This is a genomic window from Terriglobia bacterium (assembly GCA_020072645.1).
Classification (GTDB): domain Bacteria; phylum Acidobacteriota; class Terriglobia; order Terriglobales; family Acidobacteriaceae; genus Angelobacter.
The window spans coordinates 57,672-115,342 of sequence record JAIQGK010000016.1; the positions used below are offsets into that span (position 1 = coordinate 57,672).

Below are 57,671 nucleotides of genomic sequence, written 5' to 3' on the forward strand. Positions count from 1 at the left end.
ATGGCTTTTCACCATGACATATCCATCACTACGCTCGACTATGTCTTCCCCATGGCGCAGGCGGTTCATCCCACGGTGATCATGGGCGTCCCCGGCTTTTTTGAAGACCTGAAGAGACAACTAGAAGCGGAAGCAAGCTATGCGCCGGATGACCTGGTTTTACGCGGCAAGGCGATCCAGGCCAAACTTGGAGGACGGATACGATATCTCTGGACCGGTTCGGCTCCGGCCAGCCGGGCTACCCTGGATTACTACTTTGATTGCGGAGTGCCGCTCTACCAGGGTTACGGCCTGAATGAAACATGCATCATCTCCAAGAACTGTCCCAAGGCGAATCGTATTGGCAGTGTGGGCAAGGTGCTGTCCAACAAGACTCTTCGCATTGATGCTCAAGGCATGTTGATGGTGGCAAGCCGAAACCCGATCATCAAAGGATATAAGTGGTGCAAGCCTGGGGACAACGAGAAGCTGTTCATGCCGTCAGGCGAGATAAAGACTTACGATTTGGGCTATCTGGATGAAGATGGATATCTATTCATCCAGGGGCGTATCGACGATCTGATAGTCCTTGGGACCGGGCGCAATGTGCTAGCTCCTCCACTGGAAGAGCGCATCAAGCTTCATCCCGACGTGCACGAGTGCGTGCTGTACGGGACAGGAAGACCGTTTGTAACGGCGCTAATCTCTCCCGCATCCGCTTCAGTGGACAGGGCAGCGCTGCAAAAGCACATCGATAGCATCAATGAAACTCTTTTCCCTGAGCAACAGATTCGCGGCATGGTGATATCTCCAATGCCATTCTCGATGGAGAACGGGTTGCTCACGTCGCAATATAAGCCTATTCGCAGAGAAATTTACCGTTCGCTGGAAGCGGAGATCGAGGAGGTTTACGCCAGCACAAATTTGTTGTGGCGAGGAGCTTACGGGCAGTAAGCGGAGACTAACTCTTAAAACGATTTGTGAATTGAATGCGCAGCATCACGCCATCCAGAGCGAGACATGATTTGATGCAGCCGTTGCCTGCTTCTTTACCTCCCGGTACCCGTTCCAACAGACGTCGCCCGATTGCGCACCTTGCCCTGGGTAAACAGAATCTTTTTTATCTCGCTCCATTCGGATTTAAGGATGCTGTAATACACTGCGTCGCGCCTCCGGTTATCGGGCATAAAGTTATAACTGCGGAGCACGCCTTCCTCTTTTGCGCCGATGTTCTCTAGCCCCCTCCTTGCCTGCACATTCAGGACGTCCGTCTTGAATTCCACGCGTTCACATCCCAGCGTTTCAAATGCATATTCCAGCAGCAGGTACTTAGCCCAGCGGTTGATTCCTGCGCCACGGTAATTCCGGCCCAGCCATGACCATCCAATCTCAAGCCGCTTCTCTTTCTCCGCCAGATTGCCAAATGACATGCTGCCGGCGATGCGCTGGTTTTTCTTGTCGATGATGCAGAAAACAATCCGTTTGCCTGAGTTGGTTTCGTCGAGCGCGTCCGCCATAAATTGTTCGAATTCCCGTTCCGTGCTGACACGAAAGACGAAATATTTCCATATGTCAGGGTCCAACGCTATTTCCCGTAATTGATCCCGGTCTTCCGGCAAAACACGGCGGAGCAGGACGTATTCGTTTTCAAGCCGTGCATCCCGAATGTTTTCCCATGACATAGCAGCTCTCCTATGAACAACTTTATCTTACATATAGATAAAACTATATAGATAAAACAATTAGATCAGTATCCGTTTCCTGATTTGGGAACATACCCAGCGTCTAAAGCACGCGCTTAGGCCATCTCAGCTATTGAGAATAGATCTACTCCGTATCTCTGGAAGATCGAACCCATCCGATTTTACATGAATTAATGCGAACAAATTCTCACAGATGATTGACATGTCCATCTCAAAGCGAGAACATAAGTTCTACTTCAAGCCCTGCACTGAAGCTTGTTTGGCAGCCACGTGAATGAACTTGGAGCCGGAGGATTACGCCATGAAGACGGACACGTTGGAACCGCCTGTCACTAGTTTCCAGAGTGAACCGGAAACAAACATGCTTAAGATCCGGGACCGGGAGACGATTGACAAAATCGAGGCCAGCTTTGCCGGCGGCGTCCTTGGTGAAGCCATGAGAAAGGCGCCGCAGATTGAACGCCGGCGGAAGCTCAGCGTCAACGAATTCGTGGAAGAATACCGCAAGAAGCTGAAACCGGTGGTTGTCGAAGGGTTGATGGATGAATGGCCGGCGTTGAAGAAGTGGAACTGGGACTATCTGGCGCACAAATGCGGCAATACCTCCGTGGTTGTGGATAGCTATAACAGCAAAAGAGCGCGACGGGTCACCTTTGCCGAATTCGTCGACATGTTGAAAGCCAGCCGTGACAGCGGCCAGCCGCCCATCTACCTGCAGGAATGGCTTTACATGGCCACCTGTCCGCAACTGGCGGAAGATTTACCGGAATTGCCGATTGCGCAATATGATTTCCGGCGCAATCTTTTCGGCGAAAAGATTTCCACCAACCATCAGCTTTGGATTGGCCAAAAGGGCGGGACCACGAGGATCCACCAGGATTCTTACTTTATTGATGTGATGCACGCGCAGATCGTCGGGGAAAAACACTGGTGTGTCATGAGTCCCCCGGCGAACCTGGAGCGGGATGAATCAGGCGAATTCGGGTTCACCACGCTGGTGAACGCTCCCAATGTGCAGATTCTGCAGTGTGTCTTAAAGCCCGGCGATGTGCTTTATTTGCCGGCGCAGTGGTGGCATCGCATAGAACTCCTCGCGGACTCCATAGGGCAGGGAAGAAAGTGCCTGGACGAGGTTAACCTCCAGAAATATACGCGGATGCGTTTTGCCGAGCTGCTGGCATTGGCCCTAAACCATGATTACGTTAAGGATGCTTATCCCGAGCTATACAAGGTGGTCGTTCTCCGAAATCAGGCATGGGCCAAACTGCTGGATATCGACTTAACGAAATTACGGCCCTAGCAAAACCCATCTATGGAAGAGATGCTGCGGACGGCCCGGGTGTCCCCGCAGTCTGGCATTTTATGAGTTCTATTTCATGAGCACTGGCGCAAACATGCAGCAGTCGCCGCCTTCCGCCGTTTATATGTTCCCGGCCTCTTTCGGCCAGCGCCGTTTATGGCTTAACGAGCAGAAAAATCCAGGACGCGCGCTCTACAATATCCCTTATGCCGTTCGCGCAAAAGGACCGCTGGACCTGGATGCGTTTCACCGCAGCGTGCACGAAGTCGTGCGCCGTCATGAATCGTTGAGGACTCGCTTTGTTCCTATCGACGGGAACCCCCAGCAGGCTATTCTGGCAGAGCTGGATTTCGACGTGCCGCTCATTGATCTAAGGTCGCTCCCTGCCAAAGAGCGGGAACAGGAGGCCCAAAGGCTGGTGCAGGCGGACATCACGGCTCCATTCGATATGGGCACCGCTCCCTTGTGGCGCGTGACGCTTTTCCGTCTGCAGGAGCAGGAACACGTGATCCTGCTCGTGATGCACCATATCATTTCAGATGGTTGGTCGATGGGAGTGATGCTGAGCGAGATGTCAATCATCTATACAGCTTTCCTCGCGGGCAAGCCTTCACCGCTACCCGAACTTCCCATTCAATATGCCGATTTCAGCGAGTGGGAAAGAGAGTTGTTGGCAGGAAAAGGATTGCAGCCGCAGCTTGACTATTGGACGAAGAGGCTTTCCGGCACGCCTGCCCTCAAGCTCCCTTACGACCGTCCGAAGAAGAGCTCAACTCCCACAAAAGGTGGGGCATACTTTTTCCGGGTGGAAGCGGACCTCGCCGAAGGACTGCGGCAACTGGGCCAGCGGCAGAATGCAACTCTGCATATGACGCTGCTGGCGGCTTATCAAACTCTGCTGTACCGCTATACCGGGCAACAGGATATTGCTGTGGGCAACAATATAGCCAGGCGTAACCGTCCCACCGTGGAAGGATTGATTGGGTATCTTTCCACCAACGTAATCATGAGGACGAAGCTCCAGGGCGACTGGAGCTTCAGCGAACTTTTAAGTAATGTTCGCGAGACGGCTCTGGGCGCCTACGCTCACCAGGACATACCGCTCGACCGTGTTGTGCAGGAGCTTGCCGCCGAGCGCGACCCCAGCCGCCCTCTCATTTTTCACGTGACGTTTACGTTGCAGAACCTGCCGCAGTCAAACTCCCCGCTCGGCCCCACGGAACTAACGCCTTTTGAAACCCAGATTGCTCCCGCAAAACACGACATCCAGGTCTTCATCACCGATACCGGCAGCGCTCTAGTGTTCGGCGTGCTTTACAACATGGACCTCTTCGATCCCGAAACCATCGCCGGGATATTTGAGCACTACTCGTTTCTGCTGCAGAGTATTGTCGATGATCCCGGACAGCAGCTTGCGCGACTCCCGCTATGCAACCGCTGGCGGGAAGGCGATTGGAAATCAGTGCAATGTCGTGATCACGCGCAGAAGCTTCCCGCTTGAGATTGGTCTCATAATGGTCGTAAGCTGTTGAGCGATTCGATTCAGGCCGAAAGCCGACCTGCTTCGTCCCAACCCGGCTCATCAGGAGCGAACGCCAGCTTCCCAGCAGCACGAAATAAGATGCCAAAATCGTAATCGGGCGAGAGTCTTAGAGTACAACTTATGCGGCGGATGCGCTTATGCGCTGGTTCATGATGGTGAAGTATTCCTAACCTGAAGCGGGCTTCTGTTGGCGGACGCTCTCAATGAGCACCGCGTGCTGGCTGATAGTAGGTTTCGAGAGAACTTCGGCGAGTGGAAGCTCGACCCCGAATTCACCAGCGATCCGGACAATGAGCTGTATGACCAGCAGGGAATGTGTGCCGCCAAGATCGGCTAGGCTATCGTTAATTCCAACGGTATCAACATCCAGTTTTAAAGTCTCAGCCCATATTACGGCCAGCGATTGTTCAACCTGATTGCGCGGCGCGCAATACGGAACGCGCCTGGTAGAGGGAGTAGCTGTGCTGATGGTATTGCTCATAACCTCATGCTCTTTTTGAGAACTCTCCGGCATAAGCCGCCTGTTGTACCGGAGGCAGCTTACCGGAATTTTCCAACTCACTGAAAAACTCTTGAATCAGCCCACAAACCCTGCCGGATTGCTCATAAAGACAGTAGTGCGTGGCGCCCCTCATCTCCACATAGCGCGAAGAAGGCAGGCTCTGTGCAAGATGGCGCGAAAGCGCCGGGGAGGCAATCTGGTCATACTCTCCTCCAATCAACAGCACCGGCACCTCCACTTTTGGCGCTTTGGGACCAACATCGCAGGAATAAAACTCAAGTACCTGGCGGGCATAGTTGAGCGTGCTCAACTCCGACTCAAAAGGTTTAAGCACCTCGGTCTGCAAGTCACGGCTCTTCAGCAATAGCACACGCGATGCCAGTTCTTTCCCATCCATCTCAGATGGCGAAGGTATTTCAGAATCCACCGCGCTTTGCAGCAGTGCATTGCGGATGACAGAAGCCATAGTGGGGGAGCTATCGAGCGCGCGGAACAATCCTTCTAAATTATTCTCATATTCCGAAATGAGCGTACTCGGCGTAGTCGGGCATTTGTACGCCCCATTGAGAAGGACCATGGAAGCAACAGCTTCAGGCCGGCGCAGATAAAATTCAATCGCTACCTTCGGACCGGTACACCATGCAATCAGATGACAACTCTCTATGCCTTCATGGGAAAGAATGGCGTTGAGATCGTTTACCTGGTCAGCAATGGAGAAAGGATGAGGAGCGGAGCCGGTCCCCCTTGGCTCCCAGATGACAACTTTGTGCTCTTGCGAGAGCTCGCTCATGAGTCTGGACCAATAGCGCAATCCCTGTCCCAGAGCGTTGATCATAACCACCGGAGTGCCATGGAAACCCGCCGTGAAGTAAGTCAGCTCGCCTTCATTGACATGCACAGTCGTGGGGCGCAATTCTGCGGACAACGCCGCGGCGCGCGCCAGGTCGCGGTCCATCTCCGCCGCTTGACGGCGTCGTATCTTCCTTAATTCCGCGATGGCAAACTTCTCTTCCATAAAGCGGCTTTCCAGGGAGACGCATTCGCAGTCTTTCCGGAGCGGGCTTTCGGACGACGGCGCAAAGAACCTGCTGAGAGCTGCGACCCGTTCGGCAAATAGCCGGTCAATGGCGTTCAGTTCATCCGGGTCATCCACGCTCATCAGATTGAGCTCATATGCTATGCCTGCCCATTCACATAATTGATCGAAGGAAATATTTTTACGACTTGCAATCCGGTACGTTCGCCCGGTCGCACCTTCATCTGAGGAGATCCTCAATAACGTTCTTGCCACTTCCCGGACGTGTATCAGGTTCAAATGAGAATTGGCTGGCGCCGGGCAGCGAAGTGACTGGTATTCGAAATAGTCAAGATAACGTTCCTCAATTTCCCTTTTTAGCTGGTTAAGCTCCGCCAGAAAAAGAAGGAAAGGATGGCCTGTGGGCATCCGGGAGGATAGATACTCTCCCACAATCAATGGAATATGGAACAGTCTGAAGGGAAGCTGGCTGGACTGGAATTGTGCAGCCCGGGAACTTTCAAAATCATTCTGCTCTCCACGCCCCTGGTCCACAAATTGATTGTTCACAGCGCAAGGCGCGACATAATTGAAATACTTAATAGGGGAGCTGCGCAAGGCTGACAGCAAACGAGCCAGGTGAGATTGCGCGTCTGGCCCGATGCGTGCAGACCGGACGGCAGGGGTAAACCAAACTTGTTGCGCGTCAAATTCCCTGATGGTCCGGGCCATGTCTGCCGGATCATCTGACTCGGCTGCAGTCACAATGAGATTGCCACAAGCTGCTTCGGCGGGCTCCTTCTGCATGGTTTCCTGCAGAATGCCACATACAAAATGCTGTATCTCTTCCTTGAGATGCGAATCTTCGCGCTTCAAGAGGATGCAGACGGAGGTCGATGGTTGCAGCAGCGACTCTGCCGCCATGTAACTGTCGAGAATGAAATCTGACCCGGCAAAGAGAAGTCTCGGCATTACACGCTCCACCCACGCATCACAGCGGGCCGCCCAGCAGTATGAAAGGCAGGCTGGCCATGCGCAATACAGGGTTTCTGGAATTTAACTTCCGTAGCGAGTAACCACCCGTGGGTTAAACTGCAGATGGTTAACCCGTTCTAATGCTACTTACGTTCAAGCTTGATTATCAGGCTTGAGATCCGGTCCCTAGTATAAATACAGTTTTATCCAGTCAACGCTCGAAAGCCAAATTCAGTTTATATTAAGATCAGAACAACAGGATACTTACTGTGAAATGTTTAGTATTTTTGTGTTATTACATGGATTGAAAATCCGAACAGACAACTATCGTGTTCCATAATGGAACTATTATTCCCGAAATGGGAATTTCTTAGGTTATTGGAATAGTTTAAACTTACTAACGTGCGTAAGAATTCATATGAGTGTCCTTGCAGGCAAAGATCTTCCATTCCATAACATCAGAAGCATTGTTGATCTATTGCGTCTGCGAGCGGAAGAGCAGCCGGAAGCCCTGGCGTACCGATTTCTCGCTTCTGGAGACGCGCAGGGGCCAACAGAAGAATGGAATTATGCTCATCTGGAGCGGTATGCCCGAAGTATAGCCGCCCATCTCCAGGCACTGGACGCAGTTCCCGGCGACCGCGCTCTGCTCCTTTACCCCGCAGGTCTGGAATTCATTGCCGCATTTCTGGGAAGTCTTTATGCCGGTGTGATTGCCGTTCCCGCATATCCGCACCGCACTCTTTCACGGCTTGAGGGAATCGCGAAGAACGCAGAATGCCGTTTTGTCCTTACGAATTCGGCATTTCTCAAGCTGAGCCGATCACTGGAGCAACAAGCTCCAGCATTGAGAGCTGCGCAGTGGGTAGCCACTTCAGAAATCCTGAATGAGCCTGCGCCGGAGTGGACGCGTCCCAGCATCAGCGAGGAGACGCTGGCCTTTCTGCAATATACCTCCGGCTCCACGGGACAACCCAAGGGCGTAATGGTGAGCCATGGGAATGTGCTCCACAATGAATCCCTTATCCAGAGAGGCTTTGCTACCGATTCCGCCATGCACGTGGTAGGGTGGCTGCCCCTTTACCATGACATGGGACTGATTGGCAACGTACTGCAGCCATTATTTGCCGGGGCTTCTTGTACTTTCATGTCGCCAATGGCGTTCCTGCAGCGTCCTCTCCGCTGGCTGCGCGCAGTTTCGCAATTTCGCGGCACGGTGAGCGGAGGGCCCAATTTTGCTTTTGACTTGTGCGTGAGCAAGCTCGGTCCCGGCGAGCATCTGGACCTGAGCTCATGGAAAACCGCCTTTAACGGATCGGAGCCGGTCCGCAAAGACACTTTGGATCGGTTCACGTCGGCCTTTGCGCCGTTCGGGTTCCGGCGAGAAGCATTTCTCTCCTGCTATGGATTGGCTGAGGCAACGCTTTTCGTCAGCGGAACAAGGCCCGGCGCGTCGCCGGAATCCAGGGCCTATGCCGCGGAAACCCTGGAGCGGAACCGGGCTGTTGAAACTCCAGCCGCCGGAACCGGCAGCCGAACCCTGGTTTGTGCCGGAGAAAGCCAGCTGGAGATAAGCGTGCTGATTGTCGATCCGCAAAGCAGAGAGCGATGCGATGACGGAGAGATTGGCGAGATCTGGATTTCCGGCCCCAGCGTGGCCAAAGGCTACTGGAACCAGCCCGAGCAGACTTGTGACATTTTTGCGGCCCGTCTTGCCCATAGTGATGGAGATCGTTCATACCTGCGTACCGGCGATCTTGGGTTTATGGTGGGCGGCCAGCTTTTTGTGACGGGCCGTCTCAAGGACCTGATTATCCTACAGGGCAGGAATTTCTATCCGCAGGATATTGAACTGACGGCGCAGATGGCCCACTCCGCTGTGAAGTCAGGCGCCTGCGTTGCCTTTTCCTCGGAATCCGGTGAGGAAGAAAGATTGATTGTTTTGGCCGAGGTCAGTCCGCAACACCCGGACCGACAACAGATTGTGCAGGCCATCCGCGCCGCCATTTTAGACGAGTACGGCGTGCCTGTTCACATTGTAGGTCTTCTGCCGCCTCGTACAATTCCCAAAACCTCCAGCGGAAAGCTCCAGCGGCGCGGCTGTCAGAAAAGTTTTATCGCGGGCGAGCTGCCGGTTCTGGCGATTTCCTCCCTGGAACAACAAACTGTAACCCCGGTGGCGTACGTAGCGCCCAAGACCGAACTCGAGCAGCAGCTGGCGGCGATCTGGAGGCGCACCTTGGCGCTGGAGCGGGTGGGCATTGAAGACGATTTTTTCCAGATCGGGGGGCACTCAGTGCTGGCAACCCAGATGCTGGCACAGGTCAGCGATGAAATAGGCGTGGAATTGCCCATTCGCCAACTGTTTGAAGCGCCAACCATCAAAAGGCTCGCGGAGATCATTACTAATTCCGGAGCCGCTACAGGATTGGGTAAGAAAAGCATTTCTCCAATCAAACGGCTGGCCCGTCCGGCAGCGGCATTGCGCGATTAGATGATTCCTGTTCCAGGAGATTAGCCATGGCAACCACTTCTACTTCCAATTCGTTAGCGCATGCTCCGCAGGAATCATCCCAAAGCTTTGCGTTTCCGGCTTCTTTTGCGCAACGCCGCTTGTGGTTTCTGGACCAGCTTGTTCCTGGTGATGTGTCTTATAACGTTTCGGGGGCGGTAGAAATTGAAGGTGAGATCAATACAGAAGCGCTGAAAAAAAGCCTGCAGGAGATCGTGCGCCGCCATGAATCTCTGCGAACGCTCTTTCGCGGCGAGCAGGGCGAATCGCAGCAGGTGATTTATGCGGACATGCCTCTGAGCATCGAAGTTGTGGACCTGCAGTCACTGCCAGAGCAGGAGCGGGCGACCAAAGCCGAACAACTCGCGCGGGAGAAAGCCAATGCTCCCTTTGATCTTAAGCGCGGACCGCTGTTCCGTGTGAGCCTGTTGCAGCTGGGAGAACAACATTACTGGCTGGTAGTGATGATGCACCACATCATTTCCGACGGCTGGTCGGTGGGCGTCCTGGTGCGCGAACTGGTTGACTTATATAGTGCGTTTGCGCAGGACATGCCGTCGCCATTGCCGGAATTGCCAATCCAGTACGTGGACTACACGGCCTGGCAGCAGGAGCAGTTGAGCGGTGAACGCCTGCAGGCCGAGGTTGACTACTGGAAGAATCAGCTGGAGGGATCTACCACACTGGAAATTGTGACAGATCATCCCCGGGGCGCGCGCACGGCCAATAAGGGGGCGACGGAGAGAGTACAGATTGAGCCGGAACTGGCCCGGGACGTGAAGCTATTTGCCCAGGAGCACGGCGCTACCTTGTACATGGTGCTGCTTGCAGCTTTTCAAACTCTTCTGCACAGGTACAGCGGGCAGACGGAGGTCCTTGTGGGCTCGCCGATCGCCGGACGCACTCAGAAAGAGGCGCAACTGCTGATCGGATTTTTCGTCAACACTCTGGTGATGAAGGCGAATTTCGATCCCGGGATTACCTTTCGCCAGTTGCTCCGGCAGGTGAAAGAGACGACCCTCGGTGCCTATGCGCACCAGGAGCTGCCGTTCGAAAAGCTGGTGGAAGAACTCTCGCCAGACCGCAATTCAGGCAGAACGCCGTTTTTCCAGGCGGTGTTCGCCTTCCAGAATGCTCCCATGCCGGAACTGGAACTGGGCTCGGCCAAGCTTCGCATGCTTGAGCTGCCGAATGATACCGCCAAGTTTGAGATGACGATAGTGATGCAGGAGTTCGGCAACCTCATCAGGGGATCGCTGGAGTACAGCACGGATCTATATGAGGCGGCAACCATCTCCGCGCTATTGCGCCGCTACGTTTTCCTGCTGGAATCGCTGGTGCATGATCCGGACCGGCCGGTTTCGCAAGCGCCGCTGGTGGATGAGGAAGAGCGCTCCCGCCTGGCGCAGGGTTGGCGCTCAAAGGTCACGCGCACGCCTCTGGCCGCGCAGAAAACATGGGCTGAACTGATTGCCGAACATGCCCGCGACGAGAAGAAAGTTGCTCTGATCATTGGCGAAAACCAGATCACTTACCGGGACCTGAATCAGCGAGCTGGTGAAATTGCGGGGCAGTTGCAAGCCGGAGGAGTTCAGCCGGGCGCACGGGTGGCGGTTTGTACCGGCCAGACGGGGGAGATGGCCCTGGCGTTGTTAGGTGTTTTCAAAGCCGGAGCTGTGGCGGTGCCGGTGGATACTGACGGGCCGACTGCGCGCATGGAATCAATCCTCAAAGATGCTGAGGCAGGCTGGGCGTTAACGGAAGGAAAGTTTGAGCCACAGCTTCGCCAGGCTGGACTGAAATGCATTGTCATTGCGAGCGGCAGCCCATCAGCTTCAGCCACGGCGCCAATCGAATCCAGAATCTGCAAACCAGAAGAGCCGGCGCTGCTGGTTTATCAATCCGGTGGTTCAGGCCGTCCGGAAGGTGTGGTGGTTCCCCATCGCGGCCTGTTGCCGCGGACCTTTGCCTTAGAAGCAAAAATTCTGCCTGCGGACCTGGTCGGCCTCTGGCCGCAGCTGGCAACGGAAGAAAATGGAATCCTTGAGGTACTGCATTGCCTAGGGACGGGTGCAACCATCGTGCAACTGGATGCGGATGGAACTCCGCGCAAATGGGCTTCCACTATACGCGAGCAGAAGGTCGACGTGCTCTTTGCCCGCGGTCCGGAAATAGAGCGGCTGGCCAGAGAGTTCGGCACCACGCTGAAAAATGTCAGATTCATCGTGTGCACCGACCGGGGCGCGGACGTGGCCCGGCTGGGAGAGAACCTGAAAGGGGAGATGCTCGACAAGGTGTACCTCACCTACGGTCTGAATGAGACCTGCGGCTGGTGCGCTTTATATCCTCTTTCGCAGCGTAAAAAGGGGATCGCGGAGTACCTTGCCGCCGGCGTAAAGCTGGAGTTGCTGGATGCGGACATGAACCCGCAGCCGGAAGGCATTGTGGGTGAAATCTTTATTGGCGGAGAACACCTGGCGCTTGGGTACAACAACCTGGGTGGACGCACGAAAGAGGTTTTTTTAAGCGATGAGTATTCCAGCGAACGCGGGGCCTGCGTTTTCCGCAGCGGTGACATGGGGTGGCACGCGAACGATGGAACGTTGCGGATGTTCGAACGCCGCGACGGAAGAGCATGGATTGCCGGGGTCCGAGTGGAGCCCGCAGAAGTGGAAGCGGCGCTCAAGAGTTTTGATGGCTTGCAGGATGCAGCCGTCCTGATTGGACAGAACGGCGTGTCGGCGTTTCTTGTGGCCGGGGAAAAGGCACCTGAAACAGACAAATTGGAAGCCTGGTTATTACAAAAGGTCCCCAAGATTATGTTGCCGCGTACGGTGCATCTGGTGGAGCGCATTCCGAGGCTTGGGGAAGCAGAAGTGGACCGCCTGAAGCTGAAGGTGCTGGCGAAGCAGTTGGAAAAGGCCCGGGATGCGGCCGCGCCCTATGCTCCGCCGGAAAGCGATATTGAGCGGAAGCTGGTGGCCATTCTGGAAAAGACCCTGGGACTGGAGCGGGTGGGCATTCATGACGACTTCTTCCGCATAGGAGGACACTCCCTTTTGGCTACCCAGGTAGTGGCTCAAATCAGCCATGAACTCGGGGTAGAATTGCCCTTGCGCCGGCTTTTTGAAGCGCCCACCGTGGCCCAGTTGGCCCAGGCGATTACCGAGCTTTCCCATGCGGAAGCGCAAGTGGAAGCCATCCCCCAAATCAAAAGAATTGCGCGCGTTCCGGTACAGCAGCAAACAATAGCAAAGTGATACACGGGAGAACATAAAAAGATGGAAACATTCTTTCAGGATATTCGGCATGGGCTGCGGGTTTTCTTTCGGTCCCCACTGCTCATGATCACAATTGTGCTGACCTTGGGATTGGGGATTGGCGCCAATACCGCTATTTTCAGCCTTGTGAACGCCGTGATGCTGAGACCGCTGCCGGTAAAGAATCCCCAGGAATTGGTGGTGGTGGGAGATCCAGCCCTGGTGAAGTTGCGGGCCGATGGCTCTCCGCCGCGAACCGATATCTATTCTTATCCGCTTTACCGGGATTTTCGTGATTCCCAGACAGTTTTCTCCGGGATGCTGGTCAGCGGCGAAGTAAACCGGGTGAGGGTTGCAAAACCGGGCACAGGTACGCAGGCTATCCCGATCACCGATCAGGCATTGGCTTCCCTGGTCAGCGGGAACTATTTTTCAGTCCTTGGTGTGAACCCTTATTTGGGCAGGACGCTCACGCAGGAAGATGACGACGTTCCAGACGCGCATCCGCTTGCCGTGGTGAGCTACGGCTTCTGGACGGAAAAGCTGGGGCGCGATCCCGCAGCCATAGGAAGCACCCTGTTGCTGAATCGATATCCGTTTACTCTCATCGGCGTGGCCCAGCCCGGATTTTTTGGAGACACCATTGGAGATCGCCAGGATATATGGGTGCCGGTAACCATGCAGGCGGCACTGCTTCCGGGCCGGCCCTGGCTTAAGAGCTATAGCGCTTCGTTCCTCCACATTATCGCCCGTTTGAAGCCGGGCGTGACCATGAACCAGGCTGCGGCCAACATGAACCTGATCTTTCAACAACAGGTGGCAGGACCGTTGGCGGCAAAGTTTCCTGGGCTGGACCGGCAGGCGATTACCAATCTGCACGTCGAGGTTACAGAAGGATCACGAGGGTTCTCGCTTGTGCGGGGCAGATACAAGCAGCCGCTTTTCCTGCTTGTCGGCATTGTGGGGCTGGTGCTGCTCATCGCCTGCGTGAATGTTGCTAATCTGCTTCTCGTACGGGCCCTTGGCCGCCAAAAGGAGGTCGCGGTGCGTCTGGCGATCGGCGCGCCACGGATTCGCATCATCCGGCAGCTGCTGACCGAAAGCATTCTTCTGGCTTTGGCGGGTGGAGCGATGGGAATTGCTGTGGCTTACTGGGGAACCGGAGTGCTATTGCAGATGAGCCGCACTACCGGCACTGAAGCCACCATTGACCTTAATGTGCTGGGATTCACTCTTGGGGTTTCCTTGCTGACGGGAATCCTGTTTGGGATTGTGCCAGCGGTGCGCTCGCTCGATGTGGCGCTCACTTCCGCACTCAGAAGCAAAACCGAGGGAACGGGAAAGTTCCGCTACGGACCGTTCCACTGGAATTGGGGTAAAGTGCTGGCGACCGGACAGGTGGCTCTTTCCGTGGCAGTGCTGTTCGCGGCCAGCCTTCTGGTGCGCAGCATGCAGAAGCTGCGCGACGTAGACCTTGGATATAACCAGGAAAATCTCGTGCTGCTCCGCACCGATCCTCTTTCAGCCGGCTATAAAGCATTTGAGCAACGGGTGAATTATGCCAATCAGATGGCCAGCCGTCTTGCAGGGCTGCCCGGCGTGCAAGCTGTCACATTTTCCAAAAACGGCCTGTTCTCCGGCAGCGATTCCAGTGACCAGATTAAAGTGGAAAACTTTATTCCCAGAAAGGACGCCGATCTGCAAGCCCCAACCGAGCGTGTGGGCGCTAACTATTTCAGCATCCTGAAAATTCCGATGATCTCGGGCCGGGAGATTGGCGCGCAGGACCTGGAATCCACGCACAGAGTTGCTGTCATTAATGACGAGATGGCCCGTTTCTATTTCGGGTCGAGCGATCCCATTGGCAGAAAAATTACCATTGATGATCCCACCTTAAAAAATCCCACCATGGAGATTGTGGGGGTGGCTGGGAATGCGCGCGACCAGGCCCTGCGCGGCAAAGTGCCGAGGCGCTTTTATGTGCCCCTGAGCCAATCGGAAGACCCGACTGGAGAATTGCATTTCATTCTTAAGACCTCCGGAAACCCCGAGCCAATAATCGAAATGGCGCGCAAGGAAATCAAGGGTTTTGACGCGAATATTCCCATCATCAGCACACGCACTTTGACGCTTGCGGTTGATGAATCGATCAACGGTGAAATCCTGATCGCCAAGCTTTCTGGATTCTTCGGTATCGTTGCCTTGCTGTTGGCGTCAGTTGGTCTCTATGGCGTGATGTCCTATATCGTCACCAGAAAGACGCGTTCGGTAGGTGTGCGGATGGCCCTGGGAGCGCAACGCATCGATGTTTTGTTCATGGTTTTATGGGAAGCATTGACGCTCGTGGTCATTGGCATCGTCGTTGGCGTTCCGGTGGCGCTGGTTGCCGGCCATATGTTTTCTTCGATGCTGTTTGGTCTTTCCAGCACCGATCCGGCTGCGATGTCGATTGTGATCGCGTTATTGGGAACAGTGGCGCTGGTCGCGAGCTACATCCCGGCCCGCCGCGCCACCAGAGTGGATCCGATCATCGCACTGAGAGATGAATAGCATGCTCAACCTGGCTAAACAGCGAAGGGGCGGCGGAAGAGAGCGCCTGCCGGCCCCCAGGAGTTGCAGATGGAGATTGTAAGGTTCTTTCTGAAGCACTCCCGCAAAGCTGTGGTGGCCAGTTTGGTAGCGGGCGTTTTCAGCGGCGCGTGCAATGCGGCGCTGCTCGCCGTGATCAACCTGTTACTGAAAAGAGACGGGAGCAGTGGTCCGCGGGTTGTGCTTGCGTTTGTGGGCCTCTGCCTTGTGCTGCCGCTTTCACGTTTTGTCTCAGAAGTTCTTCTGAATAATCTTGGTCAGGACTCTCTTTATTCTCTCCGCATACAGATAAGCCGCCAGGCCCTGGCGGCGCCATTGCGTCACCTGGAGCAACTCGGGATACACCGGGTGCTGTCCGCTCTTACCGATGATCTGCCGGTCATTACCAACACGGCACAGGTCCTCCCGCTGGTGTGCCTGAACGCTACTGTGATAATCGGCTGTCTTTTGTATATCGGACTGCTTTCATGGAAGGTGCTCTCCATCATTCTCCTATTCGTTTTTTTGGGAAGTGCCTGCTATCAGTTCCCGGTATTAAAGGCGCAGGGCATTTTCCGCCGGGCCCGGAAAGATGGAGAGGCTCTGCTGAAGCATTTCCAGGCCCTGCTCTATGGGTCGAAAGAACTCAAACTGCACAAGGACCGCCGCGATGCATTCTTCTCCAGCCTCCTTGATCGGACGGCATCATCTTTCCGTTCCCACTACAAGACGGCGATGATGATTTATACGGCGTCGGCAACGTGGGGGCAGACGCTGGTGTTTATTGTGGTAGGTCTCGTCCTTATCGCGTTTCCTGCTTCTCGCGGACTGAGTCGTGACACCCTGACCGGGTGTACGCTCGCCCTGCTCTCTATGATGACACCCTTACAGGTCATCATGAACATGGCTCCCACCCTTGCCCGGGCCAACGTGGCCATCAGAAACGTGAAAGAGCTTGGGTTCCAGCTTTCTTCCCAGGTGGAAAACGAGGACGAGGCCGCTGGGGCCGCCAATGAACTCCGCGACTGGCAGGAATTGCGGTTCAAAGCAGTCACTCACTCCTACCGTCGTGAAGGCGAGCTGGAAAATTTTGTGCTCGGACCACTCGATGTTCATTTTTGCCGGGGTGAGCTGGTTTTCATTACCGGAGGGAACGGCAGCGGTAAAACTACTTTCGTCAAACTGCTCACAGGCCTCTATTCCCCTGAGCAGGGTGAGATAACCATTGACGGAGAATTATCCGTCAATCACGCGCAGCAAAGGGAAAGATATCGTGGATACTTCACCGCAGTCTTTTCTGACTTCTTTTTGTTCGATCAATTACTGGGATTGCCCGACGCGGCGGTGGCGAGCACCGCGGATGCCTATCTGCGACAACTGAAGCTGGCTCATAAAGTCAAAGTTGAGAACGGAACGCTTTCCACCACTGAGCTCTCGCAAGGACAACGTAAACGGCTGGCCCTGCTCACAGCCTATCTGGAAGACCGGCAGGTCTATGTGTTTGACGAATGGGCCGCCGACCAGGACCCATATTTTAAAGATATTTTCTACCTTCAGATTCTGCCGGAACTGAAGGCCAGAGGTAAAACCATATTCGTGATCAGCCACGACGATCGCTATTATCACGTGGCCGATCGAATTATTAAATTTGACGAAGGCCAGATTGTCAGTGATCTCAAGGGAGAGGCCTCCCGCAGAGTTCATGTGGTGGCGGTAAACCAGTGACAATGCCGGTGAAGCACTGAAATTCGGCTTTGGAGTTTAGAAAACAGGAGTAAGAGATGAATCGAGAACCGCTTTATTTACGGCAAAATATCCAGGTTGAACCACTCGTAGACCATTGGTATGCGTGGCCTTATTTAATCCCGCCCGCAACTTATGCGCGGAACATGTGCGGACGGCACTTCAAGATCATGGATTCCTACATCGCAGCTCCTCAGGTGCATGCCGAAGCGGTCAAGAATCCCCGCATGCTGGGAGGACCGTTTATTGACTATGGCGGCAAGAGGGCGGATGAGATCAAGGCACTGCGTGACAGGACAAAACAGGAACGCAGCAACCTGGTTGAACTTTCCGCGGCCATTGATCAGCTCAACACCATGCTACGCTCCAAAGCGAATGGCTTGTGGATGCATCCTTTATACAACGACGTTCCCGACGCCCTGCGCGGCTACGTTGAGCTGGTCTATGACCTGAACAACAATCCCTCATTCCGGCTGATTGAGCCGCTGCTCTACAAAAGCGAGTACTACCATCCTGAGGCGCAGAGCTTAATGTTGTCGCCGATCCAAGAGGATGATCGGCCGTTTGTGCTGAGCACTCCCCGCCTGGAGACGCCCGGCAGCCTGCATTTGAAGATCCCCTTTGCCGATCGCTCAATTGATGAACTTTTCCGCCTCAAGTTTTCTCCCAAGCCCATGAACAAGATCAGGGACATGGTCGATGTGCCTGCCGGCTCGGAAGCATTGTTTGAGTCATTCTTTACGCCCGAGCCGCCGCGCCCGTACAAACCTTATACCGGGAAAGGGATCCGCTGGCGCTACTTCGGGCATGCGTGCATTCTGGTTGAGACCGGCGGCGTCAGCATGCTCTTCGATCCAGTCCTGAGCTATACCTATGAGAGCAAAATTTCACGGTACACCTATCTGGATTTGCCCGAGGTGATCGATTACGTGCTGATCACGCACAATCATCAGGACCACGTCCTGTTTGAAACCCTCCTGCAGCTTCGCCACAAGATACGCCACATCGTGGTGCCGCGCGGCGGTGGTGGTCCTTTGCAGGACCCATCCCTGAAGCTGCTCCTTCAGAGTTGCGGATTCCCGTCAGTCATGGAATTGCAGGAGCTCGAAACGTTGCAATCCGACGAAATGCAAATCATGGGCGTGCCATTCATGGGCGAGCATTGTGACCTGGATATCCGGACGAAAATGGCATATCTGGTTAAAACCTCCCGGAGTTCTCTGCTGTTTGCGGCTGACTCATGCAATATCGAGCCGGCGATTTATAAGAACATACAGCGTGAGGTCGGCGATCTGAATGCCTTGTTCCTGGGCATGGAATGCGATGGAGCCCCTCTCTCCTGGCTCTATGGTCCGCTGCTCAGCCGGCCTCTTGAGCGGGACCATGACCAGTCAAGACGGCTCTACGGATCGAATTTCGACCAGGCGCTGGACCTGGTGAAGCAGTTCCGCTGCCGTGAAGTGTATGTCTATGCCATGGGACAGGAGCCATGGCTCAATTATGTGATGAGCCTGAAGTACACCGAAGAAAGCCGTCCTATTATCGAGTCCAACAAGCTGCTGGATTATTGCAAGCGGCACGGAATCGTTGCGGAACGCCTCTTCGGCGAAAAAGAGATACTCATAGAATCTGTTGCGGCTACTTCAGTCGCGTGAAGAAGATTCGGCGCCCGCTTTGGCGGGCGCCGAATCTTCTTATCACGATTCAAACGGCATTTCCAAAGACTGCTTAGCTGACAGTGGTCTGCGGCGGTATGTAGGTTGGACCAAAGCATACAGGCTGAAATTTGCGGTCCACACCACTTCCGGTGTAATGCGGTGTCCACCCGCCCACATCCTGGAACAGACGTATGGCGCGGATGCGGCGGTCCACGCATAAATTGAACCAATGCAGTGTTCCCCGTGGCACTCGAATCAGGTCGCCGGCGACTACCTCAATGCCGACCACCGGTTTGCCTTGGGGATGAATGTGGAACAATCCCCGTCCAGCAACAATAAAACGCACCTCATCTTCATCATGGGTGTGCTCTATATTGAATTTTGCGAGCATGGTTTCCAGGCCTGAGGTCTTGGGATTTACGTCGATGACATCGGCCGTAACATATCCGCCGCGGGCCTTTAATTGCTCGATGTGCGGCGCATAAGCCTGCAAAACTTCCTCGGGCGAGGCGCCTTCTTCAATTTCCACATCCGTGTTCCACTGCTCGTAATCAATCCCGATACCGGCCAGATATGAGGTGATTTCTGCGGGATCGGACAGTGTGCGATTTTCTTCTGGAATAGTAACAACAGCCATCTTGCACCTCTTGCATAATGCTATGGTGAACGTTGTTCCCGCCCGAACGTGGTCCGGCCGAGAACTTCAAACAGGAACTCGAAAATTTCAACGTGACGTTTCGCCTCCTGCAGCGTTCGTCCCCAGGTATATAAGCCATGGCCGTGAAGCAGGATGCCATGGGCATTCGGGCTCTGGTTCAGCGTGGTTTCTACCAGGCCCGACAGTTGAACCATGTCTTGAGAGTTTTTGAGAATAGGCACCCATTCCCGGTGCTCGTGGGTCTTGACGCCCTCGAGACCTTTCAGCATTTCATATCCTTCTATGCTAAGTCCGTTGCGCGAGACTTCGCGCTCGGAAAGGACCGTGGCCCAGATTGAATGAGTATGCAGGACCGCGCCCGCATTCTGTGCCCGCACAATAGCGAGATGAATGAGGTACTCAAAGGAAGGGCGCGACCGCCCAGTCAGTACCTCTCCTGCTTCATTGATTTCCAGGATGTCAGAAGGAGCAAGTGTACCTTTGTCCACCGAGGTAGGCGTAATGGCCAGCCGCCGCGGATCGCCGCTGAGCACGGCACTGAAGTTGCCTCCGGTGCCAAATACCCAGCCACGAGAGTAGAAATCCTTGCCGATGCCAGCCAGGGCAGATGAGAGTTCCTCGAACTCGTGGTCATTCTCCTGGCGGACCGTCAGGCCGGTATTGCCGCGACTTGATATTGGGAAGGCCATACGTTCTGTCCAGAGTTTATTTAGATTTCAACTCTTCTATACGTTTTGCAATCTGCGCCACCGTAGGACCAGCGAGAAAGTCGGCAATGGACAGACTGGTTTGAAGATTGACACAAAGCGGTATCAGGACTTCTGTAAGCAAAAACGAGTTTCCGCCAATGTTAAAGAAGTTGTCATAGATGCCTACGCGATCCAGCTTCAGGGTCTGGGCGATAACCGAGGCAACTTCCTTTTCGATGGCATTGCGCGGCTCTTCCGCTCCAATTTTAACCCCGGCGCCACCAGTATCGATCTCCAGAAGCGCGGAACGATCAATTTTGCCATTCGGGTTCAGCGGCATATCCTCAACGCGGATAAATTCGCTGGGCACCATGTATTCCGGAAGCTTGTCCTTCAGAAAGGGGCGAAGTTCCTCTTCCAGCCTCTCCCGGGTTGTGTTCTTTTCCTTGGGCGACAGATAGGCAATTAATCGCTGGTCGCTTGGACCGTACCCTTTATTTAAAACCACCGCCTCCCTGACCACGGAATGCTGTCGCAGAGTGTTTTCAATGTCGCCAAGGTCGATGCGGTATCCGCGCAGCTTTACCTGATGATCGACCCTGCCGATAAACTCCAGATTCCAGTCCGGCAGAAATCTGCTCATATCGCCGGTGCGGTATAGCAGGGATCCGGGTTCGCTGCTGAAGGGGTTGGGGACGAACTTTTCCTCAGTCAGGGCAGGATCATTAATATATCCTTTGCCTACGCCGTCTCCAGCTATGCATATTTCCCCCGGCTCGCCGAAGGCCACGGGCTTCAAATCGCTGTCGAGCAGATAGATCTGGGTATTGAAAACCGGCTTGCCTATCGGCACGGACGAAGTCACGTAACGGGCATAATCCTTGAGACGGTAAAACGAAGACACATCGCTGCACTCGGCTGCTCCGTACACGTTGGCCACTTCCGCACGACAATCGGTGGATTCAGCCCATTCCCGCAGGCGCGATGCCGAGATAGCTTCCCCGCCAAGGAACAATACCCGCAACGAGTGCAATTTCTGGGCCGGCGACAGGAGCGGATTTTCAATCACCGGATAGAACGTGCTGGGAGCGCAATTCATCAGGGTGATCTGTTTCTTGTGGATAGTTGCGAGAATCAGCCCTGGATCGAATCTGCTGGAGGCGAGCAGATGCAGTTCCCCTCCGCGAATCAATGGCATAGCGATGCTTCTCTGGGTAATGTCAAAACTGAAGGAGCTAACCACCAGATTCCTGTCCGCGGTGGTTACATTGAATTCCGTAACAAACCAATGCATTAAATTGGTCCAGCCGCGATGGAATACGGCCGCAGCCTTGGCTTTGCCGGTAGATCCTGAAGTAAAAATCACATAGACCAGGCTATCCGGCGTTGCTTCGCTCACAGGACGAGTTTTGCTTTCAGCCGCAATGGAGTCCTTCTGGCTGTCCAGAAAAATCATGGTTGCCTTGTTTTCGGGCAGCCTGTCAGCCAGATTTTGGTGGGTAAGCAGCACCTTAATCTCCACATCGCTTACCATTGAGCTCAGACGCTTTGGTGGATATGCCGGATCCAGGGGAACATAAGCGCCCCCGGCTTTAAGTGTTCCCAGAAGGGACACAATCATATCTATAGAGCGCTCCATGCAGATGCCCACCAGGGTATTAGGGCCTACTCCCAGTTTTTGCAGATACCATGCAAGCTGGTTGGCCCTTTCATCCAGATCCTTGTAGCTGAGCTGCTGATCGCCATGAACCAGCGCGGTGGCGCCTGGATTTTCTGCCGCTCTTTCTTCAAAAAGCTGGTGAACACACTTGTCGCGGGGATAGTCTTTCTGTGTAGCATTCCATTCAGCCAGTGTCTGTTGCAGCTGCTCATGAGCACCGGTGGCTACTGTGGCCATACTTCTCTCCTCATGGATTATTTTACACGTTGGGAAAAGAGCGCGCCTGAAACACAGGATAGTGTTTCAGGCGGCTTACTTTAAGCTGTATTACGCAGCATAGGAAGCTTGCGATCCTGCCTAGCTGTTTGTCGGCCGGGCTGCAACGATCTGGTACGAGTTCGTCGGGTTTACGCACTCGCCCGGCGTGGGAATCATTTTCAGGAATTTAAGATCGAATTTGGAAAACAGCCCGCGAATCTCGTTCTCATCCACCAGCATATGCCGCGTATGGACCTCAGCGAACTGCTCGAACCTCTCAAGCAGATCTGACATTGACGTGCCAGTCTTCTCCAGGGTCTCCGCTTCGATCTGGGACAGGCTCCGGCTGCGTTCTGCATAACCGCGGCGCAATTCGGGGGTCGTGACGCCGCCGATCATGGCAGTGGTAACCACCGACCCGCCCGGCGCAAGGAGCTTCAGCCAACGCTCGGTAATCATTGGCTTATATTCACTCTTCAAAACAGTGAGGAACTCGTCGGTCACAATCAGGTCAAAGCTGCCCAGCGGCATGGACGGGCTTGTGATCAGATTGTCCACAAAGCATTCAATTTTAAGGCCGTGCCGCTTGGCATACCATTCGCAAGCGGTCAGGGGCGTGGCGCAAATATCGTAGATTTTGATGGTCGGATTTGCCTTTGCCGTCTTGATCGCTTCATGCAGGGTCGCCAGCATCCCATAGTCTGCGCAGGCGGAAATAAGGACGTTGGCCGTTGGCTTCTTGCGCAGAATTGTACTTAGAGCATCATTGTAAAACTCATACCACGGTGGCACCGCAACCATATTCAGGAGACGTAAAAATTGCCAGGTGCCATGATACCAATCGCATGCGCCCGGAGCATCGGAGCCCTTATTGGTCTTGGCCCATTCTTCCATCCCGCCAACTTCTTTGTGCTTGCACTTTGTTCGAGACCAGTCCCACATCAGTGGCGCTGAATCAATCAATAAGCTACGAGTTTCGTCGTCCAATTTGTATAGGTCGGCTGGCTGTAATACTTGCATCTCGGCAGCTTGCATTAGTCGTAATCTCCTTGTATGAGGGTACCGTTCGTGAATTAATATCTTTTAACACTTCCTAATAGTTAGGTGAAAAAGATACCTTATGAGGGCTAGCTTCAATACCTCTTCTATCGCGTGTTCTAACTGTGATATAGATGAATTCTTGATTTATATAGCTTGGACGAACTCGATACTAGCATCGCCGTGATTAGTAGATCAATGTGAAGCAGGTTAAAATTTTTTGACAATTCCCAAATTGAGAGATGGTTTCAAAATGGGAATTTGTTCCAAAATGGAACGTAACCGATACACAAAGCCTATGACCGAAAGGATAGCTGTTTATTCCGTTGTATAGGCTGAGGGGGGGCTTAGACGGGAAATTATCTGCTGTGTTACTCTCGAAACCGTACGACAATCCTTTATCTAAATTAGGGACCCAAAGCCGATCATATATGGAACCCATGGTTAAAAGCGCGAATCGTTTTTTGTCTGGTGTTGCCTATTCGGTTGGTACTCCCTGTCCAATAGAGAGCTTGAGGGAGAGCGAGGGAATATCGCCCGAGATACTGAATGATCTCAAGGGGAGGGGGCTGCGCAGTTTTTATCAGGACAGCCGCACCATCCCTGAGATGTGCATGAGCACGGCAGAAGAGACGCTGAAACTCGCGGGATTGAGGCCTGAGGAGATAGATTTGATCCTGCTTGCCACCTCGAATGCCGATTGGGTCAACACACTGGACGCCGAAACTGATTTGTTTTCAATATTTCGCAAAAGCGGTTTTATCCGGACACGTTTGATTGGATTGTCATTGCAGGCATGCAGCGCGTTTGGTGAAGCGGCGCGGATTGCTGCTGACCTCACAGCAGGGCAAAATCCAGCCAAGAACGTCCTGGTGATTCTTTTTGGGCGCAAGGAGACGCCCAGCAGGTTGGGGCCGGCTGCCAGTACGGTCTATAGCGACGGCGCCGCTTCCTGCATTGTGTCAGCCGACAAAGGTAATTTTGAGATCTGTGCCAGTGAGAGTCTGTTCAATATTCATTTAGGCGCGATGGGACGTTTAGGGAACTTTGATCAATTTGTGGGGGGCGTCCAGGACATAACGGAGATCAGCCGAGGAGTACTTGAAAAAGCCGGCATTCAACCCGAGGATATTAGCGCTCTCTTTTGCACCAACGGCAGCCTGGTCCACCTGCGGGTGATGGCGAATGCGGCGAAAGTGGCGCTAGACCGAGTTTACAGCGAGGATGTCGCCAGGTTCGCTCATGTGTATTCGTGTGACAACCTTATCAGCCTGAAGAATTATTCCAGTGAAAAGACGCTTGCGCCGGGCAGTTATTACCTGCTATTAGGATGGTCGCCTCATATCGTCAGTGCGGCCGTTCTCCGGTATGTGGGGAATACATAGATAATGCAAGCATAGGGGTTTTCTGGAGTAGATCTCATGCCCGGGCGGAAAGAGTCATGATGAGCTCTGAATTGATACTTGATCGTAAAGTAAAGGAGTTCCTGCGCTTACTGGCAGTGCAGGACGGCCCGCATCTTTATGAGGTTCCGCTGGATATTGCTCGTGCCATGGCGGTCATCGGGCAGCTGCGTTTTCCCGTGCCCAGAATCGAAGCAGACGTGGAAGACAGGGAAATTGAAATTGGAAGCCAGGGCCGCCTCAGAATTCGCATTGTCCGCCCTGTAGGAAGCCGTGGAAAGCTGCCGGGCATCATGTATTTTCATGGCGGCGGCTGGGTAGTCAATGATCGAGACACCCATGACCGCCTGGTCCGTGAGATTGCTTACGGATCTGAAGCTGCGGTTGTCTTTGTGGAGTACTCACGCTCACCTGAAGCGCGTTACCCCACAGCTATTGAAGAGGCATATGCGGCCACCTGCTGGGTTGCGCAACACGGGGCAAGCATTGGCGTTGATCCGGAAAGGATCGCGGTGATGGGAGACAGCGCCGGCGGCAATATGGCAACCGTGGTTACCTTGCTGGCAAGGCAACGTGGCGGACCAAAAATCCTGGCGCAAGTGCTCTTTTACCCCACCACGGATTGCAATTTTGAAACTTTGTCTTACCAGCAGTTTGGGAAGGATTACTTCCTGACGCGGGAGGACATGCAATGGTTCTGGAATGAATATGCTCCCGATCCGAATGTGCGATTGGAGCCTACCGCGTCGCCGTTAAGGGCTTCCCTGGAGCACCTTAAAGGGCTTCCGCGCGCATTGATCATCACCGGTGAGTGCGACGTGGTTCGGGATGAAGGTGAAGCATATGCGCGGCAGCTTGCGCGCGCGGGAGTGGAGGTCACTGCCACGCGATATCTGGGGATGATTCACGGATTCACATTTCTGAATGTCTTTGCCGATCTGCCCGCGGCCAAAGCTGCGATTGCTCAGGCCACAGGGATGTTGCGAAGCATCTTCGCAGTTTCAGCAACGGAGACAATGAGGTCGAACACGGAATTGGCTTCTGTTATCAAAGCAGGTTGAGTCCTGCCATAGCTGATGGACCCACTCCCCGCAAACGCGCTGGTTGAGGCGGCGATCACGATTTATGATATACGTGTCAAAGCAGTAGCAAACTGCGGATGCGTGATAAAAGCAGCTTTAGCTCCCATTCTGAAAATGTTCTGGAGGTTATTGTGAGTTCTCAAACCAGCTACTCCATTAATTTGGATGCGAAATTCGGAAACCTGGAGAAGATAGATATCAACGCCCTTGTGAATGCCTGCAAAGAGCCCTGGTTTAACCAGACGCTCTGCCGGGTGAATGATTGTGTCGTGAGGCTGGGTGTGGTGCACGGTGAGTTCCACTGGCATAAGCACGATGAGGAAGACGAGTTCTTCTATGTGGTGCAAGGAAGATTCTTCATTGATTTGCAGGACCGCAGTGTAGAGCTTCTCCCCAACCAAGGCTTCACTGTGCCCAAAGGAGTTATCCATAAGACCAGGGCGCCGGAGCGCACGGTCATATTGATGATTGAAGGCGCAGGCGTTAAACCTACGGGCGACTAAACGTTTAAGTCCACAAAATTGGGCGAACATTCAAGGACGGAAGAACGAATGTCACAGGAAACGTATGAGCGTTTAATCGCTCTTTTAGATCAACACAAAGCGCAGTACCGGCTAATCGATCATCCGGCTGAAGGGCGCACCGAGCTTGTGAGCCCGATGCGAGGCAACCGGCTGGAACAGGCGGCAAAATGCATCGTGATCATGGCCAAGCTGGGCAGGAAAACCACCAAATACATCCTGGGCGTTGTGGCTGGAGATGCCCGGGTCAATTTAAATGCCGTGAAATCATTGCTAGGAGGGACATATATATCCTTTGCCTCTCCTGACATTGCAGAGAAGCTCTCAGGCAGTGTAGTGGGAACGGTCCTGCCATTCTCATTTACGCCGGAAATGGAGCTCATTGTCGATCCTGGGCTTCTAGTGAACGAGGAAATCTTTTTCAACGCAGCGCGCCTTGACCGATCCATGGCGTTGCGTACGAGTGATTATCTGGCCATTACACAACCCCGCATCGAAAAGATTGCCGCCTCGGCCGAATGAGCAAACCATTAACAGCGAACGATCATGGAAGCGCGGTCAAGCCTCAGCAAACCGGAAATGAGCCTGAGATGGTCCCAGCGAAGCTGACGCAGATCATTCTTTTGGATGTGGAAGGAACAACCGCGCCTATCAGCTTCGTCTACGAGAAGCTCTTTCCTTACGCTCGTAAGAATATCCGGTCCTACCTGATGCAACACGGCGAGCAGCCTGAGATCAAAGATGCCCTGGTGCGACTGCAGGAAGAAAATTTGCAGGATTTGAAAGACGGCGCGCCGGGCTTTGGCCGGAACCAGGGAGATGGGAAGTACATCGACTCTGCCGTGGCCTATTGCCTCTGGCTTATGGACCGTGACCGCAAGACAACCCCATTGAAAACTCTCCAGGGCCATATCTGGAGGGAAGGTTTCGCAAGCCACGAACTGCAAAGCGAGGTTTTCGCCGATGTGCCCGAATGTTTTGCCGCCTGGCGCAAACAGGGCAGGCGAATCGCAATCTATTCGTCGGGAAGCGTGGCTGCGCAAAAGATGGTCTTTGAGAACACGCCGTTTGGCAATCTAACGCCTCAAATCGAAGCTTTCTTCGATACCAATGTGGGTCCCAAAAAAAGTGCGAACAGCTATACCCGGATCATCAAGGAGCTTCGGGCCAATCCGGCAGACGTCCTTTTTGTCTCTGATGTGCCCGACGAACTGGACGCTGCCGTCGCCGCTGGAATGTCGGTGGCGCTGGCCGTCAGGCCAGGCAACACGCAGTACCCCAATGCTCCCAACTATCCTGTAGTGAGTTCGCTGCACGATCTCCGCTAGCCGTGTGTTTATACCGGGAATTGCCCCAGGAAAAATATATCTTCACGGGAACTCGGAATCACTGCTCTTTCTTGACGCTAGCAAGAACACTTGGGATACTTTTCTTCCGTAACCCAAAGGAATTTTTCCACTATGGCACAAGTGCAAACGGTCCGCGGGGCCATTGATACGTCGCAGCTCGGCACCACACTGATGCACGAGCACGTGTTCGTGCTGGATACCGAGATACTCCAGAATTATCCGGAAGAGTGGGGACGTGAAGAGCAGCGCGTTGCCGATGCCATAACGCGGCTGAACGAACTCAAGGCCAAAGGCGTGGACACGATCGTCGACCTTACGGTGATTGGGCTGGGACGCTATCTCCCCAGGATCAAGCAGATTGCGCATCAGACAAAAATTAACATCATCGTTGCAACCGGAATTTATACCTATCACGATGCGCCGCTCTACTTTCATTTTCGCGGGCCGGGCACGGTTCTGGGTGGTCCAGAGCTGATCGTGGACATGTTTGTGCGCGACATCAATGAAGGAATCGCCGATACCGGAGTGAAAGCCGGAATTTTGAAATGCGCTACCGACGAACCGGGTGTGACCAAGGACGTGGAGCGGATTCTGCGCGCCACCGCACAGGCACACCGAAAAACCGGCGTGCCGATTTCTACTCATACACATGCCGGAAAGCGCGTGGGGCTTGACCAGCAAAGAATTTTTCGCGAAGAAGGCGTCGATCTCTCTCGCGTAGTGATTGGCCACTCCGGAGACACAACCGATCTGGGCTATCTGGAAGAACTTGTTGGCAACGGCTCATACATCGGCATGGACCGCTTTGGCATTGATACGATTTTGTCTTTTGAAGACCGCGTCAATACCGTGGCGGCCATGTGCAAGCGCGGCCATGCGGAAAAAATGGTGCTCTCGCACGACGCGGCGTGTTACAACCACTGGCTGCCGGAACGTCCGTTGTCCACGATGCTGCCGCGATGGAACTATCTACACATCCATAATGATGTAATTCCCGCGCTGAAGCAGAAGGGCGTCACCCACGAGCAGTTGCAGACCATGCTGGTCACGAATCCACGAAAGATCTTTGATCAGCAGGGCGCTTATTGAACCGGTCTCAAAAAGTTCCAGGTTTTCTCAGGCCGCAAGCGGATCATCTTTCTTCTGGTTCTGATTTTCCTTCTGCCGCTCGCCGGGATCCTCCACCCCAGAAAGCGAAGAGCGTGCTTTCTGGGGGCCCCGGTCCTGGTCAACTTCCATTTCCGGCTCTTTCGATTCCGGATCAATGCCGTGTGAGGGATTTTCCTTTTCCGGCTTCTTCTTGTCTTCGTTGCGTTCTTGCTGGTCGGTTGGTTGCTTCATGGTGGTTGGATGGCGAATATGTTTCGTATGTCGCCTCTTCTCTTGGCCGCAAACCGCCTGAGTTCCCCGCAACTTTTTTCGCCCGCGGTGTTTATAGATATATAACGCTCTGATTTTTTATCTGAGCTGTGGTGGGGAAGGGTTCCTGAGGGGTAAACGGAATCTTTCACTGCGGAAGTGCGATGCGAGAAGCGGCTACGGGTGATCCCGTGGCCGCTTTTTTCCTTTAAAATCAAAACATGTCCAACGCGGGGCCACTGTTTCGTCCGTATGACAAGCTGGTAAAGATCACGCTGGGAGAAAAGCAGTTTGAAGTCCCAGACGGCAATATGCTGCTGCGCGCGCTGCAATTTCTCTCTCCTGAAGATATCTCTTACGGAAAGTTCTGCTGGAATGAGGAGTGCCAGTATTGCCGCGTGAATTACGATCTTGGGCCGGGCACGCAGAACCGCACCGCAATCTCATGCAAGCTGATGGTGCAGGATGGTATGCGCGTGACGGAAGTGGCGCAGGAGATCAAGTATTGCCTGCGCAAGCTGGGACTCAACCTAAAAGTGAAAGAGACGAAAAGTTGAAAACGCGCCGCCACGCTGACTTACCGCTTCTGCTAAACCGAAAAGCTTGTGGTTCATGTCAACGCTAAATTTAAAGACGTCTTATCGCTGTGATGGACGCTAAGCGGTAATTCATGCGCTCATAGAACGCACCGGCACGCGCGTTTGCGGCTTGATATTCCAAGGCAGCGAATTCCGCGCCGTGTTGGCGACCCCAATCCTCAGCCGCTCGCAGCAGTTGCCCGCCAATGCCATGATTCTGATGTTCGCGCTTTACAGCGATCTCCGAAATGAGGCAGTAGATCATTTGCCGGTGCATGGCATCCATTGGTTGATATAGCCGGACATCTATGAATCCAACGATTTCAGCCCTGAGCTCTGCGACAAGCGTGATGCTTTCTGCGCGTCCCTGCGCCGGATGCTGTCGTCCTTCTTTGTAACGTGCCGCTATGGTTTCAACCTCAGGTACAAAATACAGCTCAGGATCAAGACTGGCATGGTGTTCAGCGCTCTCAAGAAATGCGCGGATGATTCCGTCAGCATCTTCTGCCACAGCCCGACGAATAATCGCCGCCGGCGTTGAGGCTTCATTGGTCATCGCTTTACGGTTACTGGCCCGCAGCGCTCGTTCCATTCCGAGAGAGATACGGCGCCGATATCCGGTACCGGTTCGTGATCGATTCTGGCAATAAATTCCAATAAGTGGCCGTCAACATCTTGGAAGTAGATGGAAGCGGCAGGCATCCAGCCGAACACGCTCGGCTCATCGGTAATTTCACCAAAGAAGTTTCTCAGTTCGATTTTCTTCCTCTTGATGTTTTGGATTACGCCATTCATATCTTCCAGGCCCACAGCAAATGCAATGTGCTGCATTCGCACGATGTTGCTCGTTACATCCACAACCCACGGTGGCGCTTCCCATAAGCCCAGCATTGTGTTTTGGTCCTTTCCGATCCAATAAAACGCAGCGCGTCGCGCACGTTCATGGCGGCCCAATTCCAGACCGAGGACATCCTCATAGAACCTCATGGACCTTTCCAGATCCAGGACGTGTAGATGCGCTTCGAAGAGTCCGCGCAGGGATGTTGCCGGTATTTTGCTCATGAATAACCTTTTACCCCGAAGTTGCGTTCGTGTGCAGGAATTGCACAAAGTCCAGCAAGCTCCCACCGGAGGCGTCGGGAACTGCGCCGAGCTCCTCGGTCGGCAGCTTCAATCGATTGACCCAGAACGTTGGGTACCCAAACAACTTGGCGCCTGCCGCGTCCCATCCGGCGAATGCCGCGAATAGGATCTGGTCGCGTTGAAGTCCCAGGGATTCAATGCCCAATTGATAAGCGCGCGGATCAGGCTTGAACGTTCTTGCCTGATCGGTGCTGATAACCTCTTCAAATATGCCGGCTAAACCGGCGCTTCTAATGTTGGCCTGAAGCATGTGCGGCGTGAGGTTCGAAAGGAGTGCCAGCCTGAGCCCCGATTTCTTGATGGCGCTGATGGCCGGCGATACGTCGGGCCAGGCTTTCAAATTTAGATAACCGCTCATCAGTTTTTCGCGCTTTTCAGCGCCCAGGTCCAGTCTTAGTTTATTGGCGGCGAAGACGAGAGCATCCTCTGTAACTTGCCAGAAGTCCGCATATCGTTGTGCGACTGCGCGTAGCCACGTGTATTCGAACTGGCGCGTGCGCCACTCGTCGCTCAGCGCCATACCATTTCCGGGAAAAAGCTCCTCTGCCCGGGCGAAGACCGGCCTGGGATCAAAGATCGGGAACGCATCAAACGCAATGGCCTTGATCTTTGTTTTTGCAGCCTGGTCTCTACCTGGATCACCGGACCGCGGCCCTAAAGCACAGGAGGCCAGGCCGGCGGCTGTGAGAGCCACAAACTCTCTTCGATTCATAGGGCCCTCTTCTCATGAGTTGTGTCTAAGCCGGGTCTGTTAGCCTTGTTCCTCCCGAGGAATGCATCAACCGCTAGCGGTCCTGGCCCACCCAAAACCAACGCTACAAGAGCAGCGAGATATAAGAGATTGCATTCATAACCTGGAGGACCGAACTGGGCTCCCGTCTGCGTTACGGCAATCAATTTGATCGAGCTAAACCCGTACGGCAGATGGACGGTGAAAATTGCAACCAACAGAATCACCGCCAACGGTACGCTGAAAATTGTCACGAATGCGCCCGTTCCAATGGCTATGCCACCCAACAACTCGCTGAGTATTGTGACCCACGCCATCAGGTGAGGGGCAGGAACGCCAAGTGATTGCAATATGCCGGCAAATGAGCCGGGCCCCCTGGACAGCTTGGCAATGCCGTGAACTGCGAATCCGTATCCCACAATCAGGCGCAGCAGTAATGGCGCCCAACGCGCAAGACGCCACCTGTTTGACTGCTCAAACTGCATTCAAGACCTCCGTAAGATCCGTAAATATTAGCGTTCAAACAACTCAATCGTCTTTTGACGGTTATTGATCCGAATGCTGGCGAAGTTTGAGAGCACATCCTGCCCCAGCACTCCATCAGCTACCTTCAAAAGGGAATTACCAGTGAGGTCTGCTTTAATCACGAGAAGCAAAAATAAAGCGCTCCCCAACCTCAGGCTGCTTCTCTCCTTGACGTACGCATAACTACGCTGCCAAACGAGCATTTGTTGTTCGCGTGAGACCTGCGGGAAATTGATCATTGTCTGCTCTGCGCCGGTGTCAAAAACTAATGTCCGATCCTTACCGTCTATAGCCACAGTCACGAGAATCATCGAGTTCCGAGTGCGATAATGAAGAATATTGCTGGGCTGCTCGTGCGTTGAGGCAAATGCCGGTAGAACAGAGCCGATCAGCAAAACCGTTAAAAAGCGCATGCGCAGAATCTCTCCGCAGCCTTTTGGCTGCTACTACAACATCGTGTGAGGTTCTCTGGGACGGCCTCAAGACTTAAACCAGCGCAGCCAGGAAGCCGTCCGTAGTCACCGCAGAACACCATTGCGAATCAGCCGAATATTCCGTAGCCCGGGTAATTGTCATCCTGTTTCTGTTGGTCGCTCTTTTTTTTCATGTGCTTGTCTTTCTTTGTCTTTTTCGCGCAATGCTCGTCATCGGTTGTTTGAGATACACTCGCAGCCGGAGCAGGGCAAGCGGTCGCTTTTTCGTCTTTGCATGGCGCATTCGCACCAAATGCCAGGATGGAATTTGTCAGCATGGCTAAAGCAAAAATCCGAATGAACAAAGGTCTCATCGTATTTACTCCTTGAACGGGGCAGGGAATCCTGCCTCTGTTCATTGAGAATCCCTGCAACGCCTGCTTTATTCCAACCAGGGGACCTAAAAAATATTTTTGTGTGAGGGATGAAAATCAGGTGCGGGAGGCTTATAGCGTAAGGAGCCCTTCAGGACCCGAGTCGTGGTGTGAACGGAAATGATTTAATGGAGCTTGATGACGTCAAATTTGTCCGCGGCACGAGTTTAACAATGCCAAAGGACTGGACATTTGAATTTGAGGCTGTCGCTCTTCCGCACGCAGGAGGCCTGCTTCGCTACGCGCTACATCTCGAAGGAGAGAAGGCGAGAGCTGAAGATCTGGTCCAGGAGACGCTTCTTTCTGCATGGCGCCATTTCCATCAGTTCGAACAAGGCACCAATTGCAAGGCTTGGTTGTTCCGAATTTTGAAGAACCTGCATTCCAAGCAAATGCGGCGAATGATCCGTAAACCGGAAGTGTCTCTCGAAGAGAACGCACCGCGGCTCGCCGCACCGGAGCGGATTTCCGCCAATCAGCAGGTGCGGGACGCATTTGCACGGCTCATTCCCGAGCACCAGGAGGTGCTGCAACTTGCGGCCGTTGAGGGCCTTGGAATCCGTGAAATGGCGGACGTGCTTCAGGTTCCTCAAGGGACCGTGATGTCACGTTTGAGCCGGGCGCGGGCCAGCCTTCGCAGCGTATTGCAGACACGCGCATTTGTCCGGAAGGAAGGCTTATGAATTGCGAAAGTGTTCAAGACTTGCTGCCACTTTACCTTTCAGGGGAGCTAACCGGAGAAGGATTGGCTGCCGTGCAGCATCACATCAAAGCATGTGAGGCTTGCGCGCAGTCGGCAATTGCAGATCGCCAACTGGACGACATGTTACGGACAGCAATGCTGGAACATAGCCCGGACGTTTCAGCCGTCCTTCAGCGGGTCCATGGAGAGATGGCGAGTTCCGGGTGGAAGAGAATGCTGCATGTTCGTTCATTGCGCTTTGCTGCATTGGCCGCAATGGTTGTTCTGGTGGCTGTTCTCGGCGTCTCAAGCTTTCGGGCGCATCAGGTGCAAAGAACAATAGCCCTGGCTGCAGCTAGTGATCACTACAGCGACCTGGTGCTGTTGCGACATCCTGATTGGGCCTACCAGCCTGAGGATGTTGCCCGGTTCATGCTGGAAGAATTTTCACGGCAGGATTTGCTCGCTGCGATTACGCCCAAGGGAGCCGTGTTTGAAAAGGTCCGCTTGTGTAACCTGGGCGGAGCGCAGTATGCGCATTTCGTTTTCAGAACCGGACCGACCGAGACATCCGTTTTTCTGATTCCAAACGGCCAAGCCACAAACAGACATGATTCAATTCATTTGGCTGATGCCGGCCACGGTTTAGAGGCTTCGGGCTTCTCTTCTACACATATGAGCGGAGTGGTTGTCGGCAACAGGGGGCAAGTGCAGACGCAGGAGATCGCGAACCGACTGGGAGGAGTGTTCTAAGAAGAAGCAGGAGATCAAGTATTGCCTGCGGAAGCTGGGCTCAATCTGAAGGTGAAAGAGACGCAGTGATCACGGCTGAAACCCAGAAAACCCCAAACAAAATCAAAGCACCCCGGCAGCAAAGAAGCTACACACCAGAAGTTTTTGTGTTGAAAGCTGGTGAAACGCGAGGCTTTGACAGCTACAAATCTGGCTGCAGCCGCCATTCATGCCAGCGCGCCCGCTTTCGAATCGCAGTCGATTCAAGGCGTTTAGATGACTCGTCGGAGGTAGACCCTCTGGGTTTGCATCAGATGCTCGGGCACACATCGGCAAATTGCAGGCTTGATCCTTTCTTCAATTTTACGGGGAGTTTAGAAAGTTCTTATGTAGAGGCAAAGATACAGTACAAAGCCTGGTACTCGAGATTAGGGCAAACATACAAGCATGACTTTGTAGAAACCATGTTGATCAAGCGATGTTAGAGTGCAAAATACTGCACATAGCTTAAGACAATCTAGCTATAAACTACCGTTACGATGAGATCTGTATCTAATATTGAAAACTTAGCAATCTAGGAGAAGAATGACGGGCTGCTATTCAATTAGGCTTTGCCAGACACGAGGGGGGAGTTATGGTAAAAAAGCCGCACAATCCAGCACTGATCGATGCAGCAATGATGGATGGTCACAATAATCTTCGATTTCCAGGACCGGGCATCGACATAATCCACCACGAGGTTGCAGTAAACCTATTTCAAGTCGTGGACGGGGAAGAAGTTCTCCTTGAGACACTCAACTTTCAAGGACGCATGCTGATCGAAAGAGGAAAGGCTTATACAAATTCAAACGGATTCCGTCAGATCGATTTTATTGCCCTGGCGTGGACAGCCACCGCGTGGTCCAAGTCCCTGAAACAGGATATCTTGTATATTCTGTCCCAAGACGTGGAGCAGCCGATCAGTAATATCATTGCAGAAACAAAAGGAAAGGACTTTCCCGCCACCATCCAGTTTGATCTGATTTTTGACGTGCGGGTAAACAATAAGACCATCATCACTCAACATAAGGGGCGGCCCAAGGGACACAAGTTTCTTACTATTCCACCTGCGGTCGATACCCGGACCGAGTTGTCGCCGACGGTATCGCTCTTCGGTACGGACGACATCATGGACGTTGGAGTCGCAGCAAACGAGAAGGGCGAGGTGATATTCAGGCACAATCCATCGAAATCCTTCTTTAGAGATGAGGGTGGCATGGTCCAATTGAGGGTGTTACCCATTGACTGCCACGACAAGGCTGGAAGCACGCTGGTGTCCTTTGCCGAAATAAGTTTACCAAGCCAGCTTAAACAGGTGCCAAGGCACCTTTTCAACCAGGTTCCTGTCCTCCAAAACAACAGACTTAAGAAGGGGTGACTGAACTTGCCCTAAGTTGGGTTGAGACCCATAGCGAGATATTCGGCCAAAGCTGCAGAGGTGACAACACGACTGATCTCGCGCATTGTCCCGCCCGAGGCCATGCTTGGTGACATCTGGCGGTGGATGGGTTCGTGGTGGTAACCGTAACGTCGTCACGGATGTCTTGCGCCAGTGTGACGCGCGTGATGCTCGCACCGACGAACAGTTGGTTTAACGGGAAAACCGGTTCGTGTCCGGGTTCTTGAACCCCGCGAGTCTGCACCGTTAACCAGGGGAACACCTCGACAAGCCGAATGCTCGTAACCATCGGCATGATGACAAAAGACTGCCAACCCTCAATCGGTGGGACACAGCCGGCGTCGCCCGGACAAGTTCCCCTCTGCTCCGCGAACCCACCAGGACCGCGCGGCCTGCCTCTCCTCGGCAGTCTTCTAGATGTCAAGCGAGATCGCCTGGGCTTTCTGGCCACACTGAGGGAAGAGTTCGGAGACATCGTTATGTTCCGCATGGGTCATAAACCCGTGTACTTTATAAATTGCCCAGACGGTGTCAGACGGGTTTTACGTGATAACCATCGCAATTATAAGAAGGGCGTGGGACTTACTCATGCTAAACAGCTCATCGGGGATGGGCTCCTAACTAGCGAAGGTGCGCTGTGGCAACGTCAGCGACGGATGGCCCGATCGGCCTTTGAGCAAGGTGCCGTGTGCGCCTATGCACCGGCGGTAAACGCAGCCGTCCAAGCGATGTGTGTTCGGTGGGACGCATCGCGGGAGCGTAATACCGGCATAAGGATCTTTTCTGAAATGTCGCGACTTACGTTGGACATCCTAGTCAGATGCCTTGGCGGTGCTGACTTTGCGTATCGAGCCGAGACGGTTGAGACGGCATTCCGCGTCGCCACTGAGCATGCGATGCATCGTATGACAGCTTTATTCGAGTGCACGGCGCGATTGCCTACGCCACGGAACCGGCGCTTTGTGAGAGCATTGCGTGATTTGGAGGAAGTCGTCCATGGTCTAATCGCCAACCGGCGATGCTCCAGCGACAAGCCGCCTGATTTGCTTTCGACGCTACTTCGCGCACGTGATGAAAACGGGGCGGAAATGGGCGACAGGCAGATCCGCGACGAGATAATGACTATTCTGCTCGCCGGTCATGAGACGACGGCATGTACCCTGGGGTGGTTTTGGTATTTGCTCGCAAAGAACCCGGACACAAGAAGGAAAGTGAGAGAAGAATGTGACCTCACCGGGCCAGGATGCCCGGTCGTCGCCGATCTTTCCAAATGTACCTACACGAATCTTGCGCTACGAGAGACCATGCGCCTCTACCCCGCCGTATGGCTTATACCGAGGAAGTCGATTGAAGCGGATGTCGTTGCGAAATTCGTGATTCCGGCACGCTCCGATGTAATAATTAGCCCATACGTCTTGCACCGGCATCCGATGCACTGGCACCGGCCTGATGAGTTTGCGCCAGAACGTTTTCAGCCCACGGTAGCCGAGAGGCGTGATCCGCATGTTTACATCCCATTCGGTATAGGACCGCGGGCGTGCGTCGGGCAAAGTATGGGTCTGCTTGAGGCACAACTGATCATCCTATCGGTGACGCGGAAGTATCGGCTCACTCTCGAGGACGACTGTAGAATCGAGCCGATTCCCCAGCTAACCCTTCGTCCTGCAACTGACTTGATAATGGGATTGGAACTTGAAGAGCCTCAAGACGGTTCGATGAAGTCGTCGCCCAAGGCGTAAGAAATCGATTCGCATCGTGGAGGCCTCGCGTTGCATCACTCGTATCAAGCAAGCAATAGTCAGTGACTCCATTCCACGGTTCAGCATCGTAGCCACCAACGGGAACCGCAAGCCTTACCAGCGAGCGGTCAGAAATTGGTCATCCGGCAGTGTTTTGCTTTCTCAACTGGACTTCGATCTTGTGGTTCAAGCGTTGAGATTCCTAGTCACGTCGCAATTTAACACGAGGCCATCCGAAAATCAGCTTATTCATGAAGCAATTACTATCAGAACATTTTTGGCTTGGATGTAGAAACAGGCGAGTTCTATAAAGTTCAATAGGCTTTTGACTCTGGTTCGGGACCAGGTTCTTTACCCGGCGCATCTCACGGAACCCTTTGAATTCGTGTGCCATAAAATTTTGTAACGATAGGGACCTCTCGGCTGCGCTCGGGGCAAAAATTAGCGGTGGCTGGGCGAGGGGCGGGCAGGTTTTTTGGAGGCCCCGCCGGCGGCCCCCAGCTTTGTAAGACGGTCCCGGGCCTGCAAGGCCTCCGGGCTTTTTGGATAGCGGCTGATCAGGCTGCGCAACTCCTGCACTCCAGCATCGCGCTGGCCAAGCTCCAACAAAGCATAAGCTTTTTTCAACTGGGCTGCGGCGGTTTTGTTGCCTCCGGGATATTGGTCCAAAACTTTGTTATACGCCTGCACGGCGCCGGCATAGTTTCCCTGGCGATAAGATATTTCTCCGAGGTAAAACTGCGCGTTGCCAGCGAGATCTGTATTGCCATAGACCTGCAGATACTGCGCGAACTCCTGTGATGCCAGATCGTTTTTGTTGGCGTTGTAATCGCGCAGGCCATCGTTATAAAGCTGGTCTGCGGGCGGAGCCTGCGGCACATTGTTGGCCGCGCCACTGGGACCGCCGGGCTGCGAGCCTGAGGGCGGAGCGGTAATATTTTGCTGCGCCGTCTGCATATCGTCGAGCTGCTTGCTCACTTTGGCGAGACGCGCTTTCAATTCGTCCACGGCATCATGCAGTGCCTGCACCTGCCCGGAAATCTGGTCGACCTTGCTGCCCGCGTCGGTGGTCTGCTGTCCCAGCGTTCTCTGCAGATTCTGGACAGCCGATCCCATCTTGTTCACGTTATCAGTCTGCTGTGTGAGCAGATCTTTCATCACGCCCATGCGCTCATCGAACGACTGCTGCATGCGAGACATATTGTCTTGCATGAGCTGGAGCTGCGTCTGGATCTGGATAAGCTGTGATTTGGTGTCCGCGGCGGAAGCAGTGTGGCTGGCGCACAGTGCAAACAGCAGCACAGCCAGCACAACGGCGAAACTTTGTTTCTTCATAGGCATTTAACTCTTTAGATGCAGAATAGCTGGTTGATCCTGCAAAGATTTTTCTTTTTCTCGTGACGAGGAATCGCGTCCTCTAAGTGTGCACCGGAATCAGGGCTTGCGGAAACCAAACCTTGGGCGCGAACCAAACTTGATAAGCCGGACGAGCTTTGGCCCGTCCGGCCCTTTTGTTTAGTGTAACAGTGAGAAATGATCCCGGCGATTTTTCTGCCAGCAATCTTCATTCTGCTCAGTGCATTGCGGTTTTTCCTTGCCATAGCTGATGGTCTTGAGCGCGTCAGCACTAATGCCGTCGCGAATCAGCGCCTGCTTGGCCGAGTCAGCGCGGCGCTCACCCAGCGCCAGATTGTACTCGGTGGAACCGCGGTCGTCGCAGTTGCCTTCAATCTGGACCTTCCAGCCCTTCTGCTTGATGATCTGTGCCGCCTGTGCCAATGCCTGTTGTGCGTCGGGACGCAGATCAGCCTTGTCATAATCGAAGTAAATATCCTTTACCATCTGGGCAAAAAGCTGATCGTCAGTGACGGTCGGCGTTGGCGCGGGCGTTGGTGTAGGCGTCGCTTTCGGAGTCACTGAAACCTGCGCCGTGGCTTCCTGCGTTCCCGCAGCGCCCTTCGCGGTCAGATGGTAGGTAGTAGTTTGCGTCGGAGAGACGGTTTGTGATCCGCTGGGATCAACCTTGTTGCCATCAAGAGCAACATCAGTTGCGTTCTCCGTGCTCCAGGTTAGGGTTGAAGACTGCCCAGCTTCAATGGAAGTCGGGTTGGCAGAAAGTGTGGCGCTTACTGCTTTAGGCGGCGGTGGCGGTGGCGGCGCAGGCTGTTTCTTTTTACATCCGCTTGCCACCATCAAAAAAGCCAGCACCCCCAGGACGACGATCCGATTGCTCTTGCTCTTGTTCACCTCATGTCCTCCAAAAAGTAATGCAATTTTCTTATAATGCCTATTTAAAGCTCCAATTGGGCTGGCTATTGCGGCCCTGACGCGTCAACTGCTGCAAGTGCGTGCCGTCCGCCAGAACGCTCCAGATCTGTTCATTGCCCGTGCGGTTAGACTGGAACACAATGTGCCGCCCATCCGGAGACCATGACGGAAAATCATTGCGCCCGCCATCGTGGGTCAATTGTATGATCTGTCGTGATGCGATATCCATAAGATAAATGTCCGAGCCGCCCAGCACTCCGGGGCCGTAATTGCGTACCCAGGCAAACGCCAGCAGCAATCCATTGGGCGACCACGCTGGCGAAACAGCATAGCCCTGGTCGGTCATTCTTTGCACGTTACTACCGTCCGCGTCCATCACGTATATTTGCGGCAATCCGGTGCGTCCACTTACCCAGGCAATCTGGCCATTCGTTTTGGGATTGAACACCGGCGACACATCGCCTTTGCCGGTGCTCAGCCTGCGTGCGCCTGCGCCATTCGCGTCCGCGACAAATATCTCTGACAGCCCGCTATGAATGGTGGATGCAAAAGCGATTTTAGTTCCATCTGAGGCCCATGCGGGAGAAAAATTATCGCCTGCATTCCGTGGGAACGCCACGGTGCGGCCCAGTTCCAGCGAATACATCATGATCTGCCATGAGTCTTTCGCCAGACCGCTGAATGCCAGCCGCGATCCATCCGGTGAAATCCTTGGTGACAGCGCTATTGACCCCAGCTTGGTAATTTGTTTTTGATTCGCCCCGTCATAATCTATCGACCAGATTTCCTTGTTTCCGCTGCGCGTGCTCACAAAATAAATCTGGCTCTCTGCGATCCCCGCAATGCCGCTGCCCAGGCGCGCAATAATCTCATCCGCAAAGCGGTGCGCGATCGTCCGCGCCATGTCCGGCGTTGCATCTTCTTTATATTGCTTGCCCAGGATCTGCGGCGCGCCGGGATTCTTCACGTCATACAGCCAGCCCTGGACGTCGACTTTCCCGTTGTTCACGCCCAGGTTGCCGAACGTAAGCACTCCGGCGTTCGGCGGCGGATCTCCCCACGCTTTCGCTTGCAATTCCGCCGGCTGCCCTGGTGTTTGCGACGGATAAAAACTCTTCGCCACCATGTCAAAAATTCCGGCATTATCCAGATCATTCCACAGCACCTGGTTAAACACCGTGTTCAGCGGCGCGGTCTGCGGATCGCCGTTCGCGGCCTTAAAATCCGGCGCGGCCAGCCGCGGACGTTCCTGGCCCATGTTCAGTTCAATCTTGATTCGGTCCTGAGCGGTCGCGCTCAAAAAGCTGCCGAGCAACATCAAACTGAGAAGCAGTAAGCTCGATTTTCCCGTACCAGTTCTTTTTTCTTTAACCATGAATTCGCCTATTTCGGAGGATAGTCAAACCAGAAATCTACAGTCACGCTGTTGCCTTCCGGCAATTTGCCAAAACTATCAATGCGCTGGATCGCCCTCATAGCAGACTGGTCCAGTGAAGGCACGCCGCTCGACTGCGCCAGATGCACGTTTGCCGGGCTGCCATCGCGCGTAATGTCAAATTCTATAAACGCGCGATGCGGCGCTTTAATGCGCGGATCAATCTCATACGTCAGCCAGTTGGCTTGCACCCTGCGCTTCACGCCGTCAACATACCAGCCATATTTGCCGCCAAAGTCGGCATTTTGGAAGCTGAATCCGCCTTTGTAATTCGCGGTCGTGACTGAGCCAAACGGCCCGCTCACCGGCCCGCCTTCGCCATAAGGCACAGCGGTCTCAGGCGTCGGCACCGGCCTCGGAGGCTGCGTCACATGCGCCTGCTGCACCGGCTTTTCAATCTTCTGAGGCTTAACTTTTCCCTGGATCGGCACTGCATCGTCCGGAGGCTTCTCCACCGGCTTGGCCTGCGGCTGCGTCTGCGTTACGCCCTTGCTCTCATTCGCCACGATGTTGTCTGACTGCTCCGCCTTCGGAATCGGAATCGACGCGCTCACCAGTTGTGCCGTCACGGCGTCGCCCTCCTTGATGCCCCAGTCATTGGCCGTGCTGTGCTGTTGCGCCACGTAGCCCCACACAGCAATGGACAAAACCAGCAGTCCGTGGAATCCCACGGAGAGAAGCACTGGCTTCTTCCATTCCTCGCGTTCATAAAACAGGTTGGCCCTGACGTATGCCATGTTTAGAAATTAGTAATCAGCAATTAGCAACTAGCGCTTAACCAAGAACGTTCCACGTCCCACTTTTTGCCCGACCGTCGTTTTGAACTTGTCCCCAAATCCGCGTTTATCCGTGTTCATCCGCGGTAAGGTTTTGCCTTCCCGATCTGCGTTAATCTGCGCTGATCTGCGGCAAAACTATTTCTTCCCCGGTTGTATCGGCTCGGTCACAATGCTCACGTTCGTGATGCCCGCGGATTTCACCGCGCTCATCACCGTGGCAAACGCGCCAAAAGCCACGTTCTCATCGGCCCGCACATACACTGCCTGTCCCCGTGGATCACGAAACTTTTTGCGCAGCGCGTCGCCAATTTCGTCAAGGCGCACGTGATCGCTGTTCAGGTAAACTTCCTGCCCTTTGGTAATGGTAATCACCAGGCGCTCCTCGGAAATTTCCTTCACCACTTTTGTCTTGGGAACTGAAACTTCAATGCCGGACTGCAGCACCGGCGCGGTGACCATAAAGATGATCAGCAGCACCAGCACCACGTCCACAAACGGCGTCACGTTGATTTCAGAAAGCGACGTTTCCGTGCGCCCGCTCTTGGTGGTAAATGCCATCAGCGTACTCCCGTTGTGACCCCGGTGGTGCGCTCAATAAAGTTCATGATCTCCATGGTGAAATCGTCCATGCGCGCCCCAAATTCGCGCATGCTGTGCGTGAACTGGTTATAGAAGATCACGGCCGGAATGGCGGCAAACAGTCCTGCCGCGGTGGTGATCAGCGCCTCTGAAATTCCCGGCGCAACCGCGCGCAGCGTAGCGGAGCCCTCGCTGCCCAGGCCGTTGAACGCGTCAATAATGCCCCACACCGTGCCAAACAGTCCGATAAATGGTGCCACGGCGCCGGTCGTCGCCAGCCAGGGCAGCTTGCGTTCCAGCCGCGTCAGCTCCTCAGAAGAAGCAATCTGCGCCGCCCTCTGCACAGCATTAATATTGCCATCGCCCTGCCGCCGAAACTCGTCATAAGCGTTGTCAAAGACGGCCACTAGCGGGCTGGGCTTGAACTGCTCAGAGACGGCGGCAATGTCCTGCAGGCGCTGCGCCTTGCGGAACGCCCGCAAAAAGCGTCCGCTCTGTGCGCGCGCCCGCTTGATGGCGCCCCACTTGGTAAGAATGATGGACCATGACAAGATGCTGAATATCAGCAGGATAATAAGGACCACCTGCGCCACGGCCCCGGTCTGCCGTATCAGGTTAAAAATCTCTCCGCCAACAAACGACGCCAAAATGGGAGCCAGGACAGGTGCTGCGCCGGGCGCGACGCCGGACCCAGGAATGCTAGCAACTACTCCGCCGGCGATGGACGCGAACAGGGGGAATTGTAGATTTATCATTGCAAAGTCAACCGCCTCTATCAGTTAACTCTTGACCGTAACACCTGCGGCTGCTCACGTCAAACGGGTGAATACATTGGCTAAACAGGGTTAGATATGGGTTAGAACCCGGTGGGATGGGGAATGTTTCACGGGAACAGCTTGCTGGTTAGTTCCTTTTCAGTTTCTGGAATCCATGGCTTGTCTTCCTCTAAACTGGGTTATACTCTGCCAACTTTGCTCCAAACGGGGAACGTATGGCCGCCACAGTCCAGGGAAGCGCTACCGCTGTAAAACAAGAGGAATCTTCAACATGTCCAACATGCGGTGAAACCATCACGCAGGAATTCTGCCCTGCCTGCGGTGAGCATAGTTTTGATCGGAACACTTTCTCCTTCAAACATTTTGCTCAGCACTTCGTGCATGAGCTGTTCGAAATGGACTCCAGGGCCTTGCGAACCTTTCGTTACCTGCTCACCAAGCCGGGGTTTGTTACCGCCGAATATCTCGCCGGCAAGAGATCCAGGTATGTAAATCCCCTTCGGCTCTTTTTGTTTACCTTTGCCTTGATGATGTTGGTGTTATTGTTTCATTCTCCCTTCGACCTTCGGCCTGCGATGGCCGGTGACCAGACGGGGGTTATGCATAGGTTTGTCGCGAAGATGGCGGCCCAGAAAGGTGTTTCAGAAGAGGTCCTTCTTGATCGCGTGAATGAACGCATTGTTTTTTATTATGAACGGGCAGAGCTCATCAATGTGCTGGCGATGACTTGCCTGCTCGCGGTCCTCTACCGTAAGCAGAAGTGGTATTTCGCCGAGCATGCCGTCACAGCTCTTTATTTCTTGTCATTTACATTCCTGCTGACCATTGTGAAATGGCCATTCTGGATGGCCGCAGGTGCGCCTATCCGGGGTTTCTGGGAGAATCTCCTGACACTACTCTTTCTTGCCATCAGTCTTCCGTACTTGTGGGTGACCTTACGGAAGCTCCATGGTGAGGGTAAACGGAAAACCACGGTCAAGACGCTTGTGGCCTACGGCGGGACTCAGCTTGCGATTATCGTGACCACCACGATCAGCGTCGTGCTCGCCTTGTTACAGACCCGCTTTGGGCATTAGATCATTGATATTTCCAAATCGCACCCGCGAATCCAGGGCACGGTCGCGTTTAGTGTGCGCGCAATCCTGCAAGATATGCCTCTCGTAAAGTATGAAAAGCAAAGATCAGCGCAGCAATAATCCCAAGGACCAACAACCAAAAAACTGGTTTGGTCTTCATCGTCGTTTTCCAGTCCATTAGGTAATCTCCGTGGGAGCACCAAAGATCGTAGCATATATTCATCGCTCCTCATCGTCCCCGCTTCTTTGTTCGTACTGGATTTTTGTCGCATGGCAAATACAAGCGAGGGGCAAAGAGCAAACTAGAAATGATAGATGCCTATGTTCCTTCCTGCATAAGACTGCATGAAAGAAGTTCCGGCATATTACGCGTTCGCAGGCGTTCAAATTGTTAAAAGATAGGTTGGGTAAATCACTTCTTCACATCATTCCTTACCACTTGGCTACGCAGCATCACGAACTGGACTTTTTCCAGCAACGTAACGTCAGTCAGGGGATCGTCGGGCGAGGGGCCTCAAGAAGACAAGAGTGTTAAGAACGTTCGTCGCGAATCTCGCAAATGAGACGAACAAATCACCAAACCAATTCGCGTCTTTCGCGTCCATTCGCGGCTAAAAGGTTTTATCTGCGTCTATCTGCGCAAATCTGCGGCCTCTGCCCCGTTCCCCGCATCGATTCGGCTGGGTAACTCCCCTCACTCCCTTCTCCTTCCCCAAACCCTCAACGTGCTCAACTCAATCACCTCCACCGGACACTCCGGCCAGTTATGCACCCAGCAAACAATCAGGTCGCACCCGCTGGGCAGGTGGCCGTGACGCAGGAAATTCCGGCTCTCTTTTTCAAACTCAATCTTCACTAGCTGCCAGCGTTGATCGTCGATCTTCCGCATTGCCTCGCAATCGGGAAACGGCTCCTGGATTCGCATCACCACAAAACCAAGGTCCCATGACACCATGCCGAACAGGTACACCACTCCCATCTCGTTGGACGGGCCAAAAGCCATGCCCATGTCCATCATCGGCGGCCCGTAAACCGGACGGTCGGTCAGAATCTTGCCCGTTCCCGGCGGCCCACCGGTCGTCATGGAGGTCGAAGTTGCCAGCCACGTCCCCTCGCCGGTCGCCTTCGCTATGTCCAGCACGTCAGCCCACTCGCCGGGTAGGCGCGCGTGCCGTTCCGCATACGCTACCATGGCTTGCGGCACCTGACGCCATCCCTTGAATCGGCTCACCAGCGGCTTGGAACTATATGCGCTCTCTCGCTCGTACTCAAAAATCGTGGGCAGCTTTCCTGTTTTGCGCACCACTCCCGCCCAGTCTTCAAACAAATCTTCCAGCGGCGTCGGCGCGCCCCGCGGAGGCTCCATGCCGCATGCCCGCACCGCCATTCCGTAATTGCCAAACAATTTGCGGATCGTGCGCGTGGATACGTGCACTCGTTCGGTTAACTCACCCAGACTTGGCGTGCGCCCCAGTTCCTGTGCGCACTTACGGATAGCAGCGATGATCTCTTCCTTTTGCACAATTCACCTCGCATAAAAAAGGCCACCCGTTTTTGGGTGGCCCGATTCAGAATTTGTTTTGCTCGAACTCTCTTGTCCCGCGATACAAGTGTCAGGGCACGGCTTCAGCCGTGCCGTAAGCGATCAAAATGATTGGGCTTTAGCCCCTGAGATAAAAACGCAGATTGGCCCCGTGTCATGCGGCGTGAGCCAGAATGCCTGGAGAATTATTCTCTGGGAGATGCTTGCGGCGCGAAGGAAGCCCTCGCCCGGGTCCTGCCTTGCTTGAAGTTCTTTAGGGATCAGATCGATGAACGCAGCTCAAACACAAAAGCTAATTCCAAATCAATAATTGCTCAAACCCTCTCGTCCCGCGATGCAAGTGTCAGGGCACGGCTTCAGCCGTGCCGTAAGCGATTCAAAATGATTGGGCTTTAGCCCCTGAGATAAAAACGCAGATTGGCCCATGTCATGCGGCGTGAGCCAGAATGCCTGGAGAATTCCATTCTCTGGAAATGCTTGCGGCGCGAAGGAAGCCCTCGCCTGGGTCCTGCCTTGCTTGAAGTTCTTTAGGGTCTAGATCGATGAACGCAGCTCAGACACAAAAGTTAATTCCAAATCAGTAATTGCTCGAACCTTCTTGTCCCGCGATACAAGTGTCAGGGCACGGCTTCAGCCGTGCCGTAAGCGATTCAAAATGATTGGGCTTTAGCCCCTGAGATAAAAACGCAGATTGGCCCCGTGTCATGCGGCGTGAGCCAGAATGCCTGGAGAATTATTCTCTGGAAATGCTTGCGGCGCGAAGGAGTCCTCGCCCGGGTCTTGCCTTGCTTGAAGTTCTTTAGGGGCTAGATCGATGAACGCAGCTCAAACACAAAAGCCAATTGCCAACTGCTAATTGCTTATCTGCTTTTTCGCGTCGCCCTCTCCCCCTCGACATGCCATCCCGAATCCCGAGGTCGAGCCTTTGGTGAGACCGCAGCGGGTGAGGGATCGGCTCCGCTGCCGCCTCGCGTGAGCCAAGAATGACTAGTGGTTTTAGTCTTGGAAACGCGACTGAGCGAAGGAAGCCATCGCTGCGTCTTCCCTTGCTTGAAATTTTTCAGGGATCAGATCGATGAACGCAGCTCAAACACAAAGGCTAATTGCCAGTTGCTAATTGCTAGCTGCTTCTTCGCACACTCCCGCGACCTATCCGGTGGCGATGTGTTGCGCAAGAATGCAGCCCTTTTCAGGGACACACTCTAGTCCACGGAGGCCGCGGTAACTGGGACCCAAACGGTAGGCCACAGACCACAGAGTTGCAGGCCTTTTTGGGTTTCCCCGCGCAATTGAGTGTTTGCCCAACTGCGGTCATTTCCGGCGCCGCTCCCGTCAATGTCACCCTCACTTTAGACGAAAATGAAACGAAAGTCAAATACTATTTTTTATCTTTGCGCCGCCAGATTTTGATCTGGCCGTCTCAGCGGTTTCAACCAGACGGCAAATCCTCTATAATTCGCGCTTCAGAATGAGTGAAACCACAAACCTGAACGCCACAGAAGCCTCGGCTCCCGCAGCCCCCTCAGGCGCTATGGACATCAACCAGATCCAGGCAATCCTGCCTCATCGCTACCCGTTTCTGCTGATTGACCGGGTACTGGAAATAGAGCGCAAGAAGCGGATTGTGGCCATCAAGAATGTGACCATCAATGAGCCATTTTTTGCCGGCCATTTCCCCGGCTTCCCCATCATGCCCGGCGTGCTGATCGTGGAAGCCATGGCCCAGGCCGGCGGCGCCATGCTGCTTAAAGAAGTTGAAGACCGCAGCGATAAATTGATTGTCTTCACCGGCATAGAGAAGGCGCGCTTTCGCCGTCCAGTGGTGCCGGGCGACCAGCTTCGGATTGAGGTGGTGATGCTGAGCTGGAAAGAAGGCGCGTCACGCATTGCCGTACGCATGGAAGGCAAGGCGTTTGTGAATGGCAAAGTAGTCTGTGATGGCACCGTAAGCGCGCAACTGGTATCGCTCAAGCGCGGGCAGACAGGCACGGAATCTCCGGCTGAAGCAACAGAATGACCCATCCCACAGCATTGATAGATTCCCAGGCGCAGGTGCATTCAACCTGCACGATAGGGCCGTATTGCGTGGTGGGCGCGGGCGTGGAACTGGGTGAGCAGTGCGAACTGATGTCGCACGTGGCTATCCATGGGCCAACGAAGATTGGCTCGCAGAACCGATTCTTTTCTTTCTGCGCGATTGGTGGCGAGCCGCAGGACCTGACTTATAAAGGTGAAGAAACCCGGCTGGAAATCGGCAACCACAACGTTTTCCGTGAATACGTAACCGTCAATCGGGGCACAACCAAGGGTGGCGGCTTGACGAAGATCGGCAGTCATACGCTGTTGATGGCGTATGCACATGTGGGCCATGACTCCGTGATTGGCGATCATGCCATGCTGGTAAATGCTGCCACGCTCGCCGGACACGTCACCGTGGAAGAGTGGGCTGTCGTGGGCGCGCTGTGTGCAGTGCATCAATTCACCAGGATCGGGGCGCACTCTTACATTGGCGGAGGCACCATTATTACCAAGGACGTGCTGCCCTTTGCCAAGTGCGCCACGCCGCGCGAAGTGAAAACTTATGGCCTGAATTCAGTGGGGTTGCAACGCCGGGGGTTCAGTGAAGAGCGCATTCAAAAGATCCATCATGCGTTTCGAGTGTTGCTGAACTCCAAGCTGAACACCTCGCAGGCGGTGGAGAAATTGAGGTCGGAAGCTGATCGCAGCGAAGACGTGGATATGCTGATTCGATTTATAGAAGACTCAGAACGCGGCGTTATCAAATAAGAAAAAGACTTTCAGGCTGCCCGTACTGACCCGCCCTTTGTGGCTGGATTGGGTTCATTCGTAAGTCCAGTATCGGGCTCCATTGTCAGCCGCAGTTCCGCCGGTGCAGATTTTGCAGATGGGGCCTCTTCCGGCGCAGATGCTTCACGCTTCTCCGATACAACATTTTCTTCAGCGCCACGCATTAAAGCATCGGCATAACCTAAATAATGGCGGACGTAGCTTTGCTCTTCAGGGCTCAAATCAGGGTCCACGCGGTCCATCAAGACCTCGTTCTCTGACGTCATGCCGGGGATTTTGTATCGGCCATGGCGCTTCTTGAACGGGACAAGGTTCTTGCTTCTGAGCTGGTCTGGAATTATCCGCATGTTTACTCTCTGGTTATGATGCTGGCAGCGCGGGTTAGGTGAGCTTACTACTGAAGAATTAAAGGCAATTGATACACTGATCCAAATGATTGAGGGCCAAAAACTCGGGCTCATTGCAGGAAATGGCAGTTTTCCTTTGCTGCTGCTGGATGCGGCCCGCGCTCAGGGCGCTCAGGTAGTGGTGGCCGCCATCAAGGAAGAAACTTCTCCTCTCATTGAGAGCCGCGGCGCCGCCACGGTTCACTGGATGTCACTGGGCGAGTTGAGCAAGCTGATTGACTTCTTCAAGCGTGAAGGCGTGAGCACCGCGATCATGGCCGGCCAGGTCAAGCACAAGCAGATATTCTCCTCCATACGGCCGGACTGGCGGCTGGCCAAGGTGCTTTTGTCCCTGGGCACGCGCAACACGGACTCTTTGATCGGCGCGGTAGCCAAGGTGCTGGAAGATGAAGGCATTCACCTGATCAGTTCCACCTCCTATCTTGAGCCACTGCTGGCGCGACCGGGAGTACTCACGCGCCGCCAGCCAAGTGAAGCCGAGCAGAAAGATATCGAGTATGGCCGACAGGTGGCGCGCCAACTGGCCCAGTACGATATTGGCCAGACAGTCGTAATTGCGCAGGCTGCCTGCGTGGCCCTGGAAGCGATGGAAGGCACCGACGCGACGATCATCCGGGCCGGCGAGCTGATGAAGAGCGCTGCTGTGGACGGCGACTCCATGCTAAGCCGTAAGCTGACCGTCGTAAAAGTCGCCAAGCCAAATCAGGACATGCGCTTTGACGTGCCGGTGATCGGATTGAAAACGATTGAGACCATGGCGCAAGTCGGCGCAACGTGCCTGGCGATCGATGCAGGGAAGTGCCTCTTCTTGGATGGAGAGAAGATCGTTCAGGCGGCGGATGAGGCGGGGATCGCGGTGGCGGCTGGAGAAGGTTGATTCACCGCAAAGGCTCTGGCCTGTAGATAGCCGACAAATGCTGTTAAGGACAAAATGCTTATCTCTGTCGTCCTGAGGCTTTGTTGCGGGCTTTGGGGCTGGCATCAGCGATAGTCTAGCGACACCTCAGGCTCAAGAACTTTTATTTTGCGACGATTTGTTATTTCGATAGCGTCGCCATGCTGCACGTGAAAAAGAAGCAATTTCTATGCACATTTTCATAAACCCTTGTGGCTTGTCTTTTTTCTTGGCAGCAGGTGGCGAACTTTTCTTTGCGGTAGTGGTGCCAACTGATAACGTAGGGACATTAGTTCCCGATTCCGACACGGAAGGGGTATTTGCCTTTTGTGCCGGGTTGAGTACGGTTGTCAGCTTCGAGGCTAGGCGTGAATTGAGTTTGTTTGGATCTATATGGCCCGCGGAGATGGCATTTTGTAATGACATCTCCACATCCGATTGAAAGAATGGCACTCTCCTAGCCTCATCAAAGATAGCGATAACAAGCAAAAGAGCCTTCTTCGCTGACAATTCGACAATATCGCGGTGCCAGCGATTAGCGTCGCGGTCCGCTGTATTGCCATTTGTCGGTGTCATCTTTAGCCCAAGATTTGCGACGACCGTCTCATCGAATACTAGGAAATAGAAAGTCGTGATCATTTCATGGGTGCCAGCCAGCGCGGTCATTACGCGTTTCAGATTGGAATCGTCTGGCTCGATACTCCATACTGATAGCTTGTTCTCATTGATGCGTAAGTCTTGCAGGCAGTCGCCAGGAACGTCGCCCATTTCGAGATATGGCGGTCGTGGGCCCTTTAACCAACGCTCTCTTTTGATTTTGACGAGCAGGCGCGACACGCTTCTTTCTCTAGTCTATCGAGAGAGCCATTCAATGAGAGTGAGCATATCTGCTCGCAACTCATCGGATGTCTCTCTATCGAGCGCCTTTCTGAGATAGGGCAGTGAACTGGTATCCCGAAGCGATGCCAGGCCTACAATTGCGCCATCTCGAATCGCAGGGGCAGAGGAAAACAGGCCATTGGCTAGAAGGAGTACCCGAGATTCCCGAGGCAATGCTTGAGTTTGTCCCAGCCATCTCATAGCCTCACCCCATACAGAGGGCGCGAGATTCTCAGCTTCAAGCAAGCGTGTAAGAATTTTGCTTGCGCTATCACGATTAGAAATGGCGAGCATTTCCAACTCCCTCGCAAAATCGCTTTCTACACCATCCTCAAAATATTCGTCGCTGTTTCGTTGGAACGCTGCTTCGAATTTTGTCTCTACACGCGGATTCACTGTCAGAGCAGTGCTGCTTATTGCTTTAGCCTGAGGAAGAGCATTGAGATAGCCCGTCAGGTTTCCGAAAGAGGTTTCAGCGGGCTCCTGAAACAGTTGGTCGCCCAAGTAGGACATGTGGGTTTTTCCTGACCCATACCCAAAACTTAGTGTAGCGGGCTTCCAACCCGATGGGCTTCCGAACAAGGTTTCAACGGATTCCTGACGTAATCCGGCATTCAGGCAGAACAATTGTGTTTTTCCTGAACCATGCTCAAGGTTTAGTACGGACGGCTCCCAACCTGTTCGTAAACTAAGTGTTGTTTGTGCTATTGCTTCTTCAAACTCGCCGCCGTAAAACAAAGGAGCATTATCTATCGAGTTAGGTAGGGCGCCGATAACCGCATATACCTGTTTCGTGTTGGAAAATGCGACATTTGTTTTCGCCGCCATTCCTGTATCGATCAATGTAACTCTATCTACCCCTGAAACATTGCCACAGTATGTTTCATTGTAAGGGAATCTGTCTGACCAAAGATAGGCTTTGAGACCATCAGGAAGTCCCGCAGTCGTTGAAGTACTCATAGCCTATCTCCATTGGACACCAAGTTGGACGTTAAGTCCCGCAGTTCCATGAGAAGCTTGGTTAAATTCGCGTGGTCAAACGGGGATATGTTCGCCCCATCCGTATTCACATCCAACTCCATACGACAGGTAAATAATCTGGGACCGCCGTATTGTTGAAAAGCTACCTTGGCCAAATCCAATCTGACGCCAACAAACATTGTTGCTGTCCACTTGCCAAGTCGATTGATTTTTAATCCTGGAACGATCTTGGATTGTGTCGGTCGATTGATCTGGTAAAGAATATCCTCAGAATTGTGGGTGTCAATCTGAACAGCAGGAAGCAACTTTGACAAGAGAGTATAGGCCTCAACTCTATCGTTCGCTGGTTGGTGAACAGTTGCGCCATAGCCTAAGCGAATGATTGGTGGGGCGGACGCTAACCACTTGAGCATCAATTCGCTAAATGTCGATGTCGTTTCTGCAAATCGACCAACGAACCTAAGCTCGTTCTCCTGTTGCGGGATGAGAAGCCAATCGACGCGCCCTGGCTGGATGGACAGAACCAAATTTCCTTCACCACATGGACCAGTATCTTGCGACTCACCTCGACCTGGTTTTGAAGTCCTCGACTCAGGCTCTGCTCCGGTCAGTTCTGCCCACCAATTCTGTTGAGCAATGGTCTCCGCAGGGGCGAGGAACGCGGTTAGGCGAAGAGACTCAGTGCTGAGGGTCTGAGTTCCTTCAATAGTGCTAGCTTGCTGTTGTTGCATGTGTGAAGGGTGTGCTTTATAAGGCGCGAACGACGTTATTATCTCACATTTTGATAACAAAATAAATGAATACGAGTCGCTGGGCATGCCGTTGGTAACAATCCAAATACAATCCGTTTCGCCCGTTTAACATCGACCACCCGCATAAAGCTGCGATTCTCTGATGGCTAACTCATTGAATTTACGGTTTTAGTTGAGTTCGAGTCCCACCCGCCAAGCATTCTCTGGGTTCCTTCGCTGCTAAATTTATGAGCGAATTTGCAATCGAGCGACACCAGCTCAAGCGTCTTTGCTCTTGACGTCCTTGGCCGGCTTAGCTGGGCGAGGACGTTTTTCTTCAGCGTTTTTGGGGCTGACCACATGCTTCTCAAAGTCATGCGCGACTGAAGGATTCAGGTTGCCGCCAATTGTGTTGGGAACTTTGGGAATGTTTTTGCCGGACGTTTCGTTGCGCTGCTGCGTACGGATAGGCATTTCCAGAATTTTGCTCTCCCCGTGCGGGTTTGGGCTTTTCTCTCACATTTCCTGGCCGGACTGCCGCCCCGCTGGAGAAACGATCCTGGGCCCTTTGTGCTCTGCCATACGCCACCTCCCACTGAATGTGAGATGGCGAAGTCTGCTGCCGGGTGGCGTCAAAATCGAGAGCTGACGCCAACCCGGCACAAACTGCATTGCGCAACGTGCGTTTTTACCAGACGCGGCACGCGTTTTCAAGCACCAGAGGCTTGCCTTTGGCGCAACCGAACGCCTTGGCGAACTCCGGCATGTTCGCGATGGTGTTATTGACCCGGTACTTGGGAATCGAGTGAGGATTGGTGAGGACCGCGGTGCGCATGATTTCCGGCCGCAACTGGCTGCACCAGTTATTGGCGAACGAGAGGAAGAAGCGCTGCACTTCCGTCAGGCCGTCGTCGCCCTTGGTTTCAAGCGTTTTTCCCTGCTGCTTCAGGTCATTCTCCAGCGCGATCAGGGCCAGGTAGAGTCCCCCATTGTCCGCGGTGTCTTCACCCTGGGTAAGCAGCCCATTCTGCTTCACGCCGGCTTCAGGAATTTCCTGGGTGTATTCGTCGGAAATGCACTTGCCCCGTTCGTCATAGTTCTTGGCGTCTTCGGCAGTCCACCAGTTCGTGCAGGTTGCCTTTATCGTCAAACTTGCGGCCCTGGTCGTCAAAGCCGTGCGTGATTTCATGGCCAATCACCGAGCCTTCAGCGCCAAAGTTTGTAGCGTCGTCCGCATTCGCGTTGAAGAAAGGCGGCTGCAGGATTCCGGCGGGGAAGTTGATGGTGTTGAACTGCGGATCGTAGTAAGCATTGATCGTGGGCGGCGTCATGGTCCAGTCATAGCGGTCAATCGGCTTGCCGATTTTTTGCAGCCAGCGGTTGTATTCAAACGCTGTGGCACGATGCACGTTTTCCAGATAATTATCCGGCTTAATTTCCAGGGCCGAGTAGTCGCGCCATTTGTCGGGATAGCCGACTTTATCCAGGATGCCATGGAGTTTGGCGCTGGCCTGCTTCTTGGTGGCACCGGTCATCCAGTTCACGTTGGTGATGTCCTGGTCCAGGGCGCCCTCAATCGCTTTTACAATGCGCAGCACGCGTTCTTTGCTGTCCGGAGGAAAGGCGCGGGCAACATAGGCCTGGCCCAGCGCTTCACCCAGCGCGTTGTCCGTGGAGTGTACGCAACGCCGCCAGCGTGGCGAAAGCTCCGGTGTGCCAGTGAGCGTGTGCGCGAAGAAGTTAAAATTTTCATTCACGAATGCCTTGCCCATATAAGGCGCGGATTCGTGTGCCAGTTGCCATTTGAGATACGCTTTCCAATGAGCGAGAGGATGCTGCTGAATGGCATGCTCAAGGCCCTTGAAGAAATCCGGCGAGGTCACCAGAAACGTCTGCTGTGCGGGAGCGTGCACCAGCGTGAGATAGCGCTGAAAATCGAATGAGGGAGTTAACTTCTGAAGCTCCGCCAGCGTCATCTTGTTGTTAATATTTTTGGGATCGCGGCGTTTCACCACGTCCATGGCGGCATTGGCCAGTTCGGTTTCAATCTGCATTACCACGGCGGCGTCAGCGGTGGCCTGTGATTGGGACTCGCCACTGAGCTTGAGCATGTTGGCTATGTGCGCCAGGTATTGCTTGCGGATCTCCTGGGACTTGGCATCGTCTTTGGAATAAAACTCGCGTCCGGGCAGTGAGAAGCCGCCCTGGTCAAACTGCGCGACCGTCTTTTGCGCGTCGTCATAATCCTGAATGGCGGACAAGCCGAACAATGGCGCGAAAGTCGCGTTATCATCGACTGCCCAGGCGCTTCCAATGGTGGAGTGCTGGTGGGCGATCTGGTCAGCCAACTGCGATTTCTGCTTGAGATCGTCAATGCGCTTCAACTCCGCCTGAAAGGCCTTGGCGGAAGAGCTTTCGACTGCAGTCTCATCCATGCAACTGGTCCAGTAATCGCCTATCTTCTGTTCCACGGCTGTGCGGCCCTGTTTTTTGGCTGCGGCTGCTTCCAGCGCCTGGCGCAGCACCGTCTCATTCCATTGCTGCAGCGGGCCCGCAACGCCCCAGCCTGCGCGGTCAGGAGGAATGGGGTTGGCGGCAAAAAATTTGCTGCAGGTGTACTGGTAAAAATCCGTGCAGGGATCGATCTGCGGATTTACCTGGTCCGCGCTCAAATGCTCAAGCTTGGGCAGCTCTTCTGATGAAGCGCTTTTCTGCTGGGAAAAAGCAAATGTTGAGAGGCACAAGAAAACCACGAGAAACAAGCGACGCATTCAAAATCCTCCTGGGATAAAGCGCAGACGGGGTTATCTATCAAAAATGTCTATGTGATCAGACGCATAAACACGGAAATGGTGGGCAAAAAAGTCAATCAACATGCTTGTTGCCGCTTACTTTCCAGCCTTGGCTTTGGCCTGCTGGTCCCTGCGATGGCTGGCCCACCGCTCTTTGGTGACCTGGTGGCTGCGGCCCAGGGCCAGAGCGTCCGCGGGAACGTTTTTTGTGATGGTTGAACCCGCGCCCACGTAAGCTCCTTGCCCAATACGAACGGGCGCCACCAGGGTGGAGTCGCTGCCGATGAAAGCGCCTTCTTCAATCACGGTCATGTGTTTGTTGACGCCATCGAAATTGCAAGTAATAGTGCCCGCGCCCACGTTCACGTCTGCGCCGATATCCGAGTCGCCGAGATAACTGAGGTGGTTGGCTTTGGTGCCGCGTCCCAGGCGGGTCTTTTTTATTTCGACAAAATTGCCCACATGCGCGCCCTCACCGATCTCGCTTCCAGGACGCACATGGGTGTACGGACCAAGCTGCGCTCCCGCGGCAATGGTGGATTGATCAATGATGCAGCCGGGACGAAGCAGCACATTGTCAGCAATCTGCGAATCGCTGATGACGCTGTAAGAGCGTATGCGGCAGTCCGAGCCAATGCGCGTGCGGCCTAGAATCTGCACGAAAGGCTCAAGAATTGTGTCCGCGCCGATTTCAACGTCATTATCGATCGTGCAGGTTTCCGGCCGATAAATGCTGACGCCCGCGGCCATCAGATCAGCGCATTTGCGCCTGCGCATGGTCGCATCCAGAGATGACAGCTCCGCCAGAGTGTTTGCGCCCAGGACTTCAGCAGCATCGGAGGCTTTAAGAGCTAGCACGGTGGCCTTGCTTTTTACCAGCAGCGCAGCCATATCTGTGAGGTAAAGCTCGTGATGCGCGTTGTTCGTGCTGAGGCGATCAATATTGGCAAATAGCGGCTTGGTGGCAAAAGCGTAAATGCCGGAATTGATCTCACGTTCTTTCTGCTGAGATTTGGTCAGAGCCTTCTGCTCCACGATGGCTTTCACACGATCACTGGAGCCGGCGCGAATCACACGACCATAGCCAAAGGGATCGGGAGGCTCAGCGGTAAGAATCGTCATGGCAGCTTTTTTGCCGAGATGGAAATCGCGCAACTGAGCAATGGTCTCAGGACGGATCAAAGGCACGTCACCGGAGAGCACGAGGATGTTCTGGTATGAGGACACCTGTTCGCGAGCGCACATGACGGCGTGACCGGTGCCGCGCTGTTCAGCCTGCAAGACAAACTGAACGCCCAAGGGAGCAACAGCCGCGCGCACCTTTTCAGCCTGATGGCCGACGATGACAAAAATGTGCTGGGCGGGAACGATCTGCTGCGCAGCCTTGATTACATGCGCCAGAAGAGGCTGGCCGGCGATTTCATGCAGGACTTTGGCGCGGCTGGATTTGAGCCGCGTACCTTTCCCCGCTGCCATGATTACTATGGCGAAATCAGGATTACCGTTGTTTTTCACGTTAGGCATCAAGCCATCATCTTAAAGCCTGCCGGGCCAGTTCGGGGGAGCGACGGGCGGAATATGCCAGCCGCACCAGTTCCTGGCATAGGCGGTCAGTGGCGTGACGGGCAAAATGGCTTTCCATGATGAAGTTGCCGGGAATGCACTTGACGCCGAGCGCCTCAATGGCAGGAATATCAGCTTCCACCTGCTCGGCATGCTCTTCCGCATAGCGCTCTCTCATGCTCGCTGAAACAGGGACCGTATTTACCAGGGCGTAATCAAAAATCCTGCTCGGGGAGTGATCATAAATGGCCCGGATGTGGTCAGAGGCTTTCATGTGCAAGCTTTCATTGGCTTCCGTCATCAGGTTGCAGATGAAGACCTTGACGGCGGGCGAGGCCGCGATAGCTTGAGGAATGCCGCGAACCAGAAGATTCGTGACCAGGCTGGTGAAGAGCGAGCCCGGGCCCATGGTGATGACGTCGGCAGCGGCGATGGCCGCCAATGCCTGCGGCAAAGGCTCAGGATTGGCCGGCACAATCTGCAGTTCAACGATCCGGCGCTGGCTGGCATTGATATTTGTCTCACCCAGCACCTGCGAACCGTCGTCCATAATGGCTTTGAGCTGCACATTGGCCGAGGTGGCAGGGAGGATGTGTCCGCGGGTGGCCAGGATTTCCGAAGCCTGCTGAACGGCCACGGCAAAGTCACCCGTCATGGCCGTGAGCGCGGCCAGAAACAGGTTGCCGAAGTTATGTCCTTCAAGGTCGCCAGGACTGGAGAAGCGAAACTGAAACAGCTTGGAGAGAAAGTTCTCGTCTTCAGAGAGCGCGACAAGGCAGTTGCGGACATCGCCGGGCGGCAGCATGCCCAGCTCACGACGCAGCCGTCCACTGGAGCCGCCATCATCACTTACGGTGACCAGTCCGGTGAGATCTGATATGTAGGGCCCGTCGGGAGCAACTTCGCCGGTGCGCACTGTGTATTGCTTAAGGCCTTTGAGCAAGGTGGAAAGGCCGGTGCCGCCGCCGAT

General features: G+C 54.0%; 52 protein-coding genes (2 of these 52 cut by a window edge). 23 read left to right on the forward strand and 29 right to left on the reverse strand.

What is annotated here, in order from left to right; genetic code table 11:
• Nucleotides 1-933, forward strand: the 3' portion of a protein-coding gene (locus LAO76_21980) for an AMP-binding protein (protein MBZ5493596.1). Its footprint begins 609 nt before the window's first position; only the last 933 of its 1,542 coding nucleotides appear in the window; its start codon lies beyond the left edge, outside the window; the stop codon is at nucleotides 931-933.
• 95 nt (nucleotides 934-1,028) lie between these two features.
• Here LAO76_21980 and LAO76_21985 read toward each other — a convergent pair whose 3' ends face one another.
• Complete coding sequence (locus LAO76_21985) at nucleotides 1,029-1,661, reverse strand: GNAT family N-acetyltransferase (protein MBZ5493597.1); 633 nt, start codon at nucleotides 1,659-1,661, stop codon at nucleotides 1,029-1,031.
• Between the two features lie 295 nt (nucleotides 1,662-1,956).
• Between LAO76_21985 and LAO76_21990 the strand changes: the two genes are divergently transcribed.
• Both LAO76_21990 and LAO76_21995 read left to right on the forward strand, forming a co-directional pair.
• The gene (locus LAO76_21990; GenBank protein MBZ5493598.1) at nucleotides 1,957-2,982 is read left to right on the forward strand and encodes a cupin-like domain-containing protein; all 1,026 of its coding nucleotides are present in this window, start codon (nucleotides 1,957-1,959) and stop codon (nucleotides 2,980-2,982) included.
• A 76-nt stretch (nucleotides 2,983-3,058) separates the two neighbouring features.
• Nucleotides 3,059-4,483 (forward strand): hypothetical protein, encoded by a 1,425-nt coding sequence (locus LAO76_21995; GenBank protein ID MBZ5493599.1) that lies wholly within the window; start codon nucleotides 3,059-3,061, stop codon nucleotides 4,481-4,483.
• 208 nt (nucleotides 4,484-4,691) lie between these two features.
• Here the strand turns inward: LAO76_21995 and LAO76_22000 are convergent, their stop codons facing one another.
• Complete coding sequence (locus LAO76_22000; GenBank protein MBZ5493600.1) at nucleotides 4,692-5,006, reverse strand: hypothetical protein; 315 nt, start codon at nucleotides 5,004-5,006, stop codon at nucleotides 4,692-4,694.
• Between the two features lie 4 nt (nucleotides 5,007-5,010).
• Nucleotides 5,011-7,014, reverse strand: a complete 2,004-nt coding sequence (locus LAO76_22005; protein MBZ5493601.1) for an alpha/beta fold hydrolase — start codon at nucleotides 7,012-7,014, stop codon at nucleotides 5,011-5,013.
• Nucleotides 7,015-7,435: 421 nt separating this feature from the next.
• Here LAO76_22005 and LAO76_22010 point away from each other — a divergent pair, with 421 nt between their 5' ends.
• From LAO76_22010 to LAO76_22030, 5 genes are all read left to right on the forward strand, one after another.
• Nucleotides 7,436-9,511: an AMP-binding protein gene (locus LAO76_22010; protein ID MBZ5493602.1), complete on the forward strand. Its 2,076-nt coding sequence runs from the start codon at nucleotides 7,436-7,438 to the stop codon at nucleotides 9,509-9,511.
• Between the two features lie 26 nt (nucleotides 9,512-9,537).
• Nucleotides 9,538-12,789, forward strand: coding sequence for an AMP-binding protein (locus tag LAO76_22015; protein ID MBZ5493603.1), 3,252 nt, complete (start codon nucleotides 9,538-9,540; stop codon nucleotides 12,787-12,789).
• Between the two features lie 21 nt (nucleotides 12,790-12,810).
• Entirely contained in the window at nucleotides 12,811-15,339 is a 2,529-nt protein-coding gene (locus LAO76_22020) for an ABC transporter permease (GenBank protein ID MBZ5493604.1), read from the forward strand.
• 69 nt (nucleotides 15,340-15,408) lie between these two features.
• Nucleotides 15,409-17,082 (forward strand): cyclic peptide export ABC transporter, encoded by a 1,674-nt coding sequence (locus LAO76_22025; protein MBZ5493605.1) that lies wholly within the window; start codon nucleotides 15,409-15,411, stop codon nucleotides 17,080-17,082.
• 56 nt (nucleotides 17,083-17,138) lie between these two features.
• Complete coding sequence (locus LAO76_22030; GenBank protein ID MBZ5493606.1) at nucleotides 17,139-18,755, forward strand: MBL fold metallo-hydrolase; 1,617 nt, start codon at nucleotides 17,139-17,141, stop codon at nucleotides 18,753-18,755.
• A gap of 73 nt (nucleotides 18,756-18,828) precedes the next feature.
• On the opposite strand, the gene LAO76_22035 is transcribed toward LAO76_22030, so the two are convergent.
• From LAO76_22035 to LAO76_22050, 4 genes are all read right to left on the reverse strand, one after another.
• Nucleotides 18,829-19,395 (reverse strand): acireductone dioxygenase, encoded by a 567-nt coding sequence (locus LAO76_22035; protein ID MBZ5493607.1) that lies wholly within the window; start codon nucleotides 19,393-19,395, stop codon nucleotides 18,829-18,831.
• 20 nt (nucleotides 19,396-19,415) lie between these two features.
• Nucleotides 19,416-20,105, reverse strand: a complete 690-nt coding sequence (gene mtnB, locus LAO76_22040) for a methylthioribulose 1-phosphate dehydratase (GenBank protein MBZ5493608.1) — start codon at nucleotides 20,103-20,105, stop codon at nucleotides 19,416-19,418.
• A gap of 16 nt (nucleotides 20,106-20,121) precedes the next feature.
• Nucleotides 20,122-22,002, reverse strand: a complete 1,881-nt coding sequence (locus LAO76_22045; GenBank protein MBZ5493609.1) for a non-ribosomal peptide synthetase — start codon at nucleotides 22,000-22,002, stop codon at nucleotides 20,122-20,124.
• A gap of 120 nt (nucleotides 22,003-22,122) precedes the next feature.
• Nucleotides 22,123-23,043 (reverse strand): class I SAM-dependent methyltransferase, encoded by a 921-nt coding sequence (locus LAO76_22050; protein MBZ5493610.1) that lies wholly within the window; start codon nucleotides 23,041-23,043, stop codon nucleotides 22,123-22,125.
• A gap of 449 nt (nucleotides 23,044-23,492) precedes the next feature.
• Here LAO76_22050 and LAO76_22055 point away from each other — a divergent pair, with 449 nt between their 5' ends.
• From LAO76_22055 to LAO76_22080, 6 genes are all read left to right on the forward strand, one after another.
• Nucleotides 23,493-24,446, forward strand: a complete 954-nt coding sequence (locus tag LAO76_22055; GenBank protein ID MBZ5493611.1) for a hypothetical protein — start codon at nucleotides 23,493-23,495, stop codon at nucleotides 24,444-24,446.
• 56 nt (nucleotides 24,447-24,502) lie between these two features.
• On the forward strand, nucleotides 24,503-25,525 hold the full coding sequence (locus LAO76_22060) for an alpha/beta hydrolase (GenBank protein ID MBZ5493612.1): 1,023 nt from the start codon (nucleotides 24,503-24,505) through the stop codon (nucleotides 25,523-25,525).
• A gap of 98 nt (nucleotides 25,526-25,623) precedes the next feature.
• Complete coding sequence (locus LAO76_22065; protein MBZ5493613.1) at nucleotides 25,624-26,049, forward strand: cupin domain-containing protein; 426 nt, start codon at nucleotides 25,624-25,626, stop codon at nucleotides 26,047-26,049.
• A 48-nt stretch (nucleotides 26,050-26,097) separates the two neighbouring features.
• Nucleotides 26,098-26,589 carry a YbaK/prolyl-tRNA synthetase associated domain-containing protein gene (locus LAO76_22070; GenBank protein MBZ5493614.1) on the forward strand — a complete coding sequence of 164 codons (492 nt, stop codon included), beginning with the start codon at nucleotides 26,098-26,100 and terminating at the stop codon, nucleotides 26,587-26,589.
• A complete protein-coding gene (gene mtnC / locus LAO76_22075; protein MBZ5493615.1) occupies nucleotides 26,586-27,395 on the forward strand; it encodes an acireductone synthase in 810 nt (269 codons plus the stop codon). Before LAO76_22070 ends, mtnC begins: the two co-directional genes overlap by 4 nt.
• Before the next feature lie 132 nt (nucleotides 27,396-27,527).
• A complete protein-coding gene (locus LAO76_22080) occupies nucleotides 27,528-28,505 on the forward strand; it encodes a phosphotriesterase-related protein (GenBank protein ID MBZ5493616.1) in 978 nt (325 codons plus the stop codon).
• Nucleotides 28,506-28,532: 27 nt separating this feature from the next.
• On the opposite strand, the gene LAO76_22085 is transcribed toward LAO76_22080, so the two are convergent.
• Complete coding sequence (locus LAO76_22085) at nucleotides 28,533-28,757, reverse strand: hypothetical protein (protein MBZ5493617.1); 225 nt, start codon at nucleotides 28,755-28,757, stop codon at nucleotides 28,533-28,535.
• A 239-nt stretch (nucleotides 28,758-28,996) separates the two neighbouring features.
• Here LAO76_22085 and LAO76_22090 point away from each other — a divergent pair, with 239 nt between their 5' ends.
• A complete protein-coding gene (locus LAO76_22090; protein MBZ5493618.1) occupies nucleotides 28,997-29,332 on the forward strand; it encodes a (2Fe-2S)-binding protein in 336 nt (111 codons plus the stop codon).
• Nucleotides 29,333-29,402: 70 nt separating this feature from the next.
• Here LAO76_22090 and LAO76_22095 read toward each other — a convergent pair whose 3' ends face one another.
• The 5 genes from LAO76_22095 to LAO76_22115 are packed head-to-tail and all read right to left on the reverse strand — an operon-like array spanning nucleotide 29,403 to nucleotide 32,164.
• Nucleotides 29,403-29,945 carry a GNAT family N-acetyltransferase gene (locus LAO76_22095; protein ID MBZ5493619.1) on the reverse strand — a complete coding sequence of 181 codons (543 nt, stop codon included), beginning with the start codon at nucleotides 29,943-29,945 and terminating at the stop codon, nucleotides 29,403-29,405.
• The gene (locus LAO76_22100) at nucleotides 29,906-30,415 is read right to left on the reverse strand and encodes a VOC family protein (protein ID MBZ5493620.1); all 510 of its coding nucleotides are present in this window, start codon (nucleotides 30,413-30,415) and stop codon (nucleotides 29,906-29,908) included. Before LAO76_22100 ends, LAO76_22095 begins: the two co-directional genes overlap by 40 nt.
• 10 nt (nucleotides 30,416-30,425) lie before the next feature.
• The gene (locus LAO76_22105; GenBank protein ID MBZ5493621.1) at nucleotides 30,426-31,208 is read right to left on the reverse strand and encodes a haloacid dehalogenase type II; all 783 of its coding nucleotides are present in this window, start codon (nucleotides 31,206-31,208) and stop codon (nucleotides 30,426-30,428) included.
• Nucleotides 31,205-31,711 carry a DoxX family protein gene (locus tag LAO76_22110; GenBank protein ID MBZ5493622.1) on the reverse strand — a complete coding sequence of 169 codons (507 nt, stop codon included), beginning with the start codon at nucleotides 31,709-31,711 and terminating at the stop codon, nucleotides 31,205-31,207. The genes LAO76_22105 and LAO76_22110 overlap by 4 nt, the downstream gene beginning before the upstream one ends.
• Before the next feature lie 27 nt (nucleotides 31,712-31,738).
• Nucleotides 31,739-32,164, reverse strand: coding sequence for a hypothetical protein (locus tag LAO76_22115; GenBank protein MBZ5493623.1), 426 nt, complete (start codon nucleotides 32,162-32,164; stop codon nucleotides 31,739-31,741).
• A gap of 562 nt (nucleotides 32,165-32,726) precedes the next feature.
• Between LAO76_22115 and LAO76_22120 the strand changes: the two genes are divergently transcribed.
• The 4 genes from LAO76_22120 to LAO76_22135 all read left to right on the forward strand — a co-directional run bounded on the left by LAO76_22120 (nucleotide 32,727) and on the right by LAO76_22135 (nucleotide 37,189).
• A complete protein-coding gene (locus LAO76_22120) occupies nucleotides 32,727-33,281 on the forward strand; it encodes a sigma-70 family RNA polymerase sigma factor (GenBank protein MBZ5493624.1) in 555 nt (184 codons plus the stop codon).
• Nucleotides 33,278-34,033: a zf-HC2 domain-containing protein gene (locus tag LAO76_22125; protein MBZ5493625.1), complete on the forward strand. Its 756-nt coding sequence runs from the start codon at nucleotides 33,278-33,280 to the stop codon at nucleotides 34,031-34,033. The genes LAO76_22120 and LAO76_22125 overlap by 4 nt, the downstream gene beginning before the upstream one ends.
• A gap of 613 nt (nucleotides 34,034-34,646) precedes the next feature.
• On the forward strand, nucleotides 34,647-35,429 hold the full coding sequence (locus LAO76_22130) for a hypothetical protein (protein MBZ5493626.1): 783 nt from the start codon (nucleotides 34,647-34,649) through the stop codon (nucleotides 35,427-35,429).
• 296 nt (nucleotides 35,430-35,725) lie between these two features.
• A complete protein-coding gene (locus LAO76_22135; GenBank protein ID MBZ5493627.1) occupies nucleotides 35,726-37,189 on the forward strand; it encodes a cytochrome P450 in 1,464 nt (487 codons plus the stop codon).
• A 441-nt stretch (nucleotides 37,190-37,630) separates the two neighbouring features.
• Here LAO76_22135 and LAO76_22140 read toward each other — a convergent pair whose 3' ends face one another.
• The 6 genes from LAO76_22140 to LAO76_22165 form a co-directional block, all read right to left on the reverse strand.
• Nucleotides 37,631-38,524, reverse strand: coding sequence for a tetratricopeptide repeat protein (locus tag LAO76_22140; GenBank protein ID MBZ5493628.1), 894 nt, complete (start codon nucleotides 38,522-38,524; stop codon nucleotides 37,631-37,633).
• 180 nt (nucleotides 38,525-38,704) lie between these two features.
• Complete coding sequence (gene pal / locus LAO76_22145; protein ID MBZ5493629.1) at nucleotides 38,705-39,382, reverse strand: peptidoglycan-associated lipoprotein Pal; 678 nt, start codon at nucleotides 39,380-39,382, stop codon at nucleotides 38,705-38,707.
• Nucleotides 39,383-39,476: 94 nt separating this feature from the next.
• Nucleotides 39,477-40,832 carry a translocation protein TolB gene (locus tag LAO76_22150; protein ID MBZ5493630.1) on the reverse strand — a complete coding sequence of 452 codons (1,356 nt, stop codon included), beginning with the start codon at nucleotides 40,830-40,832 and terminating at the stop codon, nucleotides 39,477-39,479.
• A gap of 8 nt (nucleotides 40,833-40,840) precedes the next feature.
• Nucleotides 40,841-41,629 carry a TonB family protein gene (locus tag LAO76_22155; protein MBZ5493631.1) on the reverse strand — a complete coding sequence of 263 codons (789 nt, stop codon included), beginning with the start codon at nucleotides 41,627-41,629 and terminating at the stop codon, nucleotides 40,841-40,843.
• A 177-nt stretch (nucleotides 41,630-41,806) separates the two neighbouring features.
• Nucleotides 41,807-42,229, reverse strand: a complete 423-nt coding sequence (locus LAO76_22160; protein MBZ5493632.1) for a biopolymer transporter ExbD — start codon at nucleotides 42,227-42,229, stop codon at nucleotides 41,807-41,809.
• Nucleotides 42,229-43,005 (reverse strand): MotA/TolQ/ExbB proton channel family protein, encoded by a 777-nt coding sequence (locus LAO76_22165; GenBank protein ID MBZ5493633.1) that lies wholly within the window; start codon nucleotides 43,003-43,005, stop codon nucleotides 42,229-42,231. Before LAO76_22165 ends, LAO76_22160 begins: the two co-directional genes overlap by 1 nt.
• Before the next feature lie 236 nt (nucleotides 43,006-43,241).
• Between LAO76_22165 and LAO76_22170 the strand changes: the two genes are divergently transcribed.
• Entirely contained in the window at nucleotides 43,242-44,102 is an 861-nt protein-coding gene (locus tag LAO76_22170) for a DUF3667 domain-containing protein (protein ID MBZ5493634.1), read from the forward strand.
• 694 nt (nucleotides 44,103-44,796) lie between these two features.
• Here the strand turns inward: LAO76_22170 and LAO76_22175 are convergent.
• Nucleotides 44,797-45,624 carry a hypothetical protein gene (locus LAO76_22175; GenBank protein ID MBZ5493635.1) on the reverse strand — a complete coding sequence of 276 codons (828 nt, stop codon included), beginning with the start codon at nucleotides 45,622-45,624 and terminating at the stop codon, nucleotides 44,797-44,799.
• 1,489 nt (nucleotides 45,625-47,113) lie between these two features.
• Here LAO76_22175 and fabZ point away from each other — a divergent pair.
• Both fabZ and lpxA read left to right on the forward strand, forming a co-directional pair.
• Nucleotides 47,114-47,662, forward strand: a complete 549-nt coding sequence (gene fabZ / locus LAO76_22180) for a 3-hydroxyacyl-ACP dehydratase FabZ (GenBank protein ID MBZ5493636.1) — start codon at nucleotides 47,114-47,116, stop codon at nucleotides 47,660-47,662.
• Nucleotides 47,659-48,432: an acyl-ACP--UDP-N-acetylglucosamine O-acyltransferase gene (lpxA, locus tag LAO76_22185; GenBank protein MBZ5493637.1), complete on the forward strand. Its 774-nt coding sequence runs from the start codon at nucleotides 47,659-47,661 to the stop codon at nucleotides 48,430-48,432. Before fabZ ends, lpxA begins: the two co-directional genes overlap by 4 nt.
• Nucleotides 48,433-48,443: 11 nt before the next feature.
• Here lpxA and LAO76_22190 read toward each other — a convergent pair whose 3' ends face one another.
• Entirely contained in the window at nucleotides 48,444-48,800 is a 357-nt protein-coding gene (locus LAO76_22190) for a hypothetical protein (GenBank protein MBZ5493638.1), read from the reverse strand.
• Nucleotides 48,801-48,885: 85 nt separating this feature from the next.
• Between LAO76_22190 and lpxI the strand changes: the two genes are divergently transcribed.
• Nucleotides 48,886-49,737 (forward strand): UDP-2,3-diacylglucosamine diphosphatase LpxI, encoded by an 852-nt coding sequence (gene lpxI / locus LAO76_22195; GenBank protein ID MBZ5493639.1) that lies wholly within the window; start codon nucleotides 48,886-48,888, stop codon nucleotides 49,735-49,737.
• Nucleotides 49,738-49,869: 132 nt separating this feature from the next.
• Here the strand turns inward: lpxI and LAO76_22200 are convergent, their stop codons facing one another.
• The 8 genes from LAO76_22200 to LAO76_22235 form a co-directional block, all read right to left on the reverse strand.
• A complete protein-coding gene (locus tag LAO76_22200) occupies nucleotides 49,870-50,592 on the reverse strand; it encodes a hypothetical protein (GenBank protein MBZ5493640.1) in 723 nt (240 codons plus the stop codon).
• A 15-nt stretch (nucleotides 50,593-50,607) separates the two neighbouring features.
• Nucleotides 50,608-51,594, reverse strand: coding sequence for a hypothetical protein (locus LAO76_22205; GenBank protein ID MBZ5493641.1), 987 nt, complete (start codon nucleotides 51,592-51,594; stop codon nucleotides 50,608-50,610).
• Nucleotides 51,591-52,433 (reverse strand): hypothetical protein, encoded by an 843-nt coding sequence (locus LAO76_22210; GenBank protein ID MBZ5493642.1) that lies wholly within the window; start codon nucleotides 52,431-52,433, stop codon nucleotides 51,591-51,593. The genes LAO76_22205 and LAO76_22210 overlap by 4 nt, the downstream gene beginning before the upstream one ends.
• A gap of 192 nt (nucleotides 52,434-52,625) precedes the next feature.
• Nucleotides 52,626-52,820 carry a hypothetical protein gene (locus tag LAO76_22215; protein MBZ5493643.1) on the reverse strand — a complete coding sequence of 65 codons (195 nt, stop codon included), beginning with the start codon at nucleotides 52,818-52,820 and terminating at the stop codon, nucleotides 52,626-52,628.
• Between the two features lie 214 nt (nucleotides 52,821-53,034).
• Nucleotides 53,035-53,496 carry a hypothetical protein gene (locus tag LAO76_22220; GenBank protein ID MBZ5493644.1) on the reverse strand — a complete coding sequence of 154 codons (462 nt, stop codon included), beginning with the start codon at nucleotides 53,494-53,496 and terminating at the stop codon, nucleotides 53,035-53,037.
• Complete coding sequence (locus LAO76_22225; protein MBZ5493645.1) at nucleotides 53,438-55,117, reverse strand: M13 family metallopeptidase; 1,680 nt, start codon at nucleotides 55,115-55,117, stop codon at nucleotides 53,438-53,440. Before LAO76_22225 ends, LAO76_22220 begins: the two co-directional genes overlap by 59 nt.
• Nucleotides 55,118-55,234: 117 nt before the next feature.
• Complete coding sequence (glmU, locus tag LAO76_22230; protein MBZ5493646.1) at nucleotides 55,235-56,662, reverse strand: bifunctional UDP-N-acetylglucosamine diphosphorylase/glucosamine-1-phosphate N-acetyltransferase GlmU; 1,428 nt, start codon at nucleotides 56,660-56,662, stop codon at nucleotides 55,235-55,237.
• Nucleotides 56,663-56,669: 7 nt separating this feature from the next.
• Nucleotides 56,670-57,671, reverse strand: the 3' portion of a protein-coding gene (locus LAO76_22235; GenBank protein MBZ5493647.1) for a YvcK family protein. Its footprint extends 60 nt past the window's final position; 1,002 of the gene's 1,062 nt are visible here — the last part of the coding sequence; the start codon falls outside the window, past its right edge — the gene reads right to left on this strand; it ends in the stop codon at nucleotides 56,670-56,672.

Coding starts and splice junctions, on each gene's coding strand:
- mtnC (MBZ5493615.1), top strand. CDS start 26,586: ATGAGCAAACCATTAACAGCGAACGATCATGGAAGCGCGGTCAAGCCT.
- LAO76_22115 (MBZ5493623.1), bottom strand. CDS start 32,164: ATGCGCTTTTTAACGGTTTTGCTGATCGGCTCTGTTCTACCGGCATTT.
- LAO76_22190 (MBZ5493638.1), bottom strand. CDS start 48,800: ATGCGGATAATTCCAGACCAGCTCAGAAGCAAGAACCTTGTCCCGTTC.
- lpxA (MBZ5493637.1), top strand. CDS start 47,659: ATGACCCATCCCACAGCATTGATAGATTCCCAGGCGCAGGTGCATTCA.
- LAO76_22030 (MBZ5493606.1), top strand. CDS start 17,139: ATGAATCGAGAACCGCTTTATTTACGGCAAAATATCCAGGTTGAACCA.
- fabZ (MBZ5493636.1), top strand. CDS start 47,114: ATGAGTGAAACCACAAACCTGAACGCCACAGAAGCCTCGGCTCCCGCA.
- LAO76_21985 (MBZ5493597.1), bottom strand. CDS start 1,661: ATGTCATGGGAAAACATTCGGGATGCACGGCTTGAAAACGAATACGTC.
- mtnB (MBZ5493608.1), bottom strand. CDS start 20,105: ATGGCCTTCCCAATATCAAGTCGCGGCAATACCGGCCTGACGGTCCGC.
- glmU (MBZ5493646.1), bottom strand. CDS start 56,662: ATGCCTAACGTGAAAAACAACGGTAATCCTGATTTCGCCATAGTAATC.
- LAO76_22130 (MBZ5493626.1), top strand. CDS start 34,647: ATGGTAAAAAAGCCGCACAATCCAGCACTGATCGATGCAGCAATGATG.
- LAO76_22120 (MBZ5493624.1), top strand. CDS start 32,727: ATGGAGCTTGATGACGTCAAATTTGTCCGCGGCACGAGTTTAACAATG.
- lpxI (MBZ5493639.1), top strand. CDS start 48,886: ATGATTGAGGGCCAAAAACTCGGGCTCATTGCAGGAAATGGCAGTTTT.
- LAO76_22215 (MBZ5493643.1), bottom strand. CDS start 52,820: ATGCCTATCCGTACGCAGCAGCGCAACGAAACGTCCGGCAAAAACATT.
- LAO76_22045 (MBZ5493609.1), bottom strand. CDS start 22,002: ATGGCCACAGTAGCCACCGGTGCTCATGAGCAGCTGCAACAGACACTG.
- pal (MBZ5493629.1), bottom strand. CDS start 39,382: ATGGTGGCAAGCGGATGTAAAAAGAAACAGCCTGCGCCGCCACCGCCA.
- LAO76_22150 (MBZ5493630.1), bottom strand. CDS start 40,832: ATGGTTAAAGAAAAAAGAACTGGTACGGGAAAATCGAGCTTACTGCTT.
- LAO76_22135 (MBZ5493627.1), top strand. CDS start 35,726: ATGCTCGTAACCATCGGCATGATGACAAAAGACTGCCAACCCTCAATC.
- LAO76_22055 (MBZ5493611.1), top strand. CDS start 23,493: ATGGAACCCATGGTTAAAAGCGCGAATCGTTTTTTGTCTGGTGTTGCC.
- LAO76_22060 (MBZ5493612.1), top strand. CDS start 24,503: ATGATGAGCTCTGAATTGATACTTGATCGTAAAGTAAAGGAGTTCCTG.
- LAO76_22080 (MBZ5493616.1), top strand. CDS start 27,528: ATGGCACAAGTGCAAACGGTCCGCGGGGCCATTGATACGTCGCAGCTC.
- LAO76_22160 (MBZ5493632.1), bottom strand. CDS start 42,229: ATGGCATTTACCACCAAGAGCGGGCGCACGGAAACGTCGCTTTCTGAA.
- LAO76_22125 (MBZ5493625.1), top strand. CDS start 33,278: ATGAATTGCGAAAGTGTTCAAGACTTGCTGCCACTTTACCTTTCAGGG.
- LAO76_21995 (MBZ5493599.1), top strand. CDS start 3,059: ATGAGCACTGGCGCAAACATGCAGCAGTCGCCGCCTTCCGCCGTTTAT.
- LAO76_22035 (MBZ5493607.1), bottom strand. CDS start 19,395: ATGGCTGTTGTTACTATTCCAGAAGAAAATCGCACACTGTCCGATCCC.
- LAO76_22225 (MBZ5493645.1), bottom strand. CDS start 55,117: ATGCGTCGCTTGTTTCTCGTGGTTTTCTTGTGCCTCTCAACATTTGCT.
- LAO76_22110 (MBZ5493622.1), bottom strand. CDS start 31,711: ATGCAGTTTGAGCAGTCAAACAGGTGGCGTCTTGCGCGTTGGGCGCCA.
- LAO76_22205 (MBZ5493641.1), bottom strand. CDS start 51,594: ATGAGTACTTCAACGACTGCGGGACTTCCTGATGGTCTCAAAGCCTAT.
- LAO76_22010 (MBZ5493602.1), top strand. CDS start 7,436: ATGAGTGTCCTTGCAGGCAAAGATCTTCCATTCCATAACATCAGAAGC.
- LAO76_22105 (MBZ5493621.1), bottom strand. CDS start 31,208: ATGAATCGAAGAGAGTTTGTGGCTCTCACAGCCGCCGGCCTGGCCTCC.
- LAO76_22100 (MBZ5493620.1), bottom strand. CDS start 30,415: ATGAGCAAAATACCGGCAACATCCCTGCGCGGACTCTTCGAAGCGCAT.
- LAO76_22140 (MBZ5493628.1), bottom strand. CDS start 38,524: ATGAAGAAACAAAGTTTCGCCGTTGTGCTGGCTGTGCTGCTGTTTGCA.
- LAO76_22155 (MBZ5493631.1), bottom strand. CDS start 41,629: ATGGCATACGTCAGGGCCAACCTGTTTTATGAACGCGAGGAATGGAAG.
- LAO76_22165 (MBZ5493633.1), bottom strand. CDS start 43,005: ATGATAAATCTACAATTCCCCCTGTTCGCGTCCATCGCCGGCGGAGTA.
- LAO76_22025 (MBZ5493605.1), top strand. CDS start 15,409: ATGGAGATTGTAAGGTTCTTTCTGAAGCACTCCCGCAAAGCTGTGGTG.
- LAO76_21990 (MBZ5493598.1), top strand. CDS start 1,957: ATGAACTTGGAGCCGGAGGATTACGCCATGAAGACGGACACGTTGGAA.
- LAO76_22065 (MBZ5493613.1), top strand. CDS start 25,624: ATGCGTGATAAAAGCAGCTTTAGCTCCCATTCTGAAAATGTTCTGGAG.
- LAO76_22095 (MBZ5493619.1), bottom strand. CDS start 29,945: ATGGAACGAGCGCTGCGGGCCAGTAACCGTAAAGCGATGACCAATGAA.
- LAO76_22210 (MBZ5493642.1), bottom strand. CDS start 52,433: ATGCCCAGCGACTCGTATTCATTTATTTTGTTATCAAAATGTGAGATA.
- LAO76_22020 (MBZ5493604.1), top strand. CDS start 12,811: ATGGAAACATTCTTTCAGGATATTCGGCATGGGCTGCGGGTTTTCTTT.
- LAO76_22050 (MBZ5493610.1), bottom strand. CDS start 23,043: ATGCAAGTATTACAGCCAGCCGACCTATACAAATTGGACGACGAAACT.
- LAO76_22090 (MBZ5493618.1), top strand. CDS start 28,997: ATGTCCAACGCGGGGCCACTGTTTCGTCCGTATGACAAGCTGGTAAAG.
- LAO76_22000 (MBZ5493600.1), bottom strand. CDS start 5,006: ATGAGCAATACCATCAGCACAGCTACTCCCTCTACCAGGCGCGTTCCG.
- LAO76_22085 (MBZ5493617.1), bottom strand. CDS start 28,757: ATGAAGCAACCAACCGACCAGCAAGAACGCAACGAAGACAAGAAGAAG.
- LAO76_22070 (MBZ5493614.1), top strand. CDS start 26,098: ATGTCACAGGAAACGTATGAGCGTTTAATCGCTCTTTTAGATCAACAC.
- LAO76_22005 (MBZ5493601.1), bottom strand. CDS start 7,014: ATGCCGAGACTTCTCTTTGCCGGGTCAGATTTCATTCTCGACAGTTAC.
- LAO76_22015 (MBZ5493603.1), top strand. CDS start 9,538: ATGGCAACCACTTCTACTTCCAATTCGTTAGCGCATGCTCCGCAGGAA.
- LAO76_22170 (MBZ5493634.1), top strand. CDS start 43,242: ATGGCCGCCACAGTCCAGGGAAGCGCTACCGCTGTAAAACAAGAGGAA.